The organism is Chelativorans multitrophicus, from assembly GCF_011317445.1.
GTDB lineage: Bacteria > Pseudomonadota > Alphaproteobacteria > Rhizobiales > Rhizobiaceae > Chelativorans > Chelativorans multitrophicus.
The window spans coordinates 1-55,726 of record NZ_JAAAPL010000007.1; the positions used below are offsets into that span (position 1 = coordinate 1).

Consider the following 55,726-nt stretch of genomic DNA (forward strand, 5'->3'; position numbering starts at 1 on the left):
TTTGAGAATCCGGCCACCACGATTCTCACAATAAAATGCCAAGTCCGGACGAAACCACCGTATTCTTACAATTAAGTGCCAAGCGACATCTCAGCCGTTGGCCTCGCCGACCGGCTGCGCTTCCTGTGCACCGTGTACGATCCGAAGACCGGCCGCTACCGCACAGACTATGCCATCTACATCGGGGTCGGCACCGGCGGCCTGTCGCTCGTTTTGATGGCATGCGTAATAGTGCGCACGTGGCGCAGCAACCGCCGTTTTGCACGCGCCGGGTCTGGATCATGAGTTCCGACGCGAGCGGGAACAATCAGCACGACTGGCCGCCGCTGCGCCACGCCAAGGCTGGCCTACGTCTCGTCTTCGACCAGTTGGAACGCGGTGCGGAAAGGCTGTTCTCGCCCGCCTTCAATCCGCTGGCGCAGCTCGGCGCGATCTCCTTCTTCCTGTTCTGGGTGGTGGCGGTCAGCGGCATCTACCTGTTCATCTTTTTCGACACCGGTGTCGTGAACGCCTATTCGTCCGTCGAATGGATCAGCGACGCGCACTGGTATCACGCGGGCGTCATGCGCAGTTTCCACCGCTACGCATCCGACCTCATGGTGCTGAGCATCGCGCTGCACCTTCTCAGGGAGTTCTCGCTCGACCGCTATCGCGGCACGCGCTGGTTCTCCTGGTTTACCGGCATTCCGTTGATCTGGTTTCTCTACATCTCGGGTATCACAGGATATTGGTTGGTCTGGGACAAACTGGCTCAGTATGTGGCGATAGTCTCGGCAGAGCTGCTGGACGTCGTGCCGATCTTTGGCGAGCCGCTGGCGCGCAACTTCCTGACGCCGGAGCATCTCAGCAGCCGCTTCTTCTCGCTGCTTGTCTTCCTGCACATCGCAGTGCCGCTGGTGCTGCTGCTCGGCATGTGGATCCACATCCAGCGCATCTCACGTCCCAAGGTGAATCCGCCGCGTCTCCTGGCCGCGCTGGTGCTTGCCGCGCTTCTGGCCGTGGCGCTGTTGACGCCGGCCGTCAGCCAAGGACCAGCAGACCTCACCAAGGTTCCCGCCGAGATCAGCCTCGACTGGTTCTATTTGCCCCTCTTGCCGCTGGCGGAAAAATGGGGTGGGTGGAGCCTCTGGGGCCTGCTTGTCGGCGTCTCAACCATGCTCGCCGCCATGCCTTGGCTGCCGCCCTTCCGCCGAGCCCCAGCCGCAACGGTCGATCTGCCCAACTGCAATGGCTGCAACCGCTGCGTCGAGGATTGCCCCTACGAGGCCATCCGGCTGGTGCCGCGCACCGACGGCGAGCCTTTTCCGCATCAGGCGGAAGTGTCGACGGATCTCTGCGTAAGCTGCGGCATCTGCATGGGTTCGTGCCCGTCCTCGACGCCGTTCCGACGCACGGTGGAACTGAAGACCGGGATCGATCTTCCCGGCCAGCCCTTGCGTGAGGTGCGCGACAGCGTTGCCGCCGCCTCGTCCGAGCTTCGCGGCGACGGCAGGGTAATGGTGCTTGCCTGCGAGCATGGCGCTGGCAGCGGGGCCATCGGCGCCGTGGTCACCTTCCCCTGCGTGGCGATGATCCCGCCCTCGCTGATTGACTTCATCCTGAGCCGGAACCTTGCCGATGGAGTGATCGTCGCAGGCTGCGGCGAAAGCGTGTGCTACAACCGGCTCGGCGTCGAATGGACCAAGCAGCGCTTCGCCGGCGCGCGGGATCCCTACCTGCGCAAGCGCGTGCCGCGCGAGCGGCTCGCCACCATCTGGGCCTCGCCCTTCGAGACCAATCGCTTCGAGGCCGAAAAGGCGGCATTTGCCGAGCGTCTCCAAGGGTTGGCGAGCGCCCTCCAGCCCGTTGCGCGACGGAGCGCCAACGAGGAGTTGGAGGATCAGGCATGAGAACCGCCATGTCGATGCTCGGACGCTTTGCCGTGCTCGCCCTGATCTTCACAGGCGCCGCGGCGCTGTCGAACTGGCCTTCCTACCGCAGCTTCCCGGAGGGTGCCGGCGTCCTGACCCTGTCGTTCAGCCACAGCGCCGACCGAAAGGCGGCGTGCCGCAAAGCGACGCTGGAGGAACTGGCCGCATTGCCGGCCAACATGCGCCGGCCGGAGATCTGCCCGCGCGAGCGGCCCGCGATCAGGGTCGAGTTCGACATCGACGGCAAGCGCGCATTCGACGCCGACGTGCCCCCTTCGGGGATTGCCGGGGACGGACCGTCGCGCGTTCACCAGCGCTTTGTCCTGCCTGCCGGCCGATATGAAGTGGCCATTCGCATGCGCGACCGCCCAGACGGCGAATTCGCCTGGCGGGGCGAGCGATCCGTCGAACTCGGTCCGGCCGATCACCGTGTGATCGACTTCCGAGCCGACGCTGGCGGCTTTGTCTTTCACTGACGCGACAGGAGTGTCCAATGGCCTTGATCGAATGGAAAAGTCACTACAGCGTCGGTGTCGACGCCGTGGACCACGAGCACCGAGAACTCATCGACCTCATCAACCAGCTTCACGAGAACCTGCTCGCGGGAAGCCCGGACCTTATGGTGACGGCTTTCCTCGGCGAGATATTCCGGGCGATTTCGGCGCATTTCGCGCTCGAGGAGCGTTTCATGCGCGAGCATGGCTACGACCAGTTCGCCGAGCACAAGCAGGCGCATGAGCAACTACTGGACGAGATACGCGACATCATGGACGGCTACGAGGCCGACCCCGAAGGCACGTCGCAACAGCTATCGGATCGTCTGGACGCCTGGTTCACCTTGCACTTCAGGACGCATGACGCGCGCCTCCACCATAGGCTCGGCACCCATGATCACTAGGGCAGAAGGGCTGGACGACACGCCGATACGAAGGAAAGGACGTCACCCCCCGGACGAGCAAAACTTGATCCTGGTTGACGCAAACGACCGCGCTGTCGGCAGCGCAGGAAAGCTGATCGTTCACCAGAGGAACATGCGCCACCGCGCCATTTCGGTGCTGATCTTTGATAGCGCCGGCCGGATGCTGCTGCAGCGTCGCAGCGCAGCGAAGTATCATTCAGGAGGCTTGTGGACCAACGCCTGCTGCAGCCATCCGCGGCCGGGCGAATCTCCGGCCCATGCCGCCGAGCGCCGCCTGGGAGAGGAGATGGGATTCGTCGTCCCGCTCAGCTTTGTGTGCCGGTTCCAGTACGGCGCGCCAGTTGGAAACGGGCTATGGGAAAATGAGATCGTGCACGTCTTCTCGGGACTCTACGACGGCGAGATCGTGCCCGATGCGGACGGGGCCGACGATTTCCGCTGGCAGGCTCTGGCCTCTATCCGGGACGACATTGCCACGCGAGCGGACCACTATACGGCCTGGTTCAGGCTCTACGAGAAGGCAAGCTGGTTCGAAAAGCAGCGACAGGCAGCGGTGCCCTGACCGCCAAGCGGCGCAGCACCAAAACCGGCAGGCCGTAAGTCGCCAGGTCATGCCCGGCGTGCGCGCTGACCGCCGCGATCTTGTCAGGAAAGCAGCCTGATCAAGCCGCCCTGCTGTGGATCCGATTCGACTGACCGAGATAGGCATCGAAGGCGGCGGCGACTGCCCGTATGATGAAGCGGTGGTCCTGACGCACACGGATGAACCCGTCGCTGATGTCAATCACGCCATCCTGGACCAACGGTTTCAGCATGTCGGCTGCCGCATCGAGGATACCGGCCGCGTCGAAACCGCGCGCGATGCAGAGCGCCGGAATGTCCGCCTCGAAATCGCACATCAGCCGCTCGATGATCGCCGCCCTTATGCTGTCCTCGGCTGTGAGGCGGTAACCTTTGGCCGTTGCGAGATGGCGGCTGGCTATCCGCTGGGAATAGACGCCCGAAGCGACCTCGTTCTGGACGTATCCCTCGCCAACGCGGCCGATGGCCGATGCGCCGAAGCCGACCAGCGTTTCGCAGGTGTCGGTCGTATAGCCTTGGAAGTTGCGCCGTAGCCTGCCGGCCTTCTGCATCAGCACTAGCTCGTCGCCCGGTAGGGCAAAATGGTCCAGGCCCACCTGCCGGTAACCGGCAGCGACCAATGTCCCGGCGACGGCTGCTGCCTGTTCGCTGCGGGCGGCGCTACCCGGAAGCGCCGCCTCGTCGATCATGCGCTGATGCTTCTTGAAGGAGGGAACGTGCGCGTAACCGAACACGGCGAACCGGTCAGGCCGCATCGTGACGGCGATGTTTGCGGTCTCGACGCAGGACCGCACCGTCTGATGCGGTAACCCGTAGATGAGGTCGAAATTGATCTCAGCAACACCGGCTCTGCGGAGATCTAGAACGGCGGCGGTAGTTTGCTCCGGTGTCTGGATGCGGTTGACTGCCTTCTGTACGATCGGATCGAAGCTCTGTACGCCGAGGCTTGCCCGGCCGATGCCGGTCGCTCCCAGGGTCGCGGCCATCTCGGCCGTCAGGGTGCGAGGGTCGATCTCGATGGCGACCGCGGCCGTGTCCGTGAAGTCGAAGTTGCAGCGCAGCAGAGCCATCAGTGCTAGGAACTCCGCCGGTGCGATGATCGTCGGCGTTCCTCCGCCGAAATGCACGGCGCTGACGCCGAGCTGCGGCGGCGTGAGTTCCGCGACCATGCGGATCTCCTCGCGCAGCACAACCAGATAGTCGAGTATCGGGGCGTCCTGACGCGTAATCGTAGTGTGGCAGCCACAGTACCAACACATCGACCGGCAGAACGGAATGTGCAGGTAAAGAGATACGGGATCGCCCGCCGGCAGGCTCTTCAACCAACCTCGATATGTATCGCCGTCGATATCCGACGAGAACTGCGGGGCCGTTGGATAGCTGGTGTAGCGGGGGAGGCGGGCCTCGCCGTATTTCGCCGGGATCGAAGTTTGCAACGGGAATATCCTGCGCTGGTCGTCGATTTATGAACTCTAGCCGCTGCTGCTGCCCGCCTCTTTGCGAAATGCCAAAGTTCAGGATCGCTTCGAGTATTCCTTCGAGAAGTTTGCGTTTCGACAACCTTGCCTGCCAGGATCTCCATGTACGACATCGGCGCGTGCGTTCACATCCGCGCCCTGCTGGCTGCGGGAGACCGACCTAGCAGCATACGCGCGGTCTCCCTTTCTTTCAGATCGATGCGGTCGCCTCCCATCCGGGCTTACCGTATGCGTACCCGTCGACCATCACGCCGGGCAGTTCGAGGCATGACAGAAGGAAGCGGGCGCTTTGGGGGTCCTGTCTGCCGTCGAGCAAGGCCCTGTAGGTCCTTGCCACTTCCACCATGTCCGCGGTCTGGGGCGAAAGACGCAGGCGCCGGATCCTGCGTGAAGTCAGTTCGCTGGGTATGGGCAGGAAGGCCTGCACTTGGTTGGATAGCGTCTGCACACCGTTGATCGCGAGGAATTCCTGATCGTCAAGCGTATCGACCGCGAGGCCGTCGGGATCCTTTTCGCAGGTGAACTGGCAGGAGTCCTTGTGCAGCCCACGATGCCGCGCGTGGTAGCACCGTCCGGAGATGGCGAGGGGCAGCCGGCCGAAGGCGAAGACCTCGAACTCGGTCTGGGGGAATGCCTGCGCCATGTGGCCGATGGCGGCCAGGGACAGTTCGACCGGTGGGCAAATCGAGCGTGCGCCACGATCGATCAGGAACCGAGCCGAGCCTTCATTATAGACATTCAGGAAAGGCCCGGTGACGAAAGGCCTTCCTGAACGCGATGGTAGGGCGGTTATGTCGTTGATTTCAATCAATCGTTCGTCGGTACATAGTTCCTCGACGCTCCGCCGCTCCCGCACGGTTGCTGGCGCAGCCAGGGTGGAAATCACCACCTCCTTTCCGGCGCGCTCCAGGCGTTCAATGATGTCTGGCCAAGCCGGATCGGAGAACGGCATCCGCTTGCCGCAGACAACTTCTCCGACATGGACCCGCTCGACCGGAGCTTCATCGGCAATGCGGCGGTAGAAATCCGTCAACCTCGCACGTGACCAGTGGAAGAAGACTGGCCCCAGCGTCAACGCGGCTTTCTGCACGGTCATCTCCACGACTTCTTGTAGGCGCCGGTCGTCTGTCGGCCGCCTTCCGACTGACCTGCCAGAATGCGATCGATCTCGATTCCGTCGCTGCCTTGCTCGACCGCGTCGACGGCTTTCCTGAAGGCGCGAACCACCTCGGTCACATAGCCCTTGCCACGCTGGCGCCCCTCGATCTTCAAGGCCGTCACGCCGGCCGCCTTCAGTCCGGCAATCATGCTTCCTGCATTCAAGCTGACGGGATCCTCGAAAAGGTAGGAGGTTTTGTCACCAGCCTTGAACCGTCCCTTGCACAGCGTCGGGTAACCCACCGGCGCGCCGGGTGCATAGCGGTCGATGGTGAAGCCGCAGAGTCGCGCCACGGTGCCGTCGATATCCTCCTCGTAACTGACCATTTCCGGCGGCGAGCACACACCGTTCAGGTTCGGCGACTTCCCGGTCGCGTAAGAGGAGAGATAGCAGCGACCCTCCGTCATCACGCAGAGACCGCCGAATACGAAGGCTTCCGTCTCGACGCGGATCTCCCGGTTTAGTGTGGCAACTTCCTGGATGGACAGCACTCGCGGCAAGACGACCCGACGAACGCCGAACGTCTCGGCATAGAACCCGATCGCCTCCGGCGTGGCGGCCGCAGCCTGTACCGACAAATGAAGGCGGATTTGCTTGTGGTTGCTTGCGACGTGATCGAGCACGGCGATGTCGGCGGCGATTATGGCGTCCGCGCCGCACCCGACCGCCGCATCCGCCGCCTTGCGCCATCGGTCCACGCTGCCCACCCTGCCGAAGGTGTTAATGGCGACCAAAACCTTGCTGCCATGCGCGTGGGCGAAACGGACCCCTTCCGCCATTTCCTCCGTCGAAAAATTAAGCCCGGGAAAGTTCCGGGCGTTGGTTTCGTCGCGAAACCCGCAATAGACGGCGTCGGCGCCGGCCTGCACGGCCGCCCTCAGCGTTGCAGGCGTCCCTGCCGGGCATACCAGTTCCATACGCGTCGAGCTCATGATTTCTCCTGCGATGGTCCGGGCTTTGCAGACGCGGCGAGCCGCCGCATCGCATCGAGGCCGCCGAGGATCCCGGCATTCGCCGCCCGGGCGAGAGCCCCGCTCAGTCCGAGCAGGTCGGCGGGGAGCAGTTCTGCATCCTCGATCGTATTTCTCAGAGCAAGCACCGCCTCGGTGCTGCCGCTGACCGAGATCACTCGGTTAAAGAACAGTGCATCCCCGTCGAGCGTGCCGTCGAGCAGGCCGAGCAACATCAGGAGAGGACCTCTGACCACGACGCTGGATGTCGCCGTTTGCTCCTTCCGCACAACGCGGACGACCGATCGCATTCCGTCCGGGATGATCGTGAACGCAAATGCCAGGTCAACCGGATCGACGAAATAGCGCACGGATCGGTGCTCGCCCAAGCGTTCGAATAGCCCGGGTCGCTGCCGGGCAAGCGAGCGCAGGGATAGCGTCAGCATCGGGCCGAGCGGCAGCCCGGCAACGACCGGGCACAGTTGCCGGGCGAATGGCGGCAGTCTGCCTTCCGTTGCTTCCAGCGTCATCTCACGCTCGTCCGGCCGTTACCGCGACCCACATGTTCCAATTCGACCAGGCTGGCGGCGTTCGGACAGTAATGACGGTACCGGCGTGCGAAATCGCCTGTGGCCAGGTCCCGCCGGCAGCGCCCGCGAGCGGGACATGCCATGCAGACCCGTCGCATGTCACGTTCCCAGCTGCCATGGCGTGCGCGGAGCGCATCCGGGTCGATGACAAGTGCATGCAAGGCCCCCGAAATGAGGTCCCGTGAGATAAAGGGAATCTGCAATCCAGCGCCGAGTTCTGTTTGTGTCAATCCGAGTTCGCCAAGGACACGGGCGCGTTCATGCGCATCAAGCGCTTGAATTTCCCTCGAAGTATCCATTCTGTGCTGCCGGTCGCATGCCCAAGCCGTCACCGAACTCCACAGTATACGCATTTCGCCAATCAGATGTCCGAGCATGGAAGCCTCCTGACCTATTGTTGGACACACTATTCCTGCTGAACTCGCAGTTCTTTGCACTTCCGCAAAGAACGGATCAGCCAAGAGGTGATAGCTGCCGTCATTCTGGGCCGTTTCATGCATCAGCGCCTTCTTCCGTCTTTCGCCGACCTCGGCTCGTTTCTCAGCCTCCTCGAATCTAGGGGGCAGGTGCAGGAGATCGACGCCTCCGTGTCGATGCAGCTGGAAATCACCGAGCTGCATCGACGAGTGATCGCAGCGAAGGGACCCGTGTTGCGCCTGTCGAAGCCGCTCGACGATCAAGGCAGGGCGTCGCGTTTTCCTGTCGTAACCAATCTTTTCGGTACGACGGAGCGCGTCGCAAGCGGTCTGGGCACTAACCTTGCAGGATTGAAGACGCTTGGTGAATTGCTTGCCTGGATGCGGGCGCCGCGACCGCCGACGACGTTGCGCGAGGCGCGGCTGATGCTGCCTGCCGCACGGGGTGCGCTGCTGGCTCGACCCAGGATCGTTACCCCGTCCCGCAACTGGCACGACGCCGAACGGGACTTCTCTATCCTTCCCGTACAGCGTTGCTGGCCGGACGACGCGGGGCCGCTGATAACCTGGCCGGTGGTGGTCACCCGACCGCCGGGTGCAGACGATCCCGCCGCCTACAATCTTGGCGTCTACCGGATGCAAGTGATCAGTCCCGACCGCGCGATCCTGCGCTGGCTGCCTATGCGCGGCGGAGCGGCGCATCACTGGCTGTGGCAGGCGCAGGCGGCGGAGATGCCGGTCGCGGTCATTATCGGGGCCGACCCCGCGACCATGATCTCGGCGGTGATGCCCACGCCTGACGGCGTTTCGGAACTGGCGCTGGCCGGAATGATCAACAATCGGCGAATGGCGGTCGCGCCCTGCGCAAGCATTCCTCTTCACGTGCCCGCCAGCGCCGAGATCGTGCTGGAAGGCGTCGTCTCGCCGGGTGACATGGCGCTGGAGGGCCCGTTTGGCGACCACACTGGATACTACAACGCTCCCGCATCATATCCGGTGTTTCAGCTCAAACGCATTTGCGTGCGCGACGATGCGCACTATCTGACCACGTGCACCGGCCGTGCCCCCGACGAGCCTTCGGTTCTCGGCGAGGCGCTGATCGAGGTGTTCAAGCCGCTTCTGAGGCAGCAGATACCCGAGATCGTCGATGCCTGGCTTCCGCCCGAGGCCTGTTCGTACAGGATCGCCGTGGTTTCCATAGCGAAGAGTTACCCAGGTCAGGCGCGACGCGTCATGATGGGGTTTTGGTCGCTTCTGCCGCAGTTCTCGATGACAAAACTGGTCATAGTGGTAGACGACGACATCGACATCCGGTCCTGGCCGGACGTCATGTGGGCCATCGCGACCCGGATGGATCCATCACGGGATCTGATGCGAGTAGACCGAACGCCCATCGACCAGCTCGACTTCGCGTCTCCGCTCGAGGGCCTCGGAGGCAAGCTCGGGTTCGACGCGACACGCAAGATCGGGTCCGAAACCAGCCGCGAGTGGGGAAAGGAGCTGCGGATGTCGACGGACATCGAGCGACAGGTCTCCCTGCGCTGGACCGAATTCTTTCCGCAACGGGGCGACGGGAAGAAACAATGAAAAAGCGGCTGATCGTCGGCGTCACGGGAGCGTCGGGTTCCATCCTGGCGCTCGAAACGCTTCGGTTGTTGTCGAATGCCGGCGTGGAGACGCATCTCGTCGTTTCGCAGGGCGCGCAGGCCACGATCGCCCACGAACTCGGCGCTGGCGGCCTGGCTCGCCTGAAAGCTGCGGCGACGCGCACCCATTCGCACGAAAATCTGGCCGCGCCGATCGCCAGCGGCTCGTTCAGGACCGATGGCATGATCGTCGTGCCGTGTTCGATGCGGTCACTGGCCGCAATGGCTCACGGTCTCGGCGACAACCTGCTGACCAGGGCCGCCGACGTCGTGCTCAAAGAAAAGCGCAGGTTGGTGCTCGCGCCGCGGGAAGCGCCCCTCCACGAAGGGCATCTCTCGGCAATGCTCACCCTGGCGAGGATGGGTGCGATTGTGGCGCCGCCGGTGCCGCCGTTTTACGTCAAAATGGCGTCGGTCGATGAATTGATCCGGCAGATTGCTGCCCGACTGGTCAATTGGGCCGGCGTCGATCCTGGCGACGAGCTGAAGCGATGGGGCGAAGGGCAGGTTTCGTAAACGGGATTGTGCCTATCGCGACTAGTGCCGCACCTTGCGCGGCCACCATCGCGCGACCGCTGCGAGGAAACGACGGAACCGTCTGAAGGGGCCATTCGATTTTCGGGACGCAATGAGCTCAGGCATTTCAAGCAGAGCATGCAACGTCGCTGGATGGCAAGTCATCAAATGAAGTATTTCCGAACGGGGCTGCTGTCGAGCCGGTGACATGGCCGTATCCTTTTTCAAAAGGATAGGCGCGGTCATCGACGCTCTCCTTGCTCTTGCGCAAAGAAGTGGGTGATCGCATTTGGTCTGATGACGGCAATCAAGCCGTCAGGAAATCAATGTCCGTCCAATCCCAGAATGACATGACCTTTGATGTGCGGAGACTTCCCGCGGCCAAACAACAGGCAGCAGTCTTGTCGATGTTCGATGGTCTCAGGCCAAGTCAGACCTTCACTTTCGTCTGCGACTTCGACCCAACGGCGCTTGAGCGGAAATTCGCGGCTTTTTTCGACGTGGAGCACAGCTGGACTTGCATCTGGCAAGGTCCGCCCGAGTGGAGGATCGAAGTCGGAAAACGCACCGAAGTTAAGGCCTGGTGAATCACGCCACCAAGGCCAATTGCGAAACTCGCTCGGGGCCGGTTCATGATCCGTCGGGTTCAGCCGGGCATGCCGAGAGATGCCGCATGGCATATGCGCCGGCCCTCGCGGTCGTAGCAATGTCGTCAAAGAGGAGCGCGATATCCAGGTAAACACTGTTGTCACCTTCAGTCGCGGTCAGATCGTCGAGGTCCTGCAGGAAGAAAAGCACCGCATTGATGCGTTCGCGTTGATGGCGCGCGCTGGCAAGATGCTCGCATGCTTCCCGTCGTTCCTCCAAAGCGGCAAACCGAACAAGCGCTTCGTCGAGGCGAGAGTGGCATTCACAATCGAGCTGAACCTCCCTCATCAAGGTCGTCAGTCGACGGACCACTGTCGGTCCCACGTTACGGGCGGGGCGATCGGTTCCTTGCGACAGATCATTCACGGGCATGTCGTCCTTGCTCCTGCGATGCTGCCGGGTATTTGTGTCGGTCGTCCGAATCCGCATTGGGGGCGAGCATGAGCGTCGAAGCGGGCATCCAGCACATCCTCCGACATCGGTTGGGCCGAAGCCGGCAAGACACATTAAATCATAGCGGGATTGGCTGCGGGTTGTTTGCGCCAGCGCAAACAACAGGCCGATGATTTCTGAATTGATGGCCGCGCTTTCGTCCTGGGGTCGTCCCGCTGACAACAAATGGAAAAGCAAACCGCTTCAATCCAGCACAGGTCTCCCAGCCGTTCAGGCATCACGAGGAGGCGGGAGCCTTTCAGGCTGTTCTTCCTCATAGCGGCGATGGACGCCATGCTGGGGGCTGCGGCTTGGCTGCCCCTGGCGTTTTTGACAGAAACCTTGTCCGGCGGCGGCGCCGGCGTGTGGCATCGAAACGCCCTGTTGTTCGGAACGATCCCTGCGGTCCTTGCCGGATTCCTGCTGACGGCCCTGCCTCGCTGGACAAAACAGCCCGCCGTTTCCCGCTCGACGAGGCGCCTTCTGGCTGCAACATGGGTGGCCGCGCGCGCGTCATCGTTCCTGTCCGCCACCGTGGGGCTCACCTTTGCCGCCATCTTTGTTCTGTCTCTCTCGATCGTCGCAGCCGGACCGGTGATCGCGGGCAGGGACCGTCGCAACGTCAAGGTCGTGCTGCTGCTGTCGTGCTTTTGCGCAAGCATCGTCGCAATGGCGGGAGCATGGCACGTCGAACTTGCGCTCAGGATGGCTATCGTGTCGATCGTCGGCCTGATCACGATCATTGGAGGGCGGATCGTTCCTGCCCTGACTGCAGCCTACGCACAGCAGACGGGCGACCTGCGCTGCATCCGGCTCTCGACGCAGGTGGAACGCGCTGCGGCAATTGCGACGACGTGCGCCCTTGTCGCATGGGCCGTCTCTCCGCAAGCACAGCTGACGGGCGCAGCGTGTGCCGCCGCTGCCGTCTGTCAACTCATGCGCGTTGCACAATGGCGCGGCTGGCAGGGCAGCGCGCCTTGGTCGATCATTGCATTGCACGTCGGTTATTGCTGGACCGTCGCCGGCTTCATGCTTCTGGCGCTCCATGTCTTTGTTCCGGAAACCGTCGGGCGGGGCGCCGGTATCCACGCCTGGACGATTGGTGCCTTCGGCATGATGAGCCTGGCCATCATGGCAAGCATGATCCGCAAGCACAGCGGCCGCTCCTTTTCGGACTCCGTCCCGGCGACGGCGGCATTCGTATCGATCATGCTGTCGTGCCTTTCGCGGCTCGTGGCGGAGACGTCAGTTGCCGATGGCGGGCTTTGGATAAGGATGTCAGCCGGGCTCTGGGTCGCGGCCTTCAGTCTGTTCCTGGTGGCTTTCGGAGGCTACCTGCTGCGGCGTGAATGATCGCGGGAGCAGGCCGCGCGTTGCTACCAGAACCAGAAAAGCAGGAGCCAGCCTGAATTGACGACGCTCATCCCCACAGCCACGGCCAGCACCGCCAATGCGCGGCGGCCTGTCCCATTTGTGTAGATCCCGCTGACTTGCCAGCAAAGGGTTCCCGACCAGATCGATGCCAGCGCGAGGAAAGAGGAGCGCAGCACGTCGATGAACGGCAAAGCGACCCCGTCGGAGCGAAGCTGACTGACTGTGAGGGCGGAGAGGCCGAGGAAGACGCCGGCGCCGGCCAGCGGAATAAGTGTCTGCGCCAGGTGATGGAAGCGGGCCGTCGTCCACGGTCCAAGGCAGCGCGCCGCAATGGCGAGAATGAGTGTCACCGCGCTGCCGCAGGCGAGGGCGGTCGCCAGGATGTAGGCGACGAGAACGGTCCCGTCGAGCAGCGTCAGGACATCGTTACGCTCCGGGTAGTTGGTCAACAGCCACCACGGCGCGGACGTTTCGAGTGGCCAGGTCTCGCCGATCTCGACAAGCCGTTCGGCAGCCATTTGCTTGATCGCGACGAGCCAGGGACTTGCGGACCAGTGGAACGCACCCACGGCGACCCCCATCAGCCCGAAGGTGATCAGCACCGTTTCCCAGGGCTTCGGGGTCTTTCCGGCGACATGGACGATCTCATGGCTGGGCGAGCGTCGGGCCAGGCGGATCGCACCGCGAAAGCCGCTGCAGCGCCCGCACATGTGGCAGTCGCTGGCGCCGCGCATGGTCCGCAGTTGCACGAGAGGCGCGCAGTTCACCGGTCCCGGCTTGATCTTCGACATCTGCGACTGTTGCCACAGGAACGGGTCGGTGCGGAAATGCAGCGGCGCCAGCTTTGCGAGCAGGCCGAAGACGCCGCTCACCGGACAGAGATATCGACACCAGACGCGCTTGTTGCGCCCGTAGAGATAACCGATCGCCGCAGCCGCAAGGGTCGAGCCGCCAAGGATCAGCAGGGCCGGGCGCGGATATTGGTAGACGCTGATCATCTGTCCGTAGAGCGTGGTGGAGCCGAACGCGACGGTGGGCCAGCCGGGCCATGTCAGCCAGCGGGGGACTGCTCTCCCGCATCCACGACTGCTGACGAATTCGGTAATGGCGCCCTCGGGGCACAGGAGTCCGCACCAGACCCGTCCGACCAGCGTCGTACTCAGAAGCACGAAGGGCCACCAGACGCCCCAGAAGACGAATTGAGCGAAACGGGTGAAATTGCTCCACAGATAGGCCGCATTGTCGGGAAGCGGGAGGAATACGGGGACGATCAGCAGCACGGCATAGATCGACACCGCCAACCACTGCACGCGCCGGATTGCCGACTGGTGACGCCGGAGCCAGTCGCCGACGCTTTGCCATATGTCGCTTTCGGGCGCGGGCAAGGCTCGAATGGGCAGCGTGATCCGTATAGTCATGACGGTCTGGGCGAAACATGCGGCAACCGCATTCGCAGCAGCGCGACCGCGACGATCCAGAATGAAGCGTAGACGAGCGCGGACATCAGATCGGGCCGAGATCGATAGCCGGTCACCGAGGCGACGAAGCCGCCGAGCGGGCCGCTGTCGTCAAGCAGCCAGGACGTATCCCACAACGGTCCGCCGAGCGGAGAGACGAGGTCGAGTCCAATTGCGCGATCGAGTGCGGTCATGACCAGCGACGCTGCCAGCGCCAGCAGAAGGATCTCGGTGACTCGGAAGAAGACGCTCCAGGGAAAGCGCCGGGCGCCCACCTGAAGCAGCCAATAGGCCGAGCCGGCCAGCGCGAAGCCGGTTGCGGCCGCTGCGACATTGCCGGCGAGCGCCGTTTCGCCCACGGATGCGAGGATGCCGTAAAGAAAGACAACTGTCTCGCTGCCCTCCCGCGCGACAGCGATCATCGCCAGGAGAAAGAGGCTCCACCAGTCGGCGCCGGTCACCGCATGTTGGGCTCCCCGTTCGAGGTCTCGTTTCAGGCCGCTGCCATGATGGCGCATCCACGCAACCATCTGCAGGATGAGCAGGGCGGCGAACCCGGCCATGGCGATCTGGAAATAGTCCTCGCGATCGCCCTCCAGCAGGCTCGCAAAGGACAGAATGACAACGGCCAGAATCAAGGCCGCTGCCAGACCGGCAACGACGCCGCCCCACAAGAAGCGCCTGCCGGTCGCGATCGCCTTCGCCTCGGCGTGATGTGTCAGCCACGCGTGGAGGATGCCGACGACGAGCAGCGCTTCCATGCTCTCGCGCCAGATGACGAAGGCCACTTGTCCATGAAGGCCGGTCATGGAGATGCAGGCTCCCTGGCGACCAGGGTGGCCGGTGGCATATCGAGATGAAAGTCGTCGAAGAAGCGGTATTCCCCGGGATCGAGGCTGCGGATGACGATGAAGGACGTGACGCCCGGGCCCAGCACCTTCTCCTTGCGCAGTTCGAGGCTCTCGAATTCGACGGGGCTAAGGCCAGTGTTGCGAAGTTCGAGCTTGAATCGCGTGCCGGCGGGAACCTCGATCGTCGAAGGCGAGATGGCGCCGTCCTTGAACTCGACAACAAAGACCGGATAATCTTCGGCGCTTGTCGGGACGGACATCGATAAAAGGGCTGCGCCGGTAGCGATCGGTATTAAGCGCGCGAAAACGGACATCTCACACTTTCCAATGCAGGTTACTAAGCCACCGCGCCATACGAGCGCGGCGAGTAAGTCGCGTGCATGCCGGCGGCGCGGCGCGGCTGATTTGGGCTAGTAAGCGCCCTTCTTGCCAGTGCCCGCATAGGTGAACTCGTATTCGACCGTGAAGGTCTCGGGCCATGCGCCTACGCCCGTCTCCTTGTCGACGTGCCGGCCGAAGTGCGATGCGGCGTCGGGCGCCACCGACGCGATCTTGTAGACGAGCCGGTACTTTCCGGCGCCCATCAGTTTTACATTGTCGCCGTAATGGGGGCCGTCACTGGCGACCATCGGCATGAAGACACCACCTGTCTGCCCGTTGTCGTCGAGTTTGGTCAACGTGTATTCAATAGTCAGATTTGGGATCCAGTCGCCTTCGGCAAAGCCGTTGGCATTGTCCCTCGTGGCGTGGATGTCGGCCTCCAGATGGACGTCCGAATCCGCTGCTGGCCTCATGATATGCGCGGGCTCCATCTCGATCGGCTGCAGATAGACGGCGGCTACCTCCATGCCGTTCATCAGTTGGGGCTTGCCGATGGGATATTCCAGCGCAGACGCCCCGGAGATTCCCGCAAGCAAGGCTAGGGTTGATACGAACGGAATCGATAGGCGGTTCATGTCGGCTCCTGGGTCTGGCAATCGGACCTCGCGACGCTTTCGTTGCGGGTCTCGGATGTTTCGCTACCGATCATCAAGGACGACCCATCCGAAATGAGTGAGAGCCCGCCCGAAGGTGGCAAAAATCATGACTTGAAAGGTCAACTTATCCGTCGAACCGCAGCGCTCTTTGCGCTAGCGCAAACAAGATCGCGTTTGTCCCGATGGGCCCGCGATGAGACCTGATTCAACCGGTGGGGCACAACATATTGAATCTGATCAGGAAGTGTCGCTGGTTCATGAGGCTAAACGATCGCTGGTTCCGAGGGTGTGGCGTCACCGAGAAAACATAGATTGACAATATATCTTTTGCCAAAGATGCTGAACTCCAGAAACAGATGTGAAGTCAACCGGATGTCTTCCTCAGCTACGCATTCACGAGGTTCGACAGGGGCGTTCGAAGGCAGGGAGCGCCGGCCCGATTTCCATGCCCAGGCAGACCGGCTCGCTTTGCTTGTCGAGCTAAGCGGCGGCAATCTTCTTGGCCCTCCGGGCGGCGAGCTTCTGTGGCTTTGCGACGGCCTCTGCCGTGATGCCACGCGGTGGGAGCAGGAAACCTCCGACGAGCGATCCGGCCTTACCGGAGGTTGGCGATGATCGGTTCGAGCCTGTCACGTTGGACGATGGCCTTCTTCTCTGGCGCGGTGGCATTCCTGATCGCGGCTGAATGCCTGATGGTTGCCGGGTATGGCTTTCCGACGATGCCGGCGGAGGCACCGGAAACCTTGCTGCTCGTCCACACGGTGACGATCGGATGGCTCAGCCTGCTGATGTGTGGAGCTCTGCTGCAGTTCGTCCCGGTGCTGGTCGCACAGCCTCTCCGCGACGAGACCTTGGTTCTGCCAGCGCTGCTGTGTCTGCTTGCAGGCCTTACCTCCTTGTTGGCGGGGTTCCTCCGGCTCACAGGCACACTCGATAGCGATATCCCCTTCCTGCTGATCGGCGGCTGTCTGCTTCCTATTGGCTTTGGGCTGATTCTCTGGACGCTGGGCCGCACGCTCTGGCAGGCGCGGCCACTGCCGTTGCCGGCGCGCTTCGTTGCCGTGGGTCTGACCTGCCTGGCCACCACGTTCCTGCTTGGCGCATTTTTTGCGCACATCCTCTCCGGTCTGATCTCCGACGCGGCGATGATCGATTTTCGGACCCGGCTTCTTCCCGTTCATGCCGCCGCCGGTTTCGGCGGCTGGCTCACCTTCACGGCGATCGGCGTGAGCTACCGACTACTGCCGATGTTCATGCTGGCGCCCGAGGCCGAGCGCACGACCGGCCGCGTGGTCTGGTGGAGCGGCAGCATTGCGCTTCTGTCGATCGTCATGGGGGCGCCGGTGGAATTCGCTCTCGGTGGGAGTGGTCGAATTGCGGGCGTCATCGCCGGGCTGTCCGCCATGGCTGCGCTCGTGTGCTACGGTGTGGATCTGGTCTTCTTCTATCGCAACCGCAGACGGCGAAACATCGAACTGAACAGCAAATCGGCAATCGGGGCCTTCGCTGCGCTATATCTCTCGGCGGCACTCCTTGTTGGTCTGCTTGCGACCGGCACGCTGGCCATTCATGCGGGCGCGCTCGTCTATCTCGTCGCGTTCGGCTGGCTGACAGGGCTGGGGCTCTCGCAGCTCTACAAGATCGTACCGTTTCTGACCTGGCTCGAATGCTACGGGCCCGTTATGGGCCGCAAGCCCACGCCGCGCGTGCAGGATCTGATGGTGGAAAGACGCGATGAACCATTGTTCGTGCTCTACTTCATCGGTGTCCTGGGCGGAACGGTTGCATTGCTGGCAGATGCGCCCAACCTCTTCCGCGTGACGGCGGCCACGACACTGCTTGCGACGGCCGCAATCGTCGTCGAGCTGGTGCTGGCGCGCAGGCTGTTCAATGTCGCCGCCGCTGTACGTTTTCCAAAAGGAACCACGCCGCCGCATCTGTTCCTGCCTGCAATTCGCAACCATTGACCAGGTTGCCTGGAGATTCCCATGACCATTCCCCACCGTGATCTCGACGTAAGGCCGATCCTGCGGGACGGTGGAGAACCGTTCAGCGCCATCATGGAAGCCGTGGCGGAACTGGCGCCTGGACAGAGCTTGCGGTTGCTTGCGAGCTTCAAGCCGATTCCCCTGTTCCAGGTGCTTGGCGCGCGCGGTTTCGAACCGGTATCTCGTGAGATCGGCGGCGGTGATTGGGAAGTCGTCTTCACGCCAGCCGCCGCGATTGCACCGGTTGTCGAAACCTCAGACTCGGTCGGTCACGGGGTTGGCGATGATTGGCAGGTTCCCGTCCGGGAGATCGATTGCCGTGATCTCGATCCGCCCGAACCCATGGTGAAGACGCTCGAGGGTGTCGAGGCTCTTGCCGCCGGGGAGACGATTTCGGCGCTGTTGCCGCGCGAGCCTCTGTTCCTTTTCAAGGAGTTGGAGGCAAGGGGACACCAGTGGCGCGGCGGGTTCGAGCCGGAGGGGCACTATCGCATCGTCATTCGTGCCGGCTCGTCCGGGGGAAAGTAGTCATGAGCGATAAGCCAGGAGAAGGGTTGGCGGAGAGCGTTCGCCAGTCGCTCCGCATGGTGATCGACCCGGAGCTTGGCGAAAACGTCGTTGACCTCGGCCTGATCTACAAGGTGGCAGTCGTCGAGGCCGGAGTGGTGCACGTGGAGATGACGACCACCACGGCCGGGTGTCCCGCAGCAGCCTATCTTAGAGACGCCGTGGAGTCCGCCGCCTGGATCGTCGAAGGGATACAGCGTGTGGAAGTTGGGCTGACATATGACCCGCCGTGGACGCCCGAGATGATGAATGCAGATGCAAGAGCGCATCTGGGGTTTGCGAGAAAGGCGGCGGGCAGATGAGCAAACAATCCGCTGGCAGGACAACGATCATCGTCGACGGCGTCCCGTTGCCGGAAATCCTGGACGAACGCATGATCCACGACGTGGTGCATGGCTTCTATGAGGAGATCCGCAACGACGATCTCCTGGGGCCGATCTTCAACGGTGCGATCAACTCCGAGGCCTGGCCGCACCATCTTGCAAAAATGTGCGATTTCTGGTCGGCGACGTTGCTGCGCACGAAACGCTACGAGGGCCGGCCGTTGCCGCCGCATCTGGCCATTCCTGGCTTGGGCGAGGTGCATTTCCGCCGTTGGCTGATGCTCTTCCGTGCCACCGTTGACAGGCTCTGCCCAGCGGATGTTGCGGTCCTCTTCATGGATCGCGCGCTGCGCATCGCCCATTCCTTCCGCCTTGCGGTCGCGTTCAGCCGTGGCGACGACACGCTCGCGGTCCAGCCCATCCTCAAGGAAAGCCTCTGATGTCGAACTGGCCAGCGAATGCGGCGAGGAATGGCCAATGCGGCTGACGAGTTTTTCCGACTACGCGTTGCGGATGTTGATGTACGCCGCGACGGCGGGGGACCGACTGATTACCATTGAGGAGGCAGCGCGCGCCTTCAGCGTGTCAAAGACGCATCTGAACAAGGTCGCCAACACGCTCACGCGTGGCGGATACCTCAAGGCCGTGCGCGGTCGCTCCGGAGGACTGATGCTCGACCGCCGGCCGGAAACGATTCGCATCGGCGACGTAATCCGAATGACGGAGCCGGATTTCGCACTGGTCGAGTGCTTCGCAACGGGTAACCAGTGCATCCTCACGAACTCTTGCAAGCTGTCCGGCATGCTCGGCGAGGCTATGGCCTCCTTCCATGAAACGCTCGATCGCTACACGCTGGCAGACATCACCCTGACGCCAGAGGATTTCTTCCCGGCACCGCTTCCTCCAAGACGCGCAAGCGCAGCACGACTTTTCGAATGAGTCCGCTTTTCAGTTTGCTGCCGCGCAACGATCGCTTGCTTGAATGCGGTGAACATGGCCGTTTTCCAGATGCGGATATCGGCTGTGAGACAGACACTACACGACGACATGACGATGGATGCAATAATGCGAGAATGGCCGGCCACCATCCGCGTCGTCCTCGATCATGGACTGCTGTGCGTTGGCTGCCCTATCGCCCCATTTCATACCATCATCGATGCCGCGAGAGAACACGATTTGGACCCGGCCTCGCTCGCTCGAGACCTGAAGAGGGCGGTTGCAGAAGAGGACACCGGCACCAGCTAGGTCTTGGACGTGCGTCCTTCCGCAAGCATGAGCAGTTGATGCGGCTCGGTCACGGTCACCTTCTGACGTCCGCTTTTGACCAGACCCTGTTCCTCCCACGCGGTGAGGAGCCGGCTGACTGTGTGCAACGTCGTTCCCGTCATCTCGGCGATATCCTGCCGAGAGATCGGAAAATCGATGAGCACGCCTTCGTCCGTCCTTCTGCCCGTTTGACTGACAAGTTTGAGGAGGGCGTGGGCGACGCGCCGGTCTACCTGTTCCGTCGACATTTCAACGACCCGCGTATGCGCGTCCTGCAGTCTGCTGCCAACTGTTCTGTATGTGTTGACGCCAAAATCAGGAAACGCGGCGGCGAATTCCGGCCAGAGCCGACCCGGCCAGGCGAGCACCACGCAGTCGACGGCGGCGATGGCACTCGCCGGATAGGTCGTGCGGCCAAGCGCGTGGGCGATCCCCATCAGCTCACCGGGGCTGATGTAGCGCACGATCACCTGCTGGCCATCGGGCGTCGTCTTCACCACCCGCACATGCCCGTCGAGCAGCAGGAAGAAAGAATGCGCTTCTCCTTCCTGCTCGAAGACCGCTTCGCCCTTGGCGATGCGGAGCGAGCGGGCCTGCCCGACCATGCGGTCGAGATCAACCGCGGACAGGCCCTGAAATGGGGCAAGCCCGGAAATCAGCGAGCGGTCGAGACGGCTCAAGTTCAAGTTCCTTCGGTCATCTGCCGGCGACCGCCTCGGTCGGAGGCCACCACAGGAATGTCCCACACACAACGCGTCGCGGCAATCCTCGCGCGCTGCGACCTTTTCGGCTCGCAGTACAATCTGTTTGCGTTGCAGCAAAGTCATTGACGGAGGCGTGGCCTATACAAACCCCAACGGTTGAATCCGTCATAAGAGGAAAGGCAATGTCATGAGATTCAAAATCGCCATCGCGGCCGCGTTCGCCGGTCTTTTGCTGGCCGGCGCCGCCCAGGCCGCCGACCATCAGGTCCAGATGCTCAACAAGGGCGAGAAAGGCGCAATGGTGTTCCAGCCCGACTTCATCGTCGCCGCGCCCGGTGACACCATCACCTTCGTGCCGACTGACAAGTCGCACGACGCCGAAAGCATCAAGGGGATGATCCCCGACGGCGCCGAACCGTTCAAGGGCAAGATGAACGAACAGATCACCGTGGCCTTCGACAAGGAGGGAGTCTATGGCGTCAAATGCACGCCGCACTACGGTATGGGCATGGTCGCGCTCGTCGTCGTCGGCAAGCCGGTGAATCTCGACCAGGCCAAGGCCGTCAAGCAGACAGGCAAGGCCAAGAAGGTGTTCGAGCAGTTGTTTGCTGCAGTTCCCACGAATTGACAGGCTGCATTGACTGCATGGCGCCGGCCAGATGTCGGGTTCCCGGATCCAAGGGCCGGGAACCCCTCGGGAGACGATAATGGCAATAGCGCGCACCAGGCCGGGCAACTATCCGGCGCTTCTATCCTATGGCTTTCGGCCGTTCTTCCAGCTGGGTTCGCTCTATGCTGGATTGACGGTTCTGTTCTGGCTACCGCTATTTTACGGCAGGCTTGCGACCGCAAGCATCTTCACGCCGATTGACTGGCACATCCATGAGATGCTGTTCGGCTATCTCGCGGCGATCGTGACAGGCTTCCTCCTGACCGCCATACCGAACTGGACAGGTCGCCTGCCGGTGCAAGGCATGCCGCTTCTTGCCCTGGTTCTCCTGTGGCTTGCAGGACGGTTCGCCGTCTTCTTCTCTGCAGAAACCGGCTGGCTCGCCGCTGCGGCGATCGATTGCTCGTTTCTGGCAGCGGTCGCCCTGGCGGCCGCGACCGAGATTGCCGCCGGCCGCAACTGGCGAAATCTCAAAGTGCTTGTCCCGGTATCCGTGCTGCTTGCAGCCAACGTCCTGTTCCATGCCGAAGCTCACTTTGCCGGGATTTCCGACATCAGCCGCCGGCTTGGCATCGGCGCGGCGATCGTTCTCATTATGATTATTGGAGGACGGATCATTCCGAGCTTCACGCGCAACTGGCTAGCCCGGCAAAATCCGGGGCGGCTCCCGATTCCCTTCGGCCGGTTCGACACTGCGGCAATTATGCTTTCCGCCGCGGCGCTGGCGGCCTGGACATTTCTGCCCGACCGGGTTGAAACGGGCGCGGCACTACTTGCCGCTGCGTTATTCAATCTCCTCCGGCTACTACGCTGGGCCGGCGACCGTACGATGCGCGATCCGCTCGTCCTTGTCCTGCACGCCGCCTATTTCTTCGTGCCTGCCGGGCTGGTGCTCGCCGGTCTAGCGATCGTCGTTCCGGAAAGCGTTCCGACCGCGGCCGCCATTCATGCTTTCGGCGTCGGTGCGATCGGATGCATGACGCTCGCGGTCATGACGCGCGCCACACTAGGCCACACGGGACGGGAATTGCGGGCTGACGTCGGCACCTGCCTGGTCTACACTGCAATTGTGGTGGCCGCGTTGCTACGCATAGCGGCAGCCTTCGCGCCCACGGAGGCCGGGCTGCTGCATGGATCGGCGGCCCTGTGGGTGGGTGCATTCCTCGGATATGGTGTCCTGTTCGGCGGCATGCTGGTGCGCCCCAAACTTCGTGCGCGGCAGCCAAACATCTCGCCTTCCTGAAGCGAGGTTCCCAGTATGGCTGCTTCGAATCGTAGTGAATGCACCGATCGTCTGGAGGCGATAGCCCGCGAGGCCTATGACCGTTGCCATCCTGACGACAGCTTCGACGACTTGGCGCGGCGGGCGCGCTTTTCGAAGGAAGACCGAGGCCTGCTGGACGATTGGCTCGCCTTTGCGCGACGGGAACTTCAGAGTGTCAGGAACGATCAAAAAACTGGCGCACCCCGTGGCGGGAACTGGTGATGCCTCGCTCCATGCGTTTCCTCTTGACCCGCGATCCGACCGGCTTGGATCTCGCTGAAGCTACACGCATCGTACGTTTGCGCCAGCGCAAAGACCATCTGCACCGAGGGCGATAGATATTCTCCGCAAAGAGCAATCAGGCTCAATAAGGAGACAAGAAGATGTTCACGCGACGCGAAGCACTGTTTGGCGTGGCCGGCGCGGCGGTGATTGCAACGCTGCCCGTCGGGCTCAATATGGCCCACGCCGCCGATGTGGCAGGCCTCTCGCGCGAGAAGGTCGCGCTGGTCGCTCCGCCATTCGTCCATGCGCATCAGCAGGTCGCCACAGGCGGCCCGAAGGTCGTTGAGTTCCAGCTCACCATCAAGGAGCAGCCGGTCGTCATCGACGGTGACGGTACCACGCTGCAGGCAATGACCTATGATGGCTCGATCCCGGGGCCGATGATGGTTGTCCATGAAAACGACTATGTCGAACTGACGCTCATCAATCCTGACACCAACGAGATGCCGCACAACATCGATTTCCACGCGGCCACCGGTGCGCTGGGCGGCGGCGCCCTTACAAACGTCAACCCCGGCGAGCAGGCGGTATTGCGCTTCAAGGCGACGCGTGCCGGCACGTTTGTCTACCACTGCGCACCTTCGGGCATGATTCCCTGGCACGTCGTTTCGGGCATGAGCGGAACGATCATGGTGCTGCCACGTGACGGGCTCAAGGATCATGAAGGCAAGCCGCTGATCTACGACAAAGTTCTCTATATTGGTGAGAGCGACTTTTACGTCCCCCGCGACGAGAACGGCAATTTCAAGAAGTTCGAGACCCTTGGCGACAGCTACGACGAAACGCTGAAGGTGATGCGCGGTCTCATTCCGACCCATGTCGTTTTCAACGGCAAGGTGGGTGCGTTGACCGGCGACAACGCCCTGAAGGCAAAGGTGGGGGAGAAGGTTCTGATCGTTCATTCCCAGGCCAACCGCGATACCCGGCCACACCTGATCGGCGGTCATGGCGACTTTGTCTGGGAGCAGGGTAAGTTCGCCAACGCTCCGGACCGCGACCTCGAAACCTGGTTTATCCGTGGCGGCTCGGCGGGAGCTGCGTTCTATATGTTCCGCCAACCCGGCGTCTACGCCTACGTTAACCACAATCTGATCGAAGCTGCCGAACTCGGGGCCACGGCACACATCGTGGTCGAAGGAAACTGGGACGACGACCTGATGACGCAGGTCGCAGCACCTGGTCCCATCCCGACCAATTGATCGGGCGCAACACGCAATAGCAGTCGCTGTCGACCCGCCTTCGCCCTCAAGGCGGGTCGTCCGTGCGAGGACACAGTCATGAAACTCAAGACCCCTTCATTGCTTGCCCTGACCGCGGCGCTCGGACTTGCGGCCGCCGTCGGGCTCGGCGGTCGCGGGGCAGACCCAACCACGAGCGTGGGACCGATCGCCACCATCGCCATCGCGCCGGGCTCGTTCACTTTCAGGCCGCCCGGCGATTATCTTCGGTCAAACCGGCCCGTCGACGCGCCGCTACGCAAGATGGATGTCCGCGCTGGCTTCGAGATCATGAAGTATCAGGTCAGCGTCGCCGACTATGCGCGCTGCGTGGCGGACGGTGCCTGCTTAGCCGCGGAGGGCCGTGCGTCGATGCCGGAAACAATGCCAGTGACCGGCGTCAACTATCGTGACGCCACCGCCTATACAGTTTGGCTATCTAGCGCGACGGGTGAAAGCTGGCGCCTTCCGACCGACGCGGAATGGGCTTTTGCCGCGGCAGAGCGCTTCCCTGACGAAGCGCTTGGACTGCTAGATGACGGCACTAACCCCGCCACGCGTTGGCTCGCTCGCTACCGCAACGAGGCAGGCAAGGCGGCGCCCGATCCCGAGCCGAAACCTCAAGGATTCTTCGGCGTCAACAGCAAGGGACTTGCCGACGTTGCAGGCAATGTTTGGGACTGGACGACGACCTGCTATGCGCATGCCAGCCTCAACGCCGATGGCAGCATCGCCGAAAGCACAGAGAACTGCGGTGTGCGCGTGGTCGGTGGCCGGCATCGGGGCTACATGTCCTTTTTCATCCGCGACGGCAAAAGCGGTGGATGTGCGGCCGGCATGGCGCCGCATAATCTTGGCATCCGGTTGGTTCGCGACAAGCCTTCGGCGATCGCCCGACTGAGGAGCCTGCTGAACAGGACGGCAAGCTGATCTCGACCTGCCACCGGCGAAGTCGAAGCGGAGAACGTCCCCTCTCTTTCGCTGTGCCCGTCAAAGCCGCCGACAATCGATTCGCCGTCGCAAATCGTTACTAAGACGCGCGGGGCGTCAGCTCTTCGGTGTTCCGACTTCAGTAGCCTTGGCTTGTCGACGCCCATTCTGCAGCGGCTGCAAATCAACCAGTCACAATCACAGTGAAAAGGTACTAGCAGTTTCTCAGCGCTCCACATGCAAGAGTCCGGGCTGAGCATCGCGCCGGCGCGCTACGATTGACGCCCCCAGCGACAGAGGAACTAGGGAAGCACCGGCGAACAACGGAAATGGCCTCCCTCAGCCGGTCCTATCGCCGGGCCTTTCGGCTTGGCTGAGATGTTCCGCAATATAGGTTTCCAGGCAGTGTATCGCCTCAGCGGATTCGACCGCGAGGAGGCGATGCAGCCGAACCTCCAGATGCCCAAGCGAATTCAGCCCGTCGGGGCTTCCCAAGAGCCGAACGTCGCCCGGAAGAGTGCTCTGCACCATGGCGGTGACGCCGAGCCCGGCCCTAACCGCAGCAATTGCGGCGGTATAGCTCGAACTAAGGTAGCTGATGCGGCAGAGCTTCGCCTCCCTGTTCAGTTGATACAGCATAAGCTTCCGATAGATGCAGGGCGGCGGCGCCAAGACCAGCGGTAGGGGGCTTCGCATGTGTCCAAAATGATCCGCGCTGGTGAACCATACCAGCGGTTCCGTATGGATGAGCTTACCACTGCCGGCCCGCTGATTGTCGTGCAAGGCCACGACAAGGTCGAATTCGCCATTTTGCTGACGTGTAAGAAGATTCTCGCTGAGATCGCTCGTGACTTCGAGCATGACATTGGGATGGGCCTGCGCAAAACGTCCGAGCAGATGGGGTAGCATGGAGGCGGTGTATTCGCTCGGTGCGCCAAGCCGTACCCTGCCAGACACTGCCGGGCTTTGCATCAACGCCAGAACCTCATCATTTAGCGCCAGCATGCGGCGGGCATATTGTGCGAAAGTACGTCCCTGACCGGTGAGTTGCAGACTATGAGCGTCGCGCTGAAATAGCTGCGTGCCGACGACCTCCTCCAGCCGCTTTATCTGAAGGCTGACTGCTGACTGCGTGCGCCCCACCATCTCAGCCGCACGAGTGAAACTGCCCCCGTCGATTGCACTGACGAAACTGCGCATCAGGTCTGTAGGGATGTTCGGCACGACGATCCTATCATAAATGATCTTCATGCTAACATAAGAACTATGAACTTCAACAATGATAATCGATGGATATCCTTTGCCGAAGAATCGGGCAGTCTGCGCTGACCCTCATCAAATCGGAGAATCAGAAAAATGACCAACGGCACAGCTCCGCTTTCCGTTTTCGATCCAGCCCTTTGGGCGGCCATCCAGGCCGAAGGGCGGCGCCAGGAGGGCGAAATCGAGCTGATCGCGTCGGAAAACCATGCCAGCCCAAGAGTCATGGCGGCGCAGGGCTCGGTGCTGACCAATAAATATGCCGAAGGCTATCCTGGAAAGCGCTACTACGGCGGCTGCGGCGAGGTGGACGTTGTCGAGCAGCTGGCGATCGATCGCGTAAAGCAGCTGTTCGGCGCGCAATTTGCCAATGTGCAGCCCCATTCAGGCGCCCAGGCGAACGGCGCGGTGATGCTGGCGCTGCTGCTGCCGGGCGACACCATTCTCGGCATGTCTCTGGATGCCGGCGGCCATCTCACCCACGGTGCACGCCCAGCGTTGTCAGGCAAGTGGTTCCGGGCCATCGCCTATGGGCTGACGCCGGACGGTCTGATCGACTACGATCAGGTAGCCGCACTGGCAGAAGCCGAGCGCCCGAAGCTGATCATCGCCGGCGCTTCGGCCTATTCGCGGGTGATCGACTTCGCCCGGTTCCGAGCAATTGCCGACGGCGTCGGCGCCACGCTGATGGTCGACATGGCCCATATCGCGGGGCTGGTCGCCACGGGCCATCACCCGAGCCCGATGCCGCATGCCGATGTCGTCACCTCCACCACGCATAAGACACTTCGCGGTCCGCGCGGCGGCATCATCCTGACCAATGACGAGGCCATCGCCAAGAAGATCAACGCGGCGGTATTTCCCGGCCTGCAGGGCGGCCCGCTGATGCATGTGATCGCCGCCAAGGCCGTCGCCTTCGCCGAGGCGCTCGAGCCGGATTTCACGGAGTATGCCGGACGGGTCGTGGCCAGCGCCAAGGCGCTCGCCGAGGTTCTGGTCGAGCGCGGCGCGGCGATTGTGTCCGGCGGCACCGACAACCATCTGATGCTGGTCGATTTGCGCCCCCTCGGTTTGAAGGGCAACGAGGCGGCCGAGGCGCTGGAGCGCGCAGGCATCACCTGCAACAAGAACGGCGTGCCCGACGACCCCGAGAAGCCCACCGTAACCTCGGGCATCCGCCTCGGCACCGCGGCCGGTTGTTCACGCGGTTTCGGCCCCGGGGAATTCCGGCAGATCGGCCATCTGATCGGGGACGTGCTGGACAGCCTGCGCGACGGCCCGAACGCTGTCGTCGAAGACGCCGTGCACCAAAAGGTCGCCGCTCTCTGCCTCGCCTTCCCGATCTATGGGGGCGAAGCCGATGTCTGATTTCGACCTGATCGTCATCGGCGCCGGCCCGGGCGGCTATGTCGCGGCACTCAGGGCGGCACAGGCCGGCATGCGGGTAGCCTGCATTGACGAGCGTGCCACCGCCGGCGGCACCTGCCTGAATGTCGGCTGCATTCCCTCGAAGGCGCTGCTGTCATCGACCGAACACTGGGCAGGGTTGAAGTCCCTCGCCGACCACGGCATCGAGACCGAAGCCGCCCGCGTTGACCTTTCGCGCATGATGGCGCGCAAGGACAAGGTGGTTTCCGACCTGACCAAAAGCATCGCCTTCCTGTTCAACAAGGCCGGCGTGGAATTCATCCACGGGCGCGCGAGCATCGCCGCTCCGGGGCGGGTCACAGTTGGCGTACGCGAGATTTCATCCCAGCACATCCTGATCGCCACGGGGTCCGCGCCTGCTGTCCTGCCCAATGTCCCCTTCGACGAAAAGCTCGTCCTGTCGTCGACCGGCGCCTTGTCGCTCGCCAAGGTGCCGGATCGGCTGGTGGTGGTCGGCGCCGGCGTCATCGGCCTCGAGATCGGCCAGATTTGGTCGCGCCTTGGCGCCAAGGTAACCGTCGTTGAGTATCTTGACCGCATCTTGCCCGGCATGGACGGCGAAACTGCCAAGAATGCCCAGCGAATCTTCGCACGGCAAGGCATCGGCTTCATGCTGAACGCAGCCGTCGAGGCAGTCGTCGACAATGGCGAGACGGCAGAAATCAAAATCAAAAGCCGCGCGTCGGGCAAGGTTGAAAAGCTTCAGGCGGACGCTGTCCTCGTCGCCATTGGCAGGAAGCCCCACACCGGAGGACTGGGGCTTGAGGCTTTGCGCGTCAGGCGAGACGCCAGAGGCTTCATCGAAGTGGATGAGCAATTCCGAACAAGTGTGCCCGGCATCTTGGCTATCGGCGATGTCGTGCCCGGACCGATGCTCGCCCACAAGGCGGAGGAAGACGCCGTCGCCTGCATCGATGCGCTGGCGGGTAAGCCGCATTGCGCACCCGACTACGGCCTCGTGCCGGGCGTGGTCTATACAACGCCGGAAATCGCTGGCGTGGGTCTGACGGAAGACGATGCGAGTGCCGCAGGACGCGCAGTTTTGATCGGAAAGGCCAGCTTCCTTGCAAACGGACGCGCCCGCGCGATCGGAACCACCGACGGCTTCGCCAAGGTTATCGCCTGCGCTGAAACAGGCAAGCTTCTCGGTGCGCATATCCTCGGCCACGGCGCCGGCGAACTGCTGCAGGAGCTCGTCCTGGCGCTTCGGTTCGGTGCGAGCCTGAACGATGTCGCCGGAACATCGCATGCCCATCCCGGAATGGGTGAGGCGGTGAAGGAGGCATGCCTGTCGGTACTCGACGCCAGAAGCTTGGACTGAAAGCACACTGACACCCGCCGTGATGCACAGGCGGTGTCCGTCGTGCGTTTCCACAATACACAATTTTCCGGTCGGAGCCTTTTATGACCTTGCTAGACGACTTGCGACAAACGCCGCTCACCGCCTTCAACAGGGGGCACGGCGGCAAGATGGTGCCGTTCGCCGGCTACGAGATGCCGGTTCAGTTTCCCGACGGCGTTCTGAAGGAACACCTGTACTGCCGTGCGGCTTCCGGGCTCTTCGATGTCAGCCACATGGGGCAGGTCCTTCTTCGCCCGAAATCGGGCAGGATCGAGGATGCAGCTCTGGCGCTTGAGCGGCTCGTTCCGGTTGATGTCCTCGGCCTGAAGTCGGGGCGCCAGCGCTACGGCCTTTTCACCGCGGAAGATGGCGGCATCCTCGACGACCTGATGATCGCCAACCGCGGCGATCACCTGTTCCTGGTGGTCAACGCCGCCTGCAAGGCGCAGGATGTCGCCCATTTCTGGGCCCACCTCGGCAATGACTGCGAGGTCGAGGAGCTCACGGATCGTGTCTTGATCGCCTTGCAGGGCCCGGATGCAGAGGCTGCGCTCGCGGTTCTCGCTCCTGAGGTGGCAAAGATGCATGCCATGGAGGTCGCCGACGTCAATCTGCTGGGAACGCCCTGCATCGTGGCACGGGCAGGTTATACCGGCGAAGACGGTTACGAGATCTCGCTGCCCGCCAGCCATGCCGTGGCGCTCGCCGAAGCACTGCTGGAAGACGAACGCGTGCGACCCGTCGGGCTGGGTGCGCGAGACTGCCTGAGGCTGGAAGCTGGGATGTGCCTTTATGGCCACGACATCGACACCACTACCACCCCGGCGCAAGGCGCGCTCGAATGGGCGATCCAGAGGGTGTGGCGCAACGGCGGAGCACGCGCCGGCGGCTTTCCAGGCGCTGAAACGATCCTGAAAGAACTGGAGAGAGGGGCCTTTCGGCGTCGTGTCGGCCTGCGGATCGATGGCCGCGCGCCGATCTGCGAGGGCACCGCGCTTTTTGCTGACGAAGTCGGCGGCGAACCGGTCGGACAGGTGACGTCGGGCGGATTTGGCCCCGCCGTCAATGCGTCGGTCGCGATGGCACATGTTCCAACAGCTCTCTCCGCCGCGGACACGCCCTTGTTCGCCGAAGTCAGGGGCAAGCGCCTGCGCTTCTTCGTCTCCCCGCTACCTTTCATCAAGCAACGCTACAAACGGACTTGAGGAGACTCGCAATGCTGAAATTCACCGAAGATCACGAATGGCTGTCCATCAAGGGTGGCGTAGCGACGGTCGGCATCACCCGCTACGCCACCGAACTGCTGGGGGATCTGGTCTTCGTCGACCTGCCAGCGGTCGGCACCGTGCTCGAAAAGGGCGAGACGGCAGCCACCGTGGAGTCCGTCAAGGCCGCCTCCGACGTCTATTGCCCACTGGCCGACGAGATCATCGCGGTCAATGAACTCCTCCACAGCGACCCTGCCATGATCAACCGGTCGCCCGAAAGCGAAGGCTGGTTCTTCAGGCTGCGCCTCGCAAACGTGGATGATGCCACAGCGTTGATGGATGAAGCCGCCTATCTGGCAATGGTGGGATGAGCACAAGCAGATGAGCTACACCCCGACAGGCTACGCACCGTACGACTTCGCAAACCGCCGCCACATCGGCCCCTCCCCGCGCGAAATGGCGGAGATGCTGGAAACTGTCGGAGCCGAAAGCCTCGATGCCTTCATCGACGCAATCGTTCCCGCAGACATCCGGCAGACGCGCCCGCTCGCCTGGGGCAAGGCCCTTTCCGAGCGCGGCGTTCTGGAACGGCTGCGCAACGTGGCCAAGAAGAACAAGCCCAATGCCAGCTTCATCGGACAGGGCTACCACGGCACCTTCACCCCGCCGGCGATCCAGCGCAACATCTTCGAGAACCCGGCCTGGTACACCGCCTACACGCCCTATCAGCCCGAGATCAGCCAGGGCCGGCTTGAGGCGCTGCTCAATTATCAGACCATGATGACCAATCTGACCGGGCTCGACATCGCCAATGCGTCGTTGCTCGATGAAGGCACCGCCGCCGCCGAAGCCATGGCCCTGTGCGAACGTGCGTCGCGCACCAAGGCCCGCGCCTTCTTTGTCGACCATCATTGCCATCCGCAGACAATCGCCGTGGTTGCGACCCGGGCGGAGCCGCTTGGATGGGAAGTGATCGTCGGCGATCCCTTCACCTATCTCGATCCGTCGCGCGTTTTCGGCGCCCTGTTTCAGTATCCCGGCACCTATGGCCATGTGCATGACTTCACCGCTCCGATCGCAGCGCTCAAGGACGCTGGCGCCCTTGCCGTGGTGGCCGCCGACCCGCTGGCGCTGACCCTGTTGAAGCCACCGGGCGAGATGGGCGCCGACATCGCCATCGGCTCCAGCCAGCGTTTCGGCGTGCCCCTGGGCTATGGCGGTCCGCACGCCGCCTACATGACCGTGCGTGCCAACCTCGCGCGGTCGATGCCGGGCCGGATCGTCGGCGTCTCCATCGACGCCCGCGGCAATCGCGCCTATCGGCTGTCGCTGCAGACGCGCGAACAGCATATCCGCCGCGAGAAGGCGACATCCAATGTCTGCACCGCGCAGGCGCTACTGGCCGTCATGGCCTCGATGTACGGCGTCTTCCACGGACCCGACGGATTGCGGGCGATCGCCGAGCGCATCCACCGCAAGATCGTGCGGCTGGTCAAGGGACTGGAAACCCTTGGCTTCCCAATCGAACCGGTAAGTTTCTTCGACACGGTGACAGTGGAATGCGGCCCCCGCCGCGACGCCATCCTGGCATCCGCCCTGCGCGAAGGGATCAACCTTCGCCCGATCGGCGAGACGCGGATCGGCATCACTTTCGACGAGACTGTCCGGCGCAGCCACACCGAGGCGATCTGGCGTGCTTTTGGCGGCGGCATGGCCGACGACGACATGACGCCTGACTACCGCCTGCCCGAGGCTCTGCTACGAACCTCGAGCTTCATGACCCACCCGGTCTTCCACATGAACCGCGCCGAAGCCGAGATGACGCGCTACATGCGCCGCCTCGCCGACCGCGACCTTGCGCTTGACCGGGCAATGATCCCGCTCGGCAGCTGCACCATGAAGCTCAATGCCACCGCCGAAATGATGGCGTTGAGCTGGCCGGAATTCGCGAACATGCACCCCTATGCCCCCGCCGATCAGGCACAGGGTTATGCCGAGATGCTGAGCGACCTCGAGGCGAAATTGTGCCAGATCACCGGCTATGACGCATTTTCGATGCAGCCGAATTCGGGTGCCCAGGGCGAATATGCCGGTCTATTGACGATCCGCCGCTATCACGAGGTGCAGGGCGACGGGCATCGCAACATTTGCCTGATCCCGACCTCGGCGCATGGCACCAATCCGGCTTCCGCACAGATGGCTGGCATGAAGGTGGTGGTGGTCGGCGTGGCCGCCGACGGCAACATCGACGTCGCCGACTTCCGCGCCAAGGCCGAAGCCCATGCCGAAAACCTCGCGGCTTGCATGATCACCTACCCCTCGACCCACGGCGTGTTCGAGACGACCGTTCGCGAGATCTGCGACATCACCCATGCGAATGGCGGACAGGTCTATATCGACGGCGCCAACATGAACGCCATGGTCGGCCTGGCGCGCCCCGGCGATATCGGCGGCGACGTAAGCCATCTCAACCTGCACAAGACCTTCGCCATCCCGCATGGCGGCGGCGGACCAGGCATGGGACCGATCGGCGTCAAGGCGCATCTTGTGCCGCATCTGCCAGGCAACCCGCCTGCCGGCAAGTTCGCCATCTCGGCCGCACCGTTCGGCTCCGCCTCGATCCTGCTCATTTCTTGGGCCTATTGCCTGCTGATGGGTGGTGAGGGCCTGACCCAGGCGACCAAGACCGCGATCCTGAGCGCCAACTACATCGCGCGGCGACTGGCATCCGCCTACCCGATCCTCTACAGCTCAGCCGCCGGCCACGTCGCGCATGAATGCATTCTCGATACGCGAGTGCTGAAGGAGCGCGCCGGGGTGACCGTCGACGACATCGCCAAGCGTCTTGTCGACTGCGGCTTCCACGCGCCGACGATGAGCTGGCCAGTGGCCGGCACACTGATGGTAGAGCCGACGGAAAGCGAGCCCAAGGCCGAGCTCGATCGCTTCATCGAGGCCATGCTGGGCATCGCCGCCGAAGCGGAAGCGATTGCCGCCGGCACCCTGGACGCCCAGGACAACCCGCTGAAGCGCGCGCCCCATACCGTCGAGGATCTCGTCGGCGAATGGGACCGGCTCTACAGCCGCGAGGCCGCCTGCTTCCCGGCAGGCTCGTTCCGCACCGACAAATATTGGCCGCCCGTCAACCGGATCGACAATGTCCATGGCGACCGCAACCTTGTCTGCACCTGCCCGCCGCTCGAAAGCTACGCGGAAGCTGCCGAGTGAGCCTGTCGCCCCCGGTCGCGCGCCGGGGGCGTCCCCTCCAAGGATCGATAAATGTTCCTGTCTGTCTTCGATATCTTCAAGATCGGCATCGGCCCCTCCTCGTCGCACACTATGGGGCCGATGGTCGCCGCTGGGCGCTTCATCGAGGCGCTCGCCGCCCAGCCCAACCGGACCGAATGCCGGCGGCTGACGGTTTCGCTGTACGGCTCCCTCGCCTTCACCGGCAAGGGCCACGCAACGGACCGGGCGGTGTTTTTGGGGTTGATGGGGTTTCTCCCCGATACGCTCGACCCCGACCAGGCCGAAGCCCTCGTTGCGCAGCTCCAGGCAACCCGCAGCATCACGGCGCCCGGCATCGGCGCAATAACCTTCGATCCGGACAGCGACCTCGTCTTCGACTACGGGCCGCCGCTGCCGGGCCATGCCAACGGCATGGTCTTCACCGCATTTGGACCCTCAGGCACTGTCCTGCTGCGCCAGGTCTGGTACTCGATCGGCGGCGGTTTCGTCGTTAGCGAAGACGAGCTCTCCGCCACCTCGACATCACGGGACGCTGCGCCAACCGATGTGCCTTATCCCTTCACCTCTGCCGTCGAGATGCTGCGGATGGGACGCGCCTCTGGACTGTCGATCGCGGCGATGAAGGAGGCGAACGAACGCGTGCGCCATGGTCGCGATCTGGAGCCGGGACTTGAACGACTGCAGGCGGCGATGAACGGCTGCATCGATCGCGGCCTCAGGCAGGAAGGAATACTGCCCGGAGGACTGTCCGTGCGACGCCGCGCTCGAGGCCTGCACCAGCAATTGCTCGGCGAGCGCGGCAGCAACCGGACACAGCCGCACGCGGCGACCGACTGGCTGCTCGTTTATGCCATGGCCGTCAACGAGGAAAATGCGGCCGGAGGGCGCGTCGTGACCGCGCCGACCAACGGCGCCGCCGGGGTCGTACCCGCAGTGCTGCGCTACTATCGCGGCCACTGTGTCGGTGCCAGCGCGGATGGCAAACGGCAGTTTCTCCTGACCGCAGCCGCCATCGGCGGGCTGATCAAGCACCGCGCCTCGATCTCGGGTGCGGAGTGCGGATGCCAGGCCGAAATCGGCTCGGCATCCGCCATGGCCGCGTCCGGGCTTTGCGCGGCGCTTGGCGGAACCAACGAGCAGATCGAGAACGCCGCAGAAATCGCGCTCGAGCATCATCTCGGTATGACGTGCGACCCGGTCGGCGGCCTCGTCCAGGTGCCCTGCATCGAACGCAACGGCCTCGGCGCGATCAAGGCAGTCTCCGCAGCCAGCCTGGCGTTGCGTGGCGACGGCCAGCATTTCATGCCACTCGACAATTGCATCCAAACGATGCGTCAGATCGGGCATGACATGTCCGAGAAGTACAAGGAAACGTCCATCGGCGGGCTCGCGGTGAATCTGCCCGAATGCTGAAATCTGGTGTTTCGCGCGCCGGCACAGCCTTCAACAAGACGATCGCGCAACAGTGCGACGGTCAAGGACGCCTGGTTTGTGATTCCTCTTTGTCGATGGGTTTCGAAGGCCCAACGTGTCACGCTTTAACATCAATGAGCGTTTTGCCCGCCGGAGGGAAGATTTCGACGAGATCGACGATGTTTGCGTCAAACTGCCTGACTGGCTTAGGCGCATCCTACCGTTCGAGCCCGGCTTGCGACGGTGCTCAGGTGGAGGACGGTCGGCTGAAGTGCGCAGAGGTAATCATCGAGCGGCAAAAGCGTGCTTGCGCAAGGCGACGATCGCATCCTCCTCGGGGAGAGCATCGTCGAGCACGGGGCTTTCCGTCCCGTCAGCAGGTCGACCACCGAGGTTCGCTTCTTCTATTCGACGACCGTCTTCTGATTGATCCCGTAGCGCTTTGATAACGCTCTCAGGCTCTATTGACTATTTTGCATCCCTCGACGGATCGCCTCTGTCCTCCGTCGTCGTGGCGTTCGAGTATAAAGCTCGGCCATAGCGCATGTCGACGATTGTGAATGCGTACCGATGTCCCACTCACCGGTCTACTCGATGCTAAGAACAACGCCGTCTGCCCGGGATCGACGTCGACGAATTTCGGATCGCCGATGAAGCGTCCGTTGTCGCGATCTTCATCGCCTCGCAGACGACGCGGATGTAATCGGTGCTGTTGTGGCCGAGCGCGCGCAGGTCGAAGTTCTCGAGGATGTTGAGCATCTGCACCAGCATCGCGCCGCCGCCGGGCGGAACGTTGGTCGATATGCGGTGGCCGCGATATTCGCCCCAGACCGGAGTGTTGATATCGGGCGCATAGGCAACAAGGTCATCGCGCGAAAGAAGGCCGCCATTAGCCTTCATGTCGGCGTCGATCTTCGCCGCGATGTCACGCTTGTAAAAGGCATCGGCACCGTTACCGGAAATCTCCTCGAGGGTGGCTGCTAGATCGGGATTGCGGACGCTGTCGCCCACCTTTTTCGGCGAGCCGTCCTCGCGACAATAGAGCTCCTGGGCGGCCGGTGTATGCCGAAGCCGCGCGTGATGCGACACCCTGCCCATACTGCCGTCGTCGGACCACCAGGCGGCGACGTGCGGCCGCACCGTCCAGCCTGATCTGGCCCAGTCGATAGCCGGGATGATGACGTCCCTCCAGATCTGGTCGCGCCTTGGCGCCAAGGTGACTGTCGTGGAGTACCTCGACCGTATCCTGCCCGGCATCGACGGCGAGCTTGCCAAGAACGCGCAGCGGATTCTTGCGCGGCAGGGCATTAGTGCGTCGGGCGTTTAGGATGCAACGCATTTTGCATCCTTGAAGTAGTTCCAGCATTCGGCGGGTGAGAACATGTCGCAGGCATCGCCGACGGCTTTCCATAGGTCGTCATATGTTCGCGCCTTGGCTTTTCTGAGCAGAGCCTTGAGCTTGGCGAATGCCTTTTCGATGGGATTGAGGTCGGGCGAGTAGCGCGGCAGGAACAACACCCATGCGCCACGGTCTCGGATCGCCTGTGCGGCTCTCGGACTTTTGTGAACGTTGAGATTGTCCCAAACCACCACATCGCCCGGCTGCAGCATCGGCGCCAGTTGGGTGCTCACATAGGTGTCGAAGGCCTCGCCATCGATGGCGCTCGCGATCACCCAGGGCGCCACCAGTTCGTGGCAGCGCAGTCCGGCAATGAAGGTCTGGGTGTTCCATTTGCCAAAGGGTGCATCGGCAACCAGCCGCTTGCCCTTCAGGCTGCGTCCCCTGAGTGGCGTCATGTTGGTTTTGACCGAGGTTTCATCGATGAACACCAGCCGCGCCGGCGCCGCCCTGATCGCCGGCAGGCGCTGCCCGGCCCACGCATCGCGCTCGGCCTTGACGTCAGCGCGTTCTCTCTCCGCCGCCAGCAGCGTTTTTTTTATAGCTATAGCCCGCCCTGCATAGGAATTTGGACAGGTTCGAAGGATCGGCCGCAATGCCGCGATCGACCAGCAGCGCCGCCGCAAGCTCCGGCATCGTGATGTCGGGCCGAGCTTCAACATGGCCGATGATGAAGTCGCGATGGTCGCCAAGCTTGCCGCTGCCCTCCGGCCGGCCGATCCGGGCCGCCGCGACCGAACCCGTCTCGTCATAACGCGCCTTCAGTCGGACCGCTGTCGAAGGCGCAACCCCAAAACGAGCCGCCGCCCCTCGCCGCGTGTTGCCGCCGTTCACATCCGCTACAATCCGCTCACGCAAATCCGCCGATAAAGGTCTGCCCATGATCCACCTCCGCAAACGGTGAATCACATTTCAATCCAAAGCGGAATCCCACAAAGCGGATTCGGCCTATGCGCCCGACGCTCTAGCTTCATGCTAAGCACGGCCGTCAAGGCGATCACCCGCGACGGCGACACGGCCAGCGTCGAGATCGAAAACGGCACCTTTGGGCGGCATCGAAACACTGGAAGTAGACGCCGTCCTCGTCGCCATTGGCAGGCGGCCCCACACTGCGGGCCTTGGGCTTGAGGCGCTGGGCGTCAGGCAGGATGCCAAGGGCTTTGTTGAGATCGACGCGCAGTTCCGCGCCAGCGTGCCCGGCATCCATGCCATCGGCGACGCCGTGCCCGGACCGATGCTCGCCCACAAGGCCGAGGAACACGCCATCGCCTGCATAGATGCGCTGGCTGGCAGGCCCAATGGCGCACCTGATTACGGTCTCGTGCCAGGCGTGATCTACACGGCACCCGAAATCGCCGGCGTGGGCCTCTCGGAAGACGATGCAAGTGCCACCGGGCGCGCCGTTCTCGTCGGAAAATCCAGCTTCCTGGCAAACGGGCGCGCCCGTGCGATCGGAGCCACCAACGACTTCGCCAAGGTCATCGCCTGCGCCGAAACAGGCAAACTTCTCGGCGCCCATATCCTGGGCCACGGCGCCGGCGAACTGCTGCAGGAACTCGTCCTGGCGCTTCGGCTCGGCGTGTCGCTGGGCGATGTCGCCGGCACATCGCATGCCCACCCCGGGATGGGTGAGGCGGTGAAGGAGGCATGCCTGGCAGCCCTTTCCAGCACCACGACCTGAGACGTCAGGCGGCCCCTTCCCGGCCTGACGGGATGGCCGTCTGACACATGCTCGAACAAGTGCGACAGCGATCTATTTCCTGCCTTGGAGACTCTTCATGACCTTGCCAGTTCGGTTGCGGCAAACGCCTCTGACACCGCTCAACGTTTTGAGGGTAAACGACGTGGACGATGCCACAGCGTGTATGGATGAAGCCGCCTATCTATAGCAATGGTGGAATGAGGACGCGCCATACGACTTTGCAAATCGCCGCCATATCGGCCCCCGCACGAATGGCAGAGATGCTAGAAACGATCGAAGCCGAAAGCCTTGATGCTTTCGTCGACGCAATCGTTCCCGCAGACATCCGGCAGACGCGCCCGCTTGCCTGGGGCAAGGCGCTATCCGAGCGCGGCGTTCTGGACTGGCGTCGTAGTCATGAACGTGTTCTCTAAGACAGCAGCTCACTGAGTGATTGAGGAGGCGAGCGTTGTGTCACTCGTGTCGGCGAAAGTCCGATAGCCGCCATATTCGTCGACCTGCAGAATTTCGGCAAAGCCTGCGAGATGAGCGATCGGTCGTTCCGGTCCAGTGCAAGACATAGGCAACGCCAAGCGGGTTGACATTGCCCCCTTCGATGTAATGCATGCATGCCGGTGGCGAAGTTTTCGCGCTACTTTGGCCGTTCGCCCGACCGGCTTTCTCTGGAAGACGTCCGCGGCTTCCAGATCCATCTGATCTCAACGCACTGACTGCCGGTTGGCCTTGATGACGTAACCCTTGTCGGCGACGGCCGCGTGCCGATCGACATTGGGGCCGAGGAGGTTTTAGATTATTCTTCAGCTTGTGAAGGCAGGCGGCGAAGCCTTCGCAGCTTTTAGATGACGGATCATCACCGACGCCGCTTTGTCGAGTTCGCGTGCATCCAATGCATCGAGGATTTCGAGATGCTCAGTGCAGGATGCGTTCAGGCGTCCCGAATCGATCAGCGATTCGTATTCCAGGAGCCGCCTCAGCTTGTTTTGTTGTGTGACCGCTTGCACCACATAAGGGTTGTGGGAGCATTCCGCGATGAACAGATGGAAATCCTCGTCCAGCCGGAAAAGTTCCGAGAGGTTTCGCGTGTGGGAATGTAGTACACGCTCGTGCTGAGCCCTGATCGCCGCGGCACCTGCAACGTCGTAGATGAAGGTGGACTGTAGGATCGCGCCTGGTTCTATCAGAAGCCGGAAGTCGTAGCTGGCATCGTTCGCCGCCTGCGAATTCAATGTCGGTTCGAACTGCCAACCATATCCCGGCATCCGCGTAATGATGCCTTCGTCTGAAAGCATGGAGAGCACTCGCGAAAGGGCAACCTTGCCGAGCCTGTAGCGCGAGAGGATGAAGCTTTCCGACACCTCGCGCGGGATCTGCCCTTCGAACCAGTCGCGCGCAATAAGATGCTTGATGCGCTTTTCATCTTCCTGTGGAACGGCGGCAAGCAGGCGCCGTGCGATCTTCGGATCGGCGATGACGCGCAATCCACGTCCTTCGCCCTTACCGGCCGCGCCAATGCCGACAAGTTGCGACAACGCTGCCCTCAGAGGACTGCGCGACACACCGAACATTTGCGCAAGCTCGACTTCGCGCAAGTGCGCGCCGGTTTCGAGCGCGCCGTCGGCAACCATCTTGAGCAGTTGCCGGGTTAGGCGCAATTGCAGGTCGCTCTTAGAGTCCAACAGCGCTCCTATTCACGATTCGGTCGATCGGGTCTCGACTGGCTGTCCATCCTCGCGGCCTCCCGGCATGCGAAAGCGATCGGGATTGTCGAAGCGCCGCAGCACATTGGCTGTAATATAGGCGATTTCGTTTTCATAGCCGTTCCAGGCCATCGAGCCCGCCCAGGCGATCGAGCCCGTGGAGAACACGGCGCCGCCGCCGGCCGTCTCGAAGAAGGTCAGGTCGGCGCGGATGATGTCGGCCTGCGTTCCCGACCAGTCGGGCGTCGGGTCCAGCAGATCCTCCGGCGTCATCAGGTAGATATCGGTATGGCGCGTCGAGGAGGCGAGCACCAGCGCATGCGCCGGCGTTCCCTGCGCGGCGTCCGCCCGGTCGACCTCCAGGCCCGCGGCACCGCCTCCCGCTAGGCCGAAATCGCCGATCTTCGCCGTCTTGGACAACCCCTCGAAGATGAAGGCGGCGCGAGGGTCGCGGGCCGCGGGCGACAGCACGTAAGGCTCGCAAATATCGAACCCCTGCGAGGTCATGCCCACGCCACACAGATGGTTCGGCGGGCGCCCGTTGCGCCGCCACAGGCCGCCATACTCGCCGGTGAAGGCGTGGTAGAACTGGCCGTGCCCCGGCTCCCAGGGTCGGATCCCCGCTTCGGAGCGGCGGCACTCCATGATGCCGGGCATATCCTCGCTGAAGCTGACGACCCAGTAGAAGCCGTTGCCGCCGAGATACATCAGCCGGCCGCCGCGGTCGGTGAAGCCCTGGAGCGCGGCGATCATGTTGCCGGTGTGGTATTCGGGATGGGTCCCGGTGAGGATCACATTGTATCGGCCGAGGAGCTGCAAGCCTTCGGCATGCAGGTCCTCGTCGGTGATAACGTCGTAGTGCTGCCCGATATGGTCCAGCCAGCCGAGGATGTGGGTGTCGGCGTTGAACTGCCAGACATTCGAACCGAAGCCGCCAAGGAAGGATCTCACCTTCGGCTGCAAGTCGACGATCGGCCGCAAGCGCGAGCTGTGGAAGACGCCGCTTTCGTCGTCATGCGTCTCGTACACCGAGAAGCCGATGCCCGGGTTGGCCTGGAGGAACATATGGTGGCGGTCGAGCTCGACCGCCCGGCCCATGCCGATCTCCGTTCCGGGAACATCCATGCCCAGCCGGTGGTTGGCATAGGCCAGATAGCTGCATGTCGGGAACAGGAAGGCGACGGTGTTGCCGCTTGCCTGCTCGCGCGGCGGCCTCAGCGCGAAGACGCAGTAATAGGCGGCCTCCTCGTCGCCGTCCGGCACCAGGCGCACGGCATAGACGCCGCTCCCGAGCCCCTCGGGCACTGTGAAGGTGAAATCCACCGTCCAGGCGGCATCGTACATGTCGGTCGAATGGAAATGGATGGCCGAATAGAGATCCGGACGCTTCTTCCAATCCAGATCCTGGCCCTTCCAGAGCCAGCCGGTCATGGCGCGCGCCGGCGCGTTGTGGATGCGGCCATGCAGTTGGAAGGGCGAGACGTCGCAGATCGTCTGCGTCGAGATCTTGCGCGAGAAGTCCCATGCCGCGCGCAAATTGCGCGTCCGCGACAGCCGCTCGAAATCGGCCAGCAGACGGCGAAGCGTGTCATGCGCCACCGCGGCCGAAAACAGCGCCGGGCGGTCGATCTTGCCGTCGAAGAACGTTCCCGGGCGACCGTTGGGGCCGCGGGTCGCGGCGATCAGGATCTCCGTGGCGCCACTGGGCGCCGCGGTCGCAGGGACCGAGATCGCCTCCAGCTGCCCGTCCTCGCCGGCCGCGTCGCTCTCGGCCGAGATGCTCAGCGTCAGCCGGCCGTCGCCGCCCGAATAGGCGAGGGAAAGCACATGCCACATGTTCCTGGTGACCCGCCCCGTGGTGGCGAGCCTGCGGCCCAGCGCCTCGGCGAAGACGTGCCCCTCGGCGTCGATCCCGATCCGCGCAAAGCCCGGCATGGCGATCACCGTGCGCTCGCGCTCGTCCAGCAGCGTCGGGCTTGCCACCGCCGCGAGGGTGAAGTCGTCGAGGTTCGACAACATCCCCCGCCCCGGCACGACGACGCAGGAGCCGGGGTAGAACCCCTTGGCCTCGGCCGGGCGCTCGCCGCCGAGATCCAGGGCGATCGCCTCGTCCTTGTAGCCGGGTCCTTGCGGGTTGGTGTCTCCTTGGATGATGCGGCGCAGGTCGGCGCGATAGGTGTGCGCGCCGAAGGAACCGGCCATGACGGCGAGGCGTTCCCCGGGTGCGACGGTCAGCTTGTCGAGATAGGCGACGATGGGCAGCATTGCGGACTGTCTCCTACGCGGCGTCGTCGGAGCCGAGGTCGAGCGGCCGGGCCGTCAGGTCCTTCCAGCGGCGCCGGAAGATGTCGCGCTCAGCCTCCAGCAGATCGGTGTAGACGACGTCCTCGACCATCTCGATCGCCGAACCGCGCTTGAGCGGCATCCTGCCGAGACGCCAGCGGGCGTGGCGCCGTTCCACCACCAGCACGTATTTGAAGGCCCAGTCGGCCCCCCGCATGCGGTTCAAGACGCGCTGCAGACCCGGGCTATGGTAGCCGATCGGCGAGGCGAGGAATTCGCGGGCGAATTGCAGGTCGTTGGCGCTGAGCTGATAGCGGCCCATGGCATGCTCCGATTGAAAAGGCCGGGACGCGGGCCTGCGCGCCCCGGCAAAGCCTCGGGAGAAGGTTAGTTCGTCTTGATCCTGTCCCATGCGCGGGTATAGAGGCGCAGATCCTTGCCCATATCCTCGAAGATCTGCAGCTTCGCGCGCACGTCCTGCGGCGGATTGATCGACGGATTGCTTTTCAGCTCCTCGGGCAGGAGGGCCACCGCCTCGGTGTTGACGACGCCGTTGGTCAGCCGCGCCGAGTTCTTGGCCGCAACCTCGGGCCGCAGCAGGAACTGCATGAACAGCTTGGCATTGTGCGGGTTCGGCGCGTTCGCCAGCAGGCAGACGTCCTCCTGGTACATGGTCGCGCCTTCCTCCGGGATGACGAACCCCAGCAGCTCGGGATTCTGCAGCGTGTTCAGGACGCCGCCGACATAGTAGTGCGAGGCCGCGGTGTCGCCGGCGGTCACCAGCGGGATCACGTCATAGCGGAAGGCGCCGATATTGGGCTTCTGCTCCATGATGAAGGCCTCGGCCTTGGCGATCTCGTCGGGATCGCGGGAGTTGACCGAGGCGCCGGTCATGATTAGTCCGACCCCCAGCGTCTCGCGCAGGTCGTCTAGCATGGTCACCTTGCCGGGATTATCCTTGGCGTATTCGAAGAACTGCTTCCACGACTTCAGCTCCGGAATATGCGTCTTGTTGTAGAGGATGCCCACCGACCCCCAGGCATAGGGCAGGCAGAAGTCGCCGTTCGGATCCTCGTGCGAGCGCAGGGCCGCCTTGTCGATGGCGTCCCACCCCGGCAACTGGTTGGGATGCGCCGGCTGCAACAGGCCGAGCTGCTGCATGATGTCGTGCATGTGCACCGAGGGCCAGACGAGGTCATATCCAGAGGCGCCCGCCTGGATGCGGGCCAGCATCTCCTCGTTGGTGGAATAGGTGTCCAGCGTTACATCGACGCCGAATTCCTTGCTGAAATCGTCGATGATCTCCGGGTTGATATATTCGCCCCAGTTGTAGAGCGCGAGCTTGCCCTCGGCTGAGGCCAAGTGCCCCGACAGCATCAGGATTGCTGCCGCGCCCGCGATCCGGGTCAATAGTCGTTTCATGTCGCATACTCCCCTTTGTTGTTTTCAAGACTTGCGATTGCGCAGCAGCATGCCGACGGTCGCCACCGCGAAAGAGAACAGGATGATCACGACTGCGAGCGCGGTGATCTGCGGCCGCAGGCCCCTGCGCATCATCGCCAGGATGAGCAGCGGCAGCGTCTGCGAGCCGACGCCGGCAATGAAATAGGTGATGACCACGTCGTCCAGCGAGATGATGAAGGCCAGCAGGAATCCACCCAGCACGCCCGGCATGATGAGCGGCAGCGTCACGCGGCGGAAGGTGGTCAAGGCCCCTGCCCCGAGATCGGCGGAGGCCTGTTCGAGCGTGGTGTCCATGCCTGCGAGCCGGCTCGACACCACGACGAAGACGTAGCTGGACAGGAAGGTGACGTGGCCGATGACGATGGTCAGCAAGCTGAGATGAAAGCCGGCGCCGACGAAGAAGATCAGCAGCGCAATGCCCAAGACGATGTCGGGCACGAGCATCGGCAGGAGCAGAAGCGCCTGGTAGAAGCGCTTGCCGGCGAATCTGTAGCGGGCCAGGGCGACGGCGGTCGCCGTGCCGATGAGGGTCGATATGCTGGCCGCGGTGGTCGCCACCAGGAAGCTGTTCTTCACGACCTCGAAGATGCGCTCCGGGCTCTCGGTAAAGGCAACATCGAAAGTGCCTTCGACGCCGGCGCCGCCGAAGATGGTCGCGTACCAGTCCAACGTGAAGCCGGTCCAGACCGCCATGTTGATCGGATTGGCGTTGAAGGAATAGACGACGATCAAGGCCAGCGGCATGTAGAGGAAAGCGAGGAACAGGAACCCGTAGCTGTTGAACAGCGCCGACCAGAGCTTTCCCGGCCTGAACCCGCGAAACATCAGACTGCTCCCCTCGCTTGTGCCCTAGCGGTCCGGGTGAACTGGATCATCAGCACCAGGACGACCGAGGCCATGATGAGCAGCGCCAGCGCCGCCCCGAACGGCCAGTCGCGCGATTGCAGGAACGATCGTTCGATGAGGTTGCCAGTCATCTGCACCTTCGAGCCGCCGAGGAAGGCGGGCACGATGAAATTGCCGAGGGCCGGGATGAAGACGATGACCGATCCGCCGGCGATGCCGGGCGCCGTCAGCGGCAGGATGACACGCAGGAAAGTCTGCAGCGGCGTCGCGCCGAGATCCTGCGAGGCCCTGATCAGCGAATAGTCGAGCTTTTCGACATTCGCATAGATCGGCAGGAACATGAACGGCGTGAAGATGTAGACCATGCCCACGATCACCGCGAAATTGGAGAACAGCATGTCCAGCGGTTGCGCGATCAGCCCCGCGCTCTGGAGCAGCGTGTTGATGAAGCCGGTCGGGCGCAGCAGCAGCAGCCAGGCATAGATGCGCACCAGCAGGTTCGCGAAGAAGGGCAGCATGATCAGGAAGAGGACGAAGGTCTTGCGCCGTTCGCTCATCCGGCTCACCCAGAAGGCTGCCGGGTAGCAGATCAGCAGCGAGAACAGCACGGTGAGGCAGGCGACCTTCAGCGAGCCCAGAAAGATCGACAGGTAGATCGGATCGAATTCCTCGTAGTCGTTCAGCGGCCAGCCGAGGATGCGCCCGTAATTGTACGGATACCAGTTCCATTCGACGCCGCCGTAGAGGCCGGGCTCGAGGAAGCTGTAGACGACCATGATGCCGAGCGGGATCAGGAAGAATACGCCCAGCATCAGCGTGATCGGCGCCAGCAGCAGGAGGAGCGCGCGCCGCCTGCGGGACCTGACGGTGTCGCCGGCGATCATCTCAGGCTCCCGCGGCCGCGATGAGGTGCGCGGCCGCCGGCGCGTAGGCGATGCGCACGGCGGCTCCGGCGGCGATGCCCGGCTCGTCGTCGGCCCGGTCGTGGCGGTGATGGGCCGTCACGGTGCGCCCGAAGCCCACGTCGACATGGATGTGCATGACGGACCCGACGAAGACCGTGTCCTTCACCGTGCCTTCCAGCACGCAGCCCGGCTCTCCCTGCCCCGGGCCGACGATGTGCAGGTACTCCGGCCGCAGCACCAGCTTGACGCTGTCGCCGACGGCGAAACGATCATCCTGCGAGGCCAGCCTGCGACCGTTCGCAGTCTCCACGACGACACGCTCGCGCTCACGCGAGACGACCTTTCCGGCAAACAGGTTCGAGGTGCCGACGAAGTTCGCCACAAACTCGTTGGCGGGCGCATCGTAGATCTCGACGGGACTGCCGATCTGCTGCAACCTGCCTTGGGACAGAACGGCAATCCGGTCCGACATCGCCAGCGCTTCCTCCTGGTCGTGGGTGACGAAGATGAAGGTGATGCCGACGGAATGCTGGAGGTTCTTCAATTCCATCTGCATGGCCTCGCGCATCTTGCGGTCGAGCGCCGAGAGCGGCTCGTCCAGCAGGAGGACGCTCGGCTTCAGCACCAGCGAGCGCGCGAGCGCGACACGCTGCTGCTGACCGCCCGACAACTGGCTGGGACGGCGGTTCCCGAAGCCGGAGAGCCTCACCATCTCCAGCGCCTCGTCGACGCGCCGGTTGCGCTCCGGCTTCTTGACGCAGGCCACGTCGAGCCCGTAGCCGACGTTCTGCGTGATCGTCATGTGCGGGAAAAGGGCATAGTTCTGGAACACGGTGTTGAAGGGGCGCCGGTGCGCCGGCACCGCCCTCAGGCTCCGCCCGTGGAGGATGAGGTCGCCGCCGTCCAGGTCCTCGAAGCCCGCGATGCATTTCAAAAGCGTAGTCTTGCCGCAGCCCGAGGGTCCGAGCAGGGTCAGGAACTCGTTGTTGCGGACGTTGATCGTGACATCATCCAGCGCGCGCACCGATGTGCCTTCCGGCGTGCCGTAGGCCTTATGCACGGAAGCAATCTGCAAAAAGTCCATTCAGCACCCTCTGGAGACTCTTATTGTTTTTATGGACGTAAAAATACATACTTTGGCCACCAGGACAAACATATTCTTCGCCACGGAGGCGGGAATGACAAAAGGCCGGATGGAAGGGACGGGCGATCGGAGGGCGAAGGGACGGGCGCGGGAATTGGGCTGGCGCCTGCCCGGGACGACCGGACACGACAATGCGATCACCGATGTCGCGGGCGTGTGCGTCGGTCTGGTAACGCTGAACGAGCCGGAGGGGCGCATCCGCACCGGGGTGACTGCGATCCTGCCTTTCGGGCACGAGCGCGAACCGCGCATCGCGCATGCCGGCATCTACGTCCTCAACGGAAACGGCGAGATGACGGGCGCGCACTGGATTCGCGATGCCGGCTATTTCCTCGGGCCGGTGTGCATCACCAACACCCACAGCGTCGGTATTGCCCATCACGCCGCGGTCAAATGGATGATCGCACAGTATGAGGAGGCGTTCCGCGACCATCATCTGTGGGCCATGCCGGTGATCGCCGAGACCTATGACGGCGTCCTCAACGACATCAACGGCCAGCATGTGCGCGAGGAGCACGTTCTCGCCGCGCTCGACGGCGCCCGGCCCGGCCCCGTCGCCGAAGGCAACACCGGCGGCGGCACCGGGATGATCTGCTACGAGTTCAAGGGCGGCACGGGCACGTCCTCTCGCCGCGTTGAGCTGGGAGGCGCTCACTACACGTTCGGCGTGCTCGTGCAGGCCAATCACGGCCGCCGCGACTGGCTGACGGTGCTGGGCGAATCCGTAGGCAGGCAGTTGGACGATCATCGGCTGCTGGACCGCGAGCGCGGCTCGATCATCGTGGTGATCGCCACGGACGCGCCCTTGCGGCCGGGCCAGCTCGACCGGCTGGCGCGGCGCGGCGCCATCGGCATCGGCCGTTCCGGCACGCCGGGCGGCAACAGCTCAGGCGACATCTTCCTGGCCTTCAGCACCGCCAATGCCCGCCCGCTTCCCCAGTTCGACGCCCCCCTGCAAGGCTTCACCCACCTCAACGACGAGATCCTCGACCCCGCCTACGAGGCGGCGGTCGAGGCGACCGACGAGGCGATCCTGAACGCGATGCTGGCGGCCGAGGACACGACCACGCTCAAGCCGCCGGGCCTGACCTGCAAGGCGCTCGATGCAGCGGCCGTGACGGACATCCTGCGCCGGGCAGGAAAGAGCGGCTAGAGCATTTTGCAGCCGGACGGAATCGTCTGACGTTGCACAAATGCGGCTAAAACAAATCGATAGAGCGTCCGCCGGCGGCGCGATCAGAGGCCGACGTCGGCGAAGACCTCCGCCATCGTATCCTCGAGGATGTCGAATATCTCGCCGATCTGGCCCTCGGTGATGATGAAGGGGGGCCCGAGCACGATCGCCTGGCCGAGCGGGCGGCAGATCAATCCCTTTTCGAGGGCCTTGTTGGCGATGCGCTCCGGGATCCGGAGCGCCCCGTCCAGCGGGGCCTTGCTGTTCTTGTCGGCGACCAGCTCGACCGCCCCCATCAGGCCGACGCCGCGCGCTTCGCCGGCATGGTCGTGCCTGGCCAGCCGGTCCAATCCCGCGAGGAAGCGCGGGCTAACGCGGCGCACATTGTCGAGCAGGCCCTCCGTCTCGATCACCTCCAGCGCCTTCAGCGCGATCGCGCTGCCGAGCGGGTTGCCGCCGGACGTGAAGCCATGCGGGAATTCCTCGGCCGCCTCGCAGGCGCGCGTCAGCGCGTCGGCGAGTTCCGGCCCGAGGATGATCGCGCCCATCGGGAAATAGCCAGCGGTGATGCATTTGGAGGCGACGATGGCATCGGGCTCGACATTGTACTTGTCGCCGCCCCACATCTCGCCGGTGCGGCCGAAACCGGTGATCACCTCGTCGGCGATGAGCGGAATGCCGTATTTGCGCAGGATGGGCCTGATCGCCTCGAAATAGCCCCTAGATGGCGGGATGACCCCGCCCGCCCCCTGCACGGGTTCGGCGAACATGCCGGCGATGGTGTCCGGCCCTTCCTTGATAATCAGCTCTTCCAGCTTGCGGGCGAGGCGTTGCGAAAACGCGGCCTCGCTCTCGCCGGGCTCTCCGTAGCGCCAGTGGTGGGGGCAGTCGGCATGCAGGAAGCCGGGCAGCGGCAGGCCGAATTCCGCATTGTAGGTCTTGCCCGTCATCGACGCCGTGGCGACCGTCACACCATGGTAGGCGTTGACGCGGGTGATTATCTTGCGGCGCTGCGGCTGGCCGTTGCGACGGTGCAGCAGCCACAACATCTTGACGACCGTGTCGTTCGCCTCGGAGCCAGAATTGGTGTAGTAGACGCGGCCGCTCGGGAAGGGCGAAATTTCGATGAGCTTTTCGGAGAGCGCCACCGTCGTATCCGCGATCCTGCCGAAAAAGGCATGATAGCCCGGAAACCTGCGGGCCTGGTCGCAGATCGCCTCGATCAGCCCCTTGTGATTGAAGCCGGCGACATTGTTCCAGAGGCCGGAATTGGCATCCATGTAGCTCTTGCCATGGACGTCGAAGACATGAATCCCTTCGCCATGGGTCAGCACGACCGGTCCGTTCTGATTTAGTGTTTCAAGATCCGTGAACCCATGGAAAACGTTTTCCTGGTCGCGCTGCTCCCAAGAATTCTTGGCGCGGTGATACAACATCTCTGTCTCCCAATGTTTTTTTCGACGTAAAAAGACACTCACACAACGATGAAATTTGGTCAAGCGGTGTGAGTGGATGCGCCTCTTTATACCAGATGGACGGCGCTTCACCTGCTCGCAGCTACATGGCTGCTAATCGATATGGCCGACGCAGCGCAGAGGCGTCGAACGACCGTCAGTCCCCGGTGCATGGCGGCACTGTAATTCAGATATTGAGTGCCGTTCCGGTCTAAACCTGGCTATGGACGCAAAGGTGCGAAAATAGATGGATCGAAGAACCGGTTTTTGTGGGTCTGACAGCGGGGCTTTGACGACGTTCTTGCACGGGGAAAAGTCCTGAATGAGATTGATGCCGCCCCGACGCTGATTTCAGGCTTCTCTGATGCGCTCCAGGTAGATGAGGCGGCGGATGTTGTTAGACGAGGTTGGCCATGCCGATCTTCAAGATGCACACGCTCATGCCGCCGTTTGTCCGATAACCCCACACATCAGATACCGCCCCGGCGCTGCTCGTACGGGCACTCCATATATTTGCCGGGTGTCGATTTGAACGTCACTGTTACGTTCGCCACACCACATATTAGTATGAAGCAGTCGCCGGAGCATAGAGCCCGGCTTCCTCTATAATGCGCCGATGAAGAAGCATGTCGCGAATAAGTTCTGCATGGTATCGTTTGACGATCTCTTCCCTTCGTTTTCGGTCAGCCGTTGCTTCAATACCTCCGATCACGGATGCAATTCGCTCAGATAAACGACGCAGTTCTTTCAGAATCACGGACTGATCTGCAAATGCCAAAAACGATTCTGGGGTTGATCTACCTACGCCGGTCGGCAAACTTGTTCCGAGATTGACGTATCCTTCCGGAAGCGAACCTTTCACATTTCTCACCGCTTTGAACTGTATGACGTCAAAGATCTGATCGACCGCCTGCTTTGCACCCGCGACACGGGTCGGATGATCGGTATCCGCGGCGACGTGCGGAAGCAATTCGAGTTTTTGGGGGAACTGCTCATTCAATGCTAGATAAGGTAGTAACGGCCCACTTAGGGCGCCGCTTTCCGCGTCACTGAAAATGTCTGCATCGATTGCAGCATATCGGACCTTACCAGATTGCAAGGCCTCCTTGAGGGCGCATACGTCGACAAGCTCGCCTCGGTCGAAGTTGATCAGAATAGCGCCGTGCGCCAATGCATCTAACAACTCGGAACTGATCAGGCCGGCATTGCTAAATTTACCGCTCGCCTTGTTCAGCCTACCCAGTCCAACATGCACTGAAAGAACATTAGCGCCCAAGGCAGCGTCCATCGGACTGGCAAAATACTCGTAGCCCCCGGCTTCAATCCATGCCTTATGATGCTCTCGTGCATAGACGCGTACATGCATTCCAAAAGCCTTTGCAAGCTTGGCAACCTCGCGTCCAATGTTGCCATAGCCGAGAACGGTAAACTTTTGTCCTTCCAGCTTCGAGGTCGGAAAGTCCTTCAGATCTCTACCGGTATCGAACTTTCCTGCAATCGACCGCTGATGCAATTCGTTTACAGGAAGATCAGGAACAACCTTAATGAGCGCCTTCATCGCCATTTGGGCTGTAGCCCGACTGTTTATACCGGGAGTATTCATGAGCGGGGCGTTGCCACCGTCGCCATCCGGGCCACCCCAAGAATCCGAGAGCATGTTCCCGGTTCCTGTACCGATGCGGACGCCGCCGAGTGGGAATAAGGACTGTTTAGGGATGAAGGTAGCCGCCGTAATAAGCGCATCATATTCTCCTTTTGCAGTGCATGCGAGGAGTTCGGTCTCCGTACTCAAGCTTGGCTGATAGAAGAAATGAATCTTGCCTTTCTCTAATTCCTGATTTCCTTCAATTGGACCGCAATGGAATACGCCCCCCTTACTTTGAATGTGTTCCTCCACTTCGCTGTGATCCGGAGCACCGTGATCGTCGAGGCGCAGTCCAATCAAGTCAGACACCAGAACCGTGTATGCCCGATCGGGATCATCCTTCCGGAGAGGGCCACTATCGACCGCTTTAAGTTCGCAGGTTTCGCCTTGACTGGCCAGCTCCTCCTCAAGCACCGATATCTTGGCTCGGCGGTAGGCATATTCCAGGTTCTCCAGAAGCAGGTGAAGATCTTCCGGGTCGCGGATGCCACCTACCCAAGCGCGGTAGTCGCCGGGCATGCCGGGAAAAGCATTCACATATCGAGCAGCGTCCAGCCCCTCTTCGAAGTCGCCGTTTACGTGCGTTATGCCTTCATAACCCAGGAGTTGTTTGGACCGGGCTATGATGCGGGCATGAACCTCCTTGTCGCAGATATCCGGATCCTCGACTTTCAAAAGCATCACGGCGGCACCGCGCCGCTCGGCTTCGGTGACAGTGAATTTCAGGAGAGACGAGCGTTTAATCCAGTCCGAAATAACTCGCCGATTTTGAACAGAACGGCGGTTCAAATCGCTAACAGAACCTACGCGGCGAGCAGCCTGCAGCAAACCGAACGTCGTTTCGGCAAAGGCTAACGCACTATACGTGTTGATCACGCCGCCGAGCATTCTGTCCTGATTTGCGTCGTAAAAGGGTCCGATGGCCACAGACCGCTTGCCGGTTAAAGGCGTTTTTGGATCGACAGAAGGTGCAAGCTTGAGCTGCCGGGGTATTGCCCAAGCAGGATCGTTCTGGTTGCTTTCGATGAGCCTCAGTGCTTCCGGCGTAAGAGAGATAACAAAATAGCCCGAGATGCCGCCGATCGCCTTTTGAAATGGCATGAACAAGCAGCACTTTGTGACAACTTGCCGGACGAACTCTTCCCCCCACGGCATAGCACCCAACATCGACGTGGCATCGAAAATCACGTGACGGCTTTCCGGATCGCGATCCAACCAAGTCACAAGCTCCTTGATCTCGGCCTGTGTATAGGAGTTGGCACCAGTGGTCTCATGGCCGACCCCGATAAACAAGCTGATGCCCAACGCTTCCAACTGATCCGCCGTTGGAATAGTGCCGTCAGTATCAGCGAAGTGAAGCCGATCCACGTCACCATTCTTTACAAATTTTTGCATCTCAATTAGCTGTGTCGCCCAGGATTGACGAAAGAACCCAGCGCTGACGGCCTTCGACGATTCAGGTCTTGGCGTGTCCACGTAAACCTGCTGCTTTAACTGGTTGGGATTCATGAGATGCATGATGGCAACGGTAAAGCCGCTGTGGCCGCCGCCTAGGCCGACCGCCATCAGATTCTGTGACGGGAACTCGAAATACTGATGTATTGACCTCATCATATCCTTCAGAATTTTATCAGCTGGATAACCTCGATGCATGCTGCGCGCTATTTCGGCCGTGGTGAACGGACCAATATCGTTGCCCTTATCGTCGACCTTTCGATAGTTCATTTCGAGCCATCTATCGAACTCGACCCGGCGTTGCCTGCTATGAACCTCATCGAGCGTAGCGTCAGTGATGGGACCGACGCCGAAAAACGGATTTGACGGCGCTTTGGGAGGGCCTGGACGGGTCAGATTTCTTTCTTTGTCGAGTTGGTCCCTCAATGTCGAAGTCGTCGCCATGGTATATTATTCCTCGTGCCTAAAGTTGCTTAGCTTTTAATACTTAAGGTCAAACTGCCGATGATCGATCTGCCAGAAGAAGAAGCGATCACTATTGTCATGGCGACGTTGGGAGAGAAGGACTGAGTCCAACCACGTCCTAATGAGACCACCCTGAAGGGGTATGACGTTGCCTTCTTCCGGCAGACTGATCTTAGTTCCTGCCTCTGCGCCCCGAATGGCGATGAGAACCCGATCGAGCGGACTGACGCTAAGGTCAAGCCCTTTGGCAAGCTTGCTCAGATGTGCCTCGTCCTGTGCCGCACAACCCGGATCGGACACCAGCATGAAGTGATCGGCACGAAGGCGGATGACAGCCATGTCATTAAGACGACTGGCATTGTCATTGAATTGACAAAAATGCGATGGCGGCGCCATCGAATCGAATGGGCAGGCGCTGTGGAGATCAACGCTCGCCGGACAAGTGAGCGGCACGGGCCAGCCGATAAAGGCGACGAAACAGACCCCTGACTGCTGATGCAGATCTTGCAGTACTGAGTGGTTCGTTTCTTCGCCTGCCATAACTTCTCCAGAAAAGCACGAAGCCGGCCGCACCGTGCAGCCATTCCGTGCCCCTCTGTCTGAAGCCTGAGAGACTCGCGCTGCCGGATAGGGCTCCGATAGCACTTACACCTTCGGCGCGGGATCTTTGACAGGCCCCGTCTTTCCAGAGTGTCGCCCTGCTTACGGTTCTTTTGCCTGAGAGATTTTGGGCGTATTCCCCTTCGGCGGCAGCCGTGCGCTGCTCTCTCCCGCAACCAGTTGAGGCCATTTAACCTCGCCGACGGAGAAATGCATAACCTACTCGCTGCAACTTGTCACCTGCACGCGACACCGCGGCTCACGATTATTGTTAGCCTCTTAGATCGTGTCGCTGTGTTCTGGCCCGATCACGTCAGCTTTCGACCTCCAAAGCCTGCCAAGTTGCTCGACAGTTTGTTAGCCGCGGAGTTGCCACGTACTAGGTACTGCCGCCACAATCTCGAAACGTTTCGGCTCCTCGGCTACCAATTCAATGTGCATCCCTGAGCTGATTTCGTCCAACAGTGGCCTCAGGCCGCATTGCGAGGCGTGGACAATGCCAACCCGCTGCTAGAGCTGATCAGGGTAATATTCCGGCTCGATAGGTCAGATTGACCCATTCCAACAGCTTGCGCACTCCAGCCTCGCGCCTGCAACTTGATCTGCCCGATAGCAATGTTCTTCTCGACCGAGGATGCGGAAAACCAAACCGACCTTGTGCCGCAGGCGGTCTATATCGACGCCCGGTCCCGAGACATCGCAACCCACAGCGCGTTCAGACAGTACAATAGCATACTTTTCTCCGATCGCTTCGCCCCCGGTCATCGCGGACAAAGCGAGAATCCGTTAGGTTCTGTTTGCAATCTTCGACAACACCCCCCGTTATGGCCCTGCAGCACCTTGGTGGTTGAGACACGTAAAACGAAGGATCGGGCACTGCTTCGCTGCTCCGACATCGGTCCGGGCCTTTCCCGCCGTCTCGGAAGAGCGGTCTTTTGAGCGGTTCTGGCGCTGCGATGACACACGCGCGCGCCAGCGGCGGTTCCGGCCTCAGCCTGCCGGTCGTTATCCGTCTCCGATCTTTTCATCAGAGTACTATCGAGGCGGGAGCGGGCATTGCCAGCCTATCAGGTCAGGATCGCCTATCGGACGCCGCACCGGCGCTCTCCGTGCTTGAGAACTTTGCGCTAGCGCAAAGAACGAGCCGTTTCAGCACCTTATTATCAATATGGAAGTCCGTTCGTTTGAGAAACCGGGAGGGCGCGTCACATGAGCAGCAACCTGATCAAAAACACCCTCGGTGCGTGCCGGTCCGCAATCGCCATTTTCAAAGACCGCAGGCGGAGCAAGGCAGCGAGAAGGGATTTCTGGGCGCTTGGCATGGAGGAATGCACAGGCAGGTTGAACGCCCTCGGCATGTCGCCCAGCGAATTTGACAACGCCATGCACCTGCCCTGTGCCGCGCAGGATCTCCTCACGCTGGCGATGCGTTCAGTTGGAATCGATCCTAACAGCTTTCATACGCTGGAGTTCGCGTATGGCCGCTTCATGTACCGAACCTGCATCACATGTCCCCATCGCCGCAGATGTCACAGCCATCTAGAGGCCTTCGATTTCGAGGATCGCTATCGAGAGTTCTGCCCGAACAAGGATAATTTTTCGGAGCTACTCAGGCAACGGATGCAGTCTCAGGTCGGCTGTAAACTTTCATGATTGAACGCGGAAGCTCTGCAGCGGACGGCATTAGGAAATGTTCGATGATCTGTCGGCTGCTCGCGCTGCCCGTCACTTCCAAAGCGGCCGGAGTTCGTAAGACCATATGTCCGCATCTGTCGGTGAGGTGGCTCGCCCTACACTGCGCGTCCGAGGGTTGCTCGGGCGGGCCGAGCCGATCCTCATCACAGGAGGACGAGCCGTGGCAGATTATAAAAAGAAGCATTTATCGGAATCGATGTCACGAAGCTGAGGCACGCCATCGCGATTGCCGATTCCCGTCGGGATGGAGAAGTTCACTTCTTCGGCGAGGTAGACGCGCAACGGATCACCGACACGTTCGATTGTGTATTCGGTCGTGTCCTGCAGGATAAGGATTGGGCCTTCGCGCGCCGCAGTGGCGGCGAAATGACAGGCGAGAATACTATGTTCGGTCACCTAGGTTGTCAAAGAACCGGTAGGCGGCCTAGGTCGCTGCCCAGTCGCCGCAACCTGCGGGGATCGGCCTTGCCCGGCGCAGCTTACATCTGATCCAGCAACCGTCGCAGTCGACGGGCAAGGCGCTTATTATCATGAAGACCGGCCGCAGAAAGTTCTTCCTCCTGCCAAGCGGCTTCGCTGCTCCTGGATCTGCTTCGCATCCATGACGCCCCGTGATTCGGCGTCACGGACAGAATCACGGCAGACTCAAACGAGGCAACAGCGCATGCCAACGATGTGGGTAATTGAAAGTTTCGCCGAAGGGATACGACGATACTGTCCTGTTTCGTGTTTCTTTAGCTTTTCTTCGCGGCCCGGAGCCTTCGCGGTGATACTCAGGA

At 62.1% G+C, this 55,726-nt stretch carries 54 protein-coding genes, 4 pseudogenes and 1 riboswitch; of the genes and pseudogenes, 33 read left to right on the forward strand and 25 right to left on the reverse strand.

All coding sequences use genetic code 11. The annotated features are described in order from the left end of the window. Positions 1–281 precede the first annotated feature (281 nt). Genes GNP00_RS21100 through idi form a run of 4 tightly spaced genes read left to right on the forward strand, consistent with a single transcriptional unit; the run spans position 282 to position 3,391 of the window. The gene (locus tag GNP00_RS21100) at positions 282–1,889 is read left to right on the forward strand and encodes a cytochrome b N-terminal domain-containing protein (protein WP_011578753.1); all 1,608 of its coding nucleotides are present in this window, start codon (positions 282–284) and stop codon (positions 1,887–1,889) included. Further along, complete coding sequence (locus GNP00_RS21105; RefSeq protein ID WP_011578752.1) at positions 1,886–2,386, forward strand: hypothetical protein; 501 nt, start codon at positions 1,886–1,888, stop codon at positions 2,384–2,386. The genes GNP00_RS21100 and GNP00_RS21105 overlap by 4 nt, the downstream gene beginning before the upstream one ends. A 17-nt stretch (positions 2,387–2,403) precedes the next feature. Beyond that, positions 2,404–2,808 (forward strand): bacteriohemerythrin, encoded by a 405-nt coding sequence (locus tag GNP00_RS21110; RefSeq protein WP_011578751.1) that lies wholly within the window; start codon positions 2,404–2,406, stop codon positions 2,806–2,808. Further along, positions 2,798–3,391, forward strand: coding sequence for an isopentenyl-diphosphate Delta-isomerase (idi, locus tag GNP00_RS21115; protein ID WP_011578750.1), 594 nt, complete (start codon positions 2,798–2,800; stop codon positions 3,389–3,391). Before GNP00_RS21110 ends, idi begins: the two co-directional genes overlap by 11 nt. Before the next feature lie 100 nt (positions 3,392–3,491). Here the strand turns inward: idi and hemN are convergent, their stop codons facing one another. From hemN to ubiT, 4 genes are all read right to left on the reverse strand, one after another. Then, positions 3,492–4,847 (reverse strand): oxygen-independent coproporphyrinogen III oxidase, encoded by a 1,356-nt coding sequence (hemN, locus tag GNP00_RS21120; RefSeq protein ID WP_011578749.1) that lies wholly within the window; start codon positions 4,845–4,847, stop codon positions 3,492–3,494. A 232-nt stretch (positions 4,848–5,079) separates the two neighbouring features. Continuing rightward, complete coding sequence (ubiV, locus tag GNP00_RS21125; protein WP_157037968.1) at positions 5,080–5,985, reverse strand: ubiquinone anaerobic biosynthesis protein UbiV; 906 nt, start codon at positions 5,983–5,985, stop codon at positions 5,080–5,082. After that, positions 5,982–6,965, reverse strand: a complete 984-nt coding sequence (gene ubiU, locus GNP00_RS21130) for a ubiquinone anaerobic biosynthesis protein UbiU (RefSeq protein ID WP_157037982.1) — start codon at positions 6,963–6,965, stop codon at positions 5,982–5,984. The genes ubiV and ubiU overlap by 4 nt, the downstream gene beginning before the upstream one ends. Before the next feature lie 11 nt (positions 6,966–6,976). Beyond that, positions 6,977–7,528: a ubiquinone anaerobic biosynthesis accessory factor UbiT gene (ubiT, locus tag GNP00_RS21135; RefSeq protein WP_011578746.1), complete on the reverse strand. Its 552-nt coding sequence runs from the start codon at positions 7,526–7,528 to the stop codon at positions 6,977–6,979. Between the two features lie 554 nt (positions 7,529–8,082). On the opposite strand from ubiT, the gene GNP00_RS21140 reads away from it, so the two are divergent. The 3 genes from GNP00_RS21140 (at position 8,083) to GNP00_RS23900 (ending at position 10,753) form a co-directional block, all read left to right on the forward strand. Continuing rightward, complete coding sequence (locus tag GNP00_RS21140; protein WP_011578744.1) at positions 8,083–9,591, forward strand: UbiD family decarboxylase; 1,509 nt, start codon at positions 8,083–8,085, stop codon at positions 9,589–9,591. Further along, the gene (locus GNP00_RS21145) at positions 9,588–10,166 is read left to right on the forward strand and encodes a UbiX family flavin prenyltransferase (RefSeq protein ID WP_011578743.1); all 579 of its coding nucleotides are present in this window, start codon (positions 9,588–9,590) and stop codon (positions 10,164–10,166) included. The genes GNP00_RS21140 and GNP00_RS21145 overlap by 4 nt, the downstream gene beginning before the upstream one ends. 350 nt (positions 10,167–10,516) lie before the next feature. Then, positions 10,517–10,753: a DUF2249 domain-containing protein gene (locus tag GNP00_RS23900; RefSeq protein WP_166163250.1), complete on the forward strand. Its 237-nt coding sequence runs from the start codon at positions 10,517–10,519 to the stop codon at positions 10,751–10,753. 43 nt (positions 10,754–10,796) lie between these two features. Here GNP00_RS23900 and GNP00_RS21155 read toward each other — a convergent pair whose 3' ends face one another. Further along, positions 10,797–11,186 carry a hypothetical protein gene (locus tag GNP00_RS21155; protein ID WP_198139682.1) on the reverse strand — a complete coding sequence of 130 codons (390 nt, stop codon included), beginning with the start codon at positions 11,184–11,186 and terminating at the stop codon, positions 10,797–10,799. A 246-nt stretch (positions 11,187–11,432) separates the two neighbouring features. On the opposite strand from GNP00_RS21155, the gene GNP00_RS21160 reads away from it, so the two are divergent. Next, the gene (locus GNP00_RS21160; RefSeq protein ID WP_011578740.1) at positions 11,433–12,599 is read left to right on the forward strand and encodes an NnrS family protein; all 1,167 of its coding nucleotides are present in this window, start codon (positions 11,433–11,435) and stop codon (positions 12,597–12,599) included. Between the two features lie 23 nt (positions 12,600–12,622). Here GNP00_RS21160 and GNP00_RS21165 read toward each other — a convergent pair whose 3' ends face one another. The 4 genes from GNP00_RS21165 to GNP00_RS21180 all read right to left on the reverse strand — a co-directional run bounded on the left by GNP00_RS21165 (position 12,623) and on the right by GNP00_RS21180 (position 15,884). After that, positions 12,623–14,038, reverse strand: coding sequence for a 4Fe-4S binding protein (locus tag GNP00_RS21165; RefSeq protein ID WP_011578739.1), 1,416 nt, complete (start codon positions 14,036–14,038; stop codon positions 12,623–12,625). Next, the gene (locus GNP00_RS21170; protein ID WP_011578738.1) at positions 14,035–14,886 is read right to left on the reverse strand and encodes an FTR1 family iron permease; all 852 of its coding nucleotides are present in this window, start codon (positions 14,884–14,886) and stop codon (positions 14,035–14,037) included. The genes GNP00_RS21165 and GNP00_RS21170 overlap by 4 nt, the downstream gene beginning before the upstream one ends. Further along, positions 14,883–15,242: a cupredoxin domain-containing protein gene (locus tag GNP00_RS21175; RefSeq protein ID WP_011578737.1), complete on the reverse strand. Its 360-nt coding sequence runs from the start codon at positions 15,240–15,242 to the stop codon at positions 14,883–14,885. The genes GNP00_RS21170 and GNP00_RS21175 overlap by 4 nt, the downstream gene beginning before the upstream one ends. 96 nt (positions 15,243–15,338) lie before the next feature. Beyond that, the gene (locus GNP00_RS21180; RefSeq protein ID WP_011578736.1) at positions 15,339–15,884 is read right to left on the reverse strand and encodes an iron transporter; all 546 of its coding nucleotides are present in this window, start codon (positions 15,882–15,884) and stop codon (positions 15,339–15,341) included. Positions 15,885–16,277: 393 nt separating this feature from the next. On the opposite strand from GNP00_RS21180, the gene GNP00_RS21185 reads away from it, so the two are divergent. The 7 genes from GNP00_RS21185 (at position 16,278) to GNP00_RS21215 (ending at position 20,028) form a co-directional block, all read left to right on the forward strand. Further along, the gene (locus GNP00_RS21185) at positions 16,278–16,520 is read left to right on the forward strand and encodes a hypothetical protein (RefSeq protein ID WP_041544179.1); all 243 of its coding nucleotides are present in this window, start codon (positions 16,278–16,280) and stop codon (positions 16,518–16,520) included. After that, positions 16,517–17,872, forward strand: coding sequence for a hypothetical protein (locus GNP00_RS21190; RefSeq protein ID WP_011578734.1), 1,356 nt, complete (start codon positions 16,517–16,519; stop codon positions 17,870–17,872). The genes GNP00_RS21185 and GNP00_RS21190 overlap by 4 nt, the downstream gene beginning before the upstream one ends. A gap of 21 nt (positions 17,873–17,893) precedes the next feature. Further along, positions 17,894–18,421, forward strand: coding sequence for a DUF2249 domain-containing protein (locus GNP00_RS21195; protein WP_011578733.1), 528 nt, complete (start codon positions 17,894–17,896; stop codon positions 18,419–18,421). Positions 18,422–18,423: 2 nt separating this feature from the next. Further along, on the forward strand, positions 18,424–18,762 hold the full coding sequence (locus GNP00_RS21200) for a metal-sulfur cluster assembly factor (RefSeq protein WP_011578732.1): 339 nt from the start codon (positions 18,424–18,426) through the stop codon (positions 18,760–18,762). Further along, on the forward strand, positions 18,759–19,223 hold the full coding sequence (locus tag GNP00_RS21205; RefSeq protein ID WP_011578731.1) for a group III truncated hemoglobin: 465 nt from the start codon (positions 18,759–18,761) through the stop codon (positions 19,221–19,223). Before GNP00_RS21200 ends, GNP00_RS21205 begins: the two co-directional genes overlap by 4 nt. A 37-nt stretch (positions 19,224–19,260) precedes the next feature. Further along, complete coding sequence (locus GNP00_RS21210) at positions 19,261–19,722, forward strand: RrF2 family transcriptional regulator (RefSeq protein ID WP_011578730.1); 462 nt, start codon at positions 19,261–19,263, stop codon at positions 19,720–19,722. A gap of 84 nt (positions 19,723–19,806) precedes the next feature. After that, positions 19,807–20,028 (forward strand): DUF1858 domain-containing protein, encoded by a 222-nt coding sequence (locus tag GNP00_RS21215; protein WP_343034336.1) that lies wholly within the window; start codon positions 19,807–19,809, stop codon positions 20,026–20,028. Here GNP00_RS21215 and GNP00_RS21220 read toward each other — a convergent pair. Next, entirely contained in the window at positions 20,025–20,729 is a 705-nt protein-coding gene (locus GNP00_RS21220) for a Crp/Fnr family transcriptional regulator (RefSeq protein WP_011578728.1), read from the reverse strand. The genes GNP00_RS21215 and GNP00_RS21220 overlap by 4 nt on opposite strands. A gap of 211 nt (positions 20,730–20,940) precedes the next feature. On the opposite strand from GNP00_RS21220, the gene GNP00_RS21225 reads away from it, so the two are divergent. The 5 genes from GNP00_RS21225 (at position 20,941) to GNP00_RS21245 (ending at position 25,119) form a co-directional block, all read left to right on the forward strand. Beyond that, positions 20,941–21,381: a pseudoazurin gene (locus GNP00_RS21225; protein ID WP_011578727.1), complete on the forward strand. Its 441-nt coding sequence runs from the start codon at positions 20,941–20,943 to the stop codon at positions 21,379–21,381. Between the two features lie 79 nt (positions 21,382–21,460). Further along, complete coding sequence (locus tag GNP00_RS21230) at positions 21,461–22,666, forward strand: NnrS family protein (protein ID WP_011578726.1); 1,206 nt, start codon at positions 21,461–21,463, stop codon at positions 22,664–22,666. A 15-nt stretch (positions 22,667–22,681) separates the two neighbouring features. Continuing rightward, positions 22,682–22,909 (forward strand): hypothetical protein, encoded by a 228-nt coding sequence (locus GNP00_RS21235; protein WP_011578725.1) that lies wholly within the window; start codon positions 22,682–22,684, stop codon positions 22,907–22,909. 161 nt (positions 22,910–23,070) lie between these two features. Beyond that, positions 23,071–24,171 (forward strand): copper-containing nitrite reductase, encoded by a 1,101-nt coding sequence (nirK, locus tag GNP00_RS21240; protein ID WP_011578724.1) that lies wholly within the window; start codon positions 23,071–23,073, stop codon positions 24,169–24,171. A gap of 78 nt (positions 24,172–24,249) precedes the next feature. Further along, positions 24,250–25,119 carry a formylglycine-generating enzyme family protein gene (locus GNP00_RS21245; protein ID WP_011578723.1) on the forward strand — a complete coding sequence of 290 codons (870 nt, stop codon included), beginning with the start codon at positions 24,250–24,252 and terminating at the stop codon, positions 25,117–25,119. A 339-nt stretch (positions 25,120–25,458) separates the two neighbouring features. Here the strand turns inward: GNP00_RS21245 and GNP00_RS21250 are convergent, their stop codons facing one another. Next, positions 25,459–26,370, reverse strand: a complete 912-nt coding sequence (locus tag GNP00_RS21250; protein WP_011578722.1) for a LysR substrate-binding domain-containing protein — start codon at positions 26,368–26,370, stop codon at positions 25,459–25,461. Between the two features lie 105 nt (positions 26,371–26,475). Here GNP00_RS21250 and glyA point away from each other — a divergent pair, with 105 nt between their 5' ends. From glyA to GNP00_RS21280, 6 genes are all read left to right on the forward strand, one after another. Next, a complete protein-coding gene (gene glyA / locus GNP00_RS21255) occupies positions 26,476–27,747 on the forward strand; it encodes a serine hydroxymethyltransferase (RefSeq protein WP_011578721.1) in 1,272 nt (423 codons plus the stop codon). Beyond that, on the forward strand, positions 27,740–29,128 hold the full coding sequence (gene lpdA, locus GNP00_RS21260; RefSeq protein WP_011578720.1) for a dihydrolipoyl dehydrogenase: 1,389 nt from the start codon (positions 27,740–27,742) through the stop codon (positions 29,126–29,128). The genes glyA and lpdA overlap by 8 nt, the downstream gene beginning before the upstream one ends. An 83-nt stretch (positions 29,129–29,211) precedes the next feature. Next, a complete protein-coding gene (gene gcvT, locus GNP00_RS21265; protein ID WP_011578719.1) occupies positions 29,212–30,354 on the forward strand; it encodes a glycine cleavage system aminomethyltransferase GcvT in 1,143 nt (380 codons plus the stop codon). An 11-nt stretch (positions 30,355–30,365) separates the two neighbouring features. Then, the gene (gene gcvH, locus GNP00_RS21270; RefSeq protein WP_011578718.1) at positions 30,366–30,728 is read left to right on the forward strand and encodes a glycine cleavage system protein GcvH; all 363 of its coding nucleotides are present in this window, start codon (positions 30,366–30,368) and stop codon (positions 30,726–30,728) included. A gap of 10 nt (positions 30,729–30,738) precedes the next feature. Continuing rightward, positions 30,739–33,585: an aminomethyl-transferring glycine dehydrogenase gene (gene gcvP / locus GNP00_RS21275; protein WP_011578717.1), complete on the forward strand. Its 2,847-nt coding sequence runs from the start codon at positions 30,739–30,741 to the stop codon at positions 33,583–33,585. Between the two features lie 51 nt (positions 33,586–33,636). Further along, the gene (locus GNP00_RS21280; RefSeq protein ID WP_011578716.1) at positions 33,637–35,019 is read left to right on the forward strand and encodes an L-serine ammonia-lyase; all 1,383 of its coding nucleotides are present in this window, start codon (positions 33,637–33,639) and stop codon (positions 35,017–35,019) included. Positions 35,020–35,264: 245 nt separating this feature from the next. Here GNP00_RS21280 and GNP00_RS23475 read toward each other — a convergent pair. Then, positions 35,265–35,558, reverse strand: a pseudogene (locus GNP00_RS23475) (hypothetical protein); the annotation flags it as partial. Between the two features lie 58 nt (positions 35,559–35,616). Beyond that, positions 35,617–36,159 carry a gamma-glutamyltransferase gene (locus tag GNP00_RS21285; protein WP_343034337.1) on the reverse strand — a complete coding sequence of 181 codons (543 nt, stop codon included), beginning with the start codon at positions 36,157–36,159 and terminating at the stop codon, positions 35,617–35,619. 52 nt (positions 36,160–36,211) lie between these two features. On the opposite strand from GNP00_RS21285, the pseudogene GNP00_RS21290 reads away from it, so the two are divergent. After that, positions 36,212–36,328, forward strand: a pseudogene (locus tag GNP00_RS21290) (NAD-binding protein); the annotation flags it as partial. 14 nt (positions 36,329–36,342) lie between these two features. On the opposite strand, the gene GNP00_RS21295 reads toward GNP00_RS21290, so the two are convergent. Further along, a protein-coding gene (locus tag GNP00_RS21295) for an IS630 family transposase (RefSeq protein WP_085953079.1) occupies positions 36,343–37,300 on the reverse strand; the annotation gives its coding sequence in 2 pieces (ribosomal slippage) (positions 36,343–36,957 and positions 36,959–37,300; 957 coding nt in all). 163 nt (positions 37,301–37,463) lie between these two features. Here GNP00_RS21295 and GNP00_RS21300 point away from each other — a divergent pair. After that, positions 37,464–38,099, forward strand: a complete 636-nt coding sequence (locus GNP00_RS21300; RefSeq protein ID WP_011578715.1) for an FAD-dependent oxidoreductase — start codon at positions 37,464–37,466, stop codon at positions 38,097–38,099. Between the two features lie 218 nt (positions 38,100–38,317). Beyond that, on the forward strand, positions 38,318–38,533 hold the full coding sequence (locus tag GNP00_RS21305) for a hypothetical protein (protein WP_166016279.1): 216 nt from the start codon (positions 38,318–38,320) through the stop codon (positions 38,531–38,533). Between the two features lie 9 nt (positions 38,534–38,542). On the opposite strand, the gene GNP00_RS21310 is transcribed toward GNP00_RS21305, so the two are convergent. Then, positions 38,543–38,680 carry a hypothetical protein gene (locus GNP00_RS21310; protein WP_157037967.1) on the reverse strand — a complete coding sequence of 46 codons (138 nt, stop codon included), beginning with the start codon at positions 38,678–38,680 and terminating at the stop codon, positions 38,543–38,545. A gap of 54 nt (positions 38,681–38,734) precedes the next feature. On the opposite strand from GNP00_RS21310, the pseudogene GNP00_RS23480 reads away from it, so the two are divergent. Continuing rightward, a pseudogene (locus GNP00_RS23480) lies at positions 38,735–38,824 on the forward strand (tyrosine-type recombinase/integrase); the annotation flags it as partial. Between the two features lie 93 nt (positions 38,825–38,917). Here GNP00_RS23480 and GNP00_RS21315 read toward each other — a convergent pair. The 7 genes from GNP00_RS21315 to GNP00_RS21345 form a co-directional block, all read right to left on the reverse strand. After that, a complete protein-coding gene (locus tag GNP00_RS21315; protein ID WP_011578713.1) occupies positions 38,918–39,796 on the reverse strand; it encodes a GntR family transcriptional regulator in 879 nt (292 codons plus the stop codon). A gap of 12 nt (positions 39,797–39,808) precedes the next feature. Continuing rightward, entirely contained in the window at positions 39,809–42,082 is a 2,274-nt protein-coding gene (locus GNP00_RS21320; RefSeq protein ID WP_166016281.1) for a N,N-dimethylformamidase beta subunit family domain-containing protein, read from the reverse strand. A 13-nt stretch (positions 42,083–42,095) separates the two neighbouring features. Next, complete coding sequence (locus GNP00_RS21325; RefSeq protein WP_011578711.1) at positions 42,096–42,422, reverse strand: N,N-dimethylformamidase alpha subunit family protein; 327 nt, start codon at positions 42,420–42,422, stop codon at positions 42,096–42,098. 65 nt (positions 42,423–42,487) lie between these two features. After that, positions 42,488–43,510 carry an ABC transporter substrate-binding protein gene (locus tag GNP00_RS21330; protein ID WP_246259411.1) on the reverse strand — a complete coding sequence of 341 codons (1,023 nt, stop codon included), beginning with the start codon at positions 43,508–43,510 and terminating at the stop codon, positions 42,488–42,490. A gap of 36 nt (positions 43,511–43,546) precedes the next feature. Continuing rightward, positions 43,547–44,389: an ABC transporter permease gene (locus tag GNP00_RS21335; protein ID WP_011578709.1), complete on the reverse strand. Its 843-nt coding sequence runs from the start codon at positions 44,387–44,389 to the stop codon at positions 43,547–43,549. Continuing rightward, positions 44,389–45,294 carry an ABC transporter permease gene (locus GNP00_RS21340; RefSeq protein ID WP_011578708.1) on the reverse strand — a complete coding sequence of 302 codons (906 nt, stop codon included), beginning with the start codon at positions 45,292–45,294 and terminating at the stop codon, positions 44,389–44,391. The genes GNP00_RS21335 and GNP00_RS21340 overlap by 1 nt, the downstream gene beginning before the upstream one ends. Position 45,295: 1 nt before the next feature. After that, positions 45,296–46,399, reverse strand: a complete 1,104-nt coding sequence (locus GNP00_RS21345; RefSeq protein ID WP_011578707.1) for an ABC transporter ATP-binding protein — start codon at positions 46,397–46,399, stop codon at positions 45,296–45,298. Between the two features lie 94 nt (positions 46,400–46,493). Here GNP00_RS21345 and GNP00_RS21350 point away from each other — a divergent pair, with 94 nt between their 5' ends. Then, a complete protein-coding gene (locus GNP00_RS21350; RefSeq protein ID WP_011578706.1) occupies positions 46,494–47,612 on the forward strand; it encodes a DmpA family aminopeptidase in 1,119 nt (372 codons plus the stop codon). Positions 47,613–47,695: 83 nt separating this feature from the next. Here the strand turns inward: GNP00_RS21350 and GNP00_RS21355 are convergent, their stop codons facing one another. The 3 genes from GNP00_RS21355 to GNP00_RS21365 all read right to left on the reverse strand — a co-directional run bounded on the left by GNP00_RS21355 (position 47,696) and on the right by GNP00_RS21365 (position 53,192). Continuing rightward, positions 47,696–49,069 (reverse strand): aminotransferase, encoded by a 1,374-nt coding sequence (locus GNP00_RS21355; protein ID WP_011578705.1) that lies wholly within the window; start codon positions 49,067–49,069, stop codon positions 47,696–47,698. Positions 49,070–49,649: 580 nt separating this feature from the next. Next, entirely contained in the window at positions 49,650–52,631 is a 2,982-nt protein-coding gene (locus GNP00_RS21360; RefSeq protein ID WP_011578704.1) for an NAD(P)-dependent oxidoreductase, read from the reverse strand. A gap of 36 nt (positions 52,632–52,667) precedes the next feature. Next, entirely contained in the window at positions 52,668–53,192 is a 525-nt protein-coding gene (locus GNP00_RS21365) for an aminomethyltransferase family protein (RefSeq protein WP_011578703.1), read from the reverse strand. Positions 53,193–53,347: 155 nt separating this feature from the next. Beyond that, positions 53,348–53,435, reverse strand: a riboswitch (glycine riboswitch). A gap of 1,026 nt (positions 53,436–54,461) precedes the next feature. On the opposite strand from GNP00_RS21365, the gene GNP00_RS21370 reads away from it, so the two are divergent. Beyond that, positions 54,462–54,905, forward strand: coding sequence for a hypothetical protein (locus GNP00_RS21370; RefSeq protein ID WP_011578702.1), 444 nt, complete (start codon positions 54,462–54,464; stop codon positions 54,903–54,905). A gap of 106 nt (positions 54,906–55,011) precedes the next feature. Next, positions 55,012–55,226, forward strand: a pseudogene (locus GNP00_RS23955) (IS110 family transposase); the annotation flags it as partial. Positions 55,227–55,726: the final 500 nt, after the last annotated feature.

Excerpts from the sequence above, each read along its gene's own strand:
- GNP00_RS21100 (WP_011578753.1), top strand. The coding sequence starts at position 282 with ATGAGTTCCGACGCGAGCGGGAACAATCAGCACGACTGGCCGCCGCTG.
- GNP00_RS21105 (WP_011578752.1), top strand. The coding sequence starts at position 1,886 with ATGAGAACCGCCATGTCGATGCTCGGACGCTTTGCCGTGCTCGCCCTG.
- GNP00_RS21110 (WP_011578751.1), top strand. The coding sequence starts at position 2,404 with ATGGCCTTGATCGAATGGAAAAGTCACTACAGCGTCGGTGTCGACGCC.
- idi (WP_011578750.1), top strand. The coding sequence starts at position 2,798 with ATGATCACTAGGGCAGAAGGGCTGGACGACACGCCGATACGAAGGAAA.
- ubiV (WP_157037968.1), bottom strand. The coding sequence starts at position 5,985 with ATGACCGTGCAGAAAGCCGCGTTGACGCTGGGGCCAGTCTTCTTCCAC.
- ubiU (WP_157037982.1), bottom strand. The coding sequence starts at position 6,965 with ATGGAACTGGTATGCCCGGCAGGGACGCCTGCAACGCTGAGGGCGGCC.
- ubiT (WP_011578746.1), bottom strand. The coding sequence starts at position 7,528 with ATGACGCTGGAAGCAACGGAAGGCAGACTGCCGCCATTCGCCCGGCAA.
- GNP00_RS21140 (WP_011578744.1), top strand. The coding sequence starts at position 8,083 with ATGCATCAGCGCCTTCTTCCGTCTTTCGCCGACCTCGGCTCGTTTCTC.
- GNP00_RS21145 (WP_011578743.1), top strand. The coding sequence starts at position 9,588 with ATGAAAAAGCGGCTGATCGTCGGCGTCACGGGAGCGTCGGGTTCCATC.
- GNP00_RS23900 (WP_166163250.1), top strand. The coding sequence starts at position 10,517 with ATGACCTTTGATGTGCGGAGACTTCCCGCGGCCAAACAACAGGCAGCA.
- GNP00_RS21155 (WP_198139682.1), bottom strand. The coding sequence starts at position 11,186 with ATGCCCGTGAATGATCTGTCGCAAGGAACCGATCGCCCCGCCCGTAAC.
- GNP00_RS21160 (WP_011578740.1), top strand. The coding sequence starts at position 11,433 with ATGGAAAAGCAAACCGCTTCAATCCAGCACAGGTCTCCCAGCCGTTCA.
- GNP00_RS21165 (WP_011578739.1), bottom strand. The coding sequence starts at position 14,038 with ATGACTATACGGATCACGCTGCCCATTCGAGCCTTGCCCGCGCCCGAA.
- GNP00_RS21170 (WP_011578738.1), bottom strand. The coding sequence starts at position 14,886 with ATGACCGGCCTTCATGGACAAGTGGCCTTCGTCATCTGGCGCGAGAGC.
- GNP00_RS21175 (WP_011578737.1), bottom strand. The coding sequence starts at position 15,242 with ATGTCCGTTTTCGCGCGCTTAATACCGATCGCTACCGGCGCAGCCCTT.
- GNP00_RS21180 (WP_011578736.1), bottom strand. The coding sequence starts at position 15,884 with ATGAACCGCCTATCGATTCCGTTCGTATCAACCCTAGCCTTGCTTGCG.
- GNP00_RS21185 (WP_041544179.1), top strand. The coding sequence starts at position 16,278 with ATGTCTTCCTCAGCTACGCATTCACGAGGTTCGACAGGGGCGTTCGAA.
- GNP00_RS21190 (WP_011578734.1), top strand. The coding sequence starts at position 16,517 with ATGATCGGTTCGAGCCTGTCACGTTGGACGATGGCCTTCTTCTCTGGC.
- GNP00_RS21195 (WP_011578733.1), top strand. The coding sequence starts at position 17,894 with ATGACCATTCCCCACCGTGATCTCGACGTAAGGCCGATCCTGCGGGAC.
- GNP00_RS21200 (WP_011578732.1), top strand. The coding sequence starts at position 18,424 with ATGAGCGATAAGCCAGGAGAAGGGTTGGCGGAGAGCGTTCGCCAGTCG.
- GNP00_RS21205 (WP_011578731.1), top strand. The coding sequence starts at position 18,759 with ATGAGCAAACAATCCGCTGGCAGGACAACGATCATCGTCGACGGCGTC.
- GNP00_RS21210 (WP_011578730.1), top strand. The coding sequence starts at position 19,261 with ATGCGGCTGACGAGTTTTTCCGACTACGCGTTGCGGATGTTGATGTAC.
- GNP00_RS21225 (WP_011578727.1), top strand. The coding sequence starts at position 20,941 with ATGAGATTCAAAATCGCCATCGCGGCCGCGTTCGCCGGTCTTTTGCTG.
- GNP00_RS21230 (WP_011578726.1), top strand. The coding sequence starts at position 21,461 with ATGGCAATAGCGCGCACCAGGCCGGGCAACTATCCGGCGCTTCTATCC.
- GNP00_RS21235 (WP_011578725.1), top strand. The coding sequence starts at position 22,682 with ATGGCTGCTTCGAATCGTAGTGAATGCACCGATCGTCTGGAGGCGATA.
- nirK (WP_011578724.1), top strand. The coding sequence starts at position 23,071 with ATGTTCACGCGACGCGAAGCACTGTTTGGCGTGGCCGGCGCGGCGGTG.
- GNP00_RS21245 (WP_011578723.1), top strand. The coding sequence starts at position 24,250 with ATGAAACTCAAGACCCCTTCATTGCTTGCCCTGACCGCGGCGCTCGGA.
- GNP00_RS21250 (WP_011578722.1), bottom strand. The coding sequence starts at position 26,370 with ATGAAGATCATTTATGATAGGATCGTCGTGCCGAACATCCCTACAGAC.
- glyA (WP_011578721.1), top strand. The coding sequence starts at position 26,476 with ATGACCAACGGCACAGCTCCGCTTTCCGTTTTCGATCCAGCCCTTTGG.
- lpdA (WP_011578720.1), top strand. The coding sequence starts at position 27,740 with ATGTCTGATTTCGACCTGATCGTCATCGGCGCCGGCCCGGGCGGCTAT.
- gcvT (WP_011578719.1), top strand. The coding sequence starts at position 29,212 with ATGACCTTGCTAGACGACTTGCGACAAACGCCGCTCACCGCCTTCAAC.
- gcvH (WP_011578718.1), top strand. The coding sequence starts at position 30,366 with ATGCTGAAATTCACCGAAGATCACGAATGGCTGTCCATCAAGGGTGGC.
- gcvP (WP_011578717.1), top strand. The coding sequence starts at position 30,739 with ATGAGCTACACCCCGACAGGCTACGCACCGTACGACTTCGCAAACCGC.
- GNP00_RS21280 (WP_011578716.1), top strand. The coding sequence starts at position 33,637 with ATGTTCCTGTCTGTCTTCGATATCTTCAAGATCGGCATCGGCCCCTCC.
- GNP00_RS21305 (WP_166016279.1), top strand. The coding sequence starts at position 38,318 with ATGAGGACGCGCCATACGACTTTGCAAATCGCCGCCATATCGGCCCCC.
- GNP00_RS21310 (WP_157037967.1), bottom strand. The coding sequence starts at position 38,680 with ATGTCTTGCACTGGACCGGAACGACCGATCGCTCATCTCGCAGGCTTT.
- GNP00_RS21320 (WP_166016281.1), bottom strand. The coding sequence starts at position 42,082 with ATGCTGCCCATCGTCGCCTATCTCGACAAGCTGACCGTCGCACCCGGG.
- GNP00_RS21325 (WP_011578711.1), bottom strand. The coding sequence starts at position 42,422 with ATGGGCCGCTATCAGCTCAGCGCCAACGACCTGCAATTCGCCCGCGAA.
- GNP00_RS21335 (WP_011578709.1), bottom strand. The coding sequence starts at position 44,389 with ATGTTTCGCGGGTTCAGGCCGGGAAAGCTCTGGTCGGCGCTGTTCAAC.
- GNP00_RS21340 (WP_011578708.1), bottom strand. The coding sequence starts at position 45,294 with ATGATCGCCGGCGACACCGTCAGGTCCCGCAGGCGGCGCGCGCTCCTC.
- GNP00_RS21345 (WP_011578707.1), bottom strand. The coding sequence starts at position 46,399 with ATGGACTTTTTGCAGATTGCTTCCGTGCATAAGGCCTACGGCACGCCG.
- GNP00_RS21350 (WP_011578706.1), top strand. The coding sequence starts at position 46,494 with ATGACAAAAGGCCGGATGGAAGGGACGGGCGATCGGAGGGCGAAGGGA.
- GNP00_RS21355 (WP_011578705.1), bottom strand. The coding sequence starts at position 49,069 with ATGTTGTATCACCGCGCCAAGAATTCTTGGGAGCAGCGCGACCAGGAA.
- GNP00_RS21360 (WP_011578704.1), bottom strand. The coding sequence starts at position 52,631 with ATGGCGACGACTTCGACATTGAGGGACCAACTCGACAAAGAAAGAAAT.
- GNP00_RS21365 (WP_011578703.1), bottom strand. The coding sequence starts at position 53,192 with ATGGCAGGCGAAGAAACGAACCACTCAGTACTGCAAGATCTGCATCAG.
- GNP00_RS21370 (WP_011578702.1), top strand. The coding sequence starts at position 54,462 with ATGAGCAGCAACCTGATCAAAAACACCCTCGGTGCGTGCCGGTCCGCA.